Annotated in this window: 52 protein-coding genes, 1 tRNA gene and 1 pseudogene (2 of these 54 running past the window's edge); 17 read left to right on the top strand and 37 right to left on the bottom strand. The window is 73.0% G+C overall.

The genetic code is table 11. The annotated features are described in order from the left end of the window. The 3 genes in view from cydD to ACFYPD_RS28335 are tightly spaced (at most 58 nt apart) and all read left to right on the top strand, a layout consistent with a single transcriptional unit that may run on beyond the window. Positions 1-1,045: the 3' portion of a thiol reductant ABC exporter subunit CydD gene (gene cydD / locus ACFYPD_RS28345; protein WP_387119826.1), read on the top strand. Its footprint begins 632 nt before the window's first position; 1,045 of the gene's 1,677 nt are visible here — the last part of the coding sequence; its start codon lies off the left edge, out of view; the stop codon is at positions 1,043-1,045. Beyond that, entirely contained in the window at positions 1,042-2,784 is a 1,743-nt protein-coding gene (gene cydC / locus ACFYPD_RS28340; protein WP_387119823.1) for a thiol reductant ABC exporter subunit CydC, read from the top strand. The genes cydD and cydC overlap by 4 nt, the downstream gene beginning before the upstream one ends. Positions 2,785-2,842: 58 nt before the next feature. Beyond that, positions 2,843-3,532, top strand: coding sequence for a permease prefix domain 1-containing protein (locus ACFYPD_RS28335; RefSeq protein WP_387119820.1), 690 nt, complete (start codon positions 2,843-2,845; stop codon positions 3,530-3,532). A gap of 7 nt (positions 3,533-3,539) precedes the next feature. On the opposite strand, the gene ACFYPD_RS28330 is transcribed toward ACFYPD_RS28335, so the two are convergent. Further along, positions 3,540-3,881, bottom strand: coding sequence for a PadR family transcriptional regulator (locus ACFYPD_RS28330; RefSeq protein WP_387119817.1), 342 nt, complete (start codon positions 3,879-3,881; stop codon positions 3,540-3,542). Between the two features lie 147 nt (positions 3,882-4,028). Between ACFYPD_RS28330 and ACFYPD_RS28325 the strand changes: the two genes are divergently transcribed. From ACFYPD_RS28325 to ACFYPD_RS28315, 3 genes are all read left to right on the top strand, one after another. Continuing rightward, the gene (locus ACFYPD_RS28325; RefSeq protein WP_387119814.1) at positions 4,029-4,997 is read left to right on the top strand and encodes a DNA primase; all 969 of its coding nucleotides are present in this window, start codon (positions 4,029-4,031) and stop codon (positions 4,995-4,997) included. A gap of 40 nt (positions 4,998-5,037) precedes the next feature. Then, entirely contained in the window at positions 5,038-7,416 is a 2,379-nt protein-coding gene (locus ACFYPD_RS28320; RefSeq protein WP_387119811.1) for a transposase, read from the top strand. A 135-nt stretch (positions 7,417-7,551) separates the two neighbouring features. Then, on the top strand, positions 7,552-8,775 hold the full coding sequence (locus ACFYPD_RS28315; protein ID WP_387119808.1) for an ABC transporter substrate-binding protein: 1,224 nt from the start codon (positions 7,552-7,554) through the stop codon (positions 8,773-8,775). 116 nt (positions 8,776-8,891) lie between these two features. Here ACFYPD_RS28315 and ACFYPD_RS28310 read toward each other — a convergent pair whose 3' ends face one another. The 4 genes from ACFYPD_RS28310 to ACFYPD_RS28295 form a co-directional block, all read right to left on the bottom strand. Further along, complete coding sequence (locus tag ACFYPD_RS28310; protein ID WP_387119805.1) at positions 8,892-9,485, bottom strand: ATP/GTP-binding protein; 594 nt, start codon at positions 9,483-9,485, stop codon at positions 8,892-8,894. A gap of 1 nt (position 9,486) precedes the next feature. Then, on the bottom strand, positions 9,487-9,864 hold the full coding sequence (locus tag ACFYPD_RS28305; protein WP_091261430.1) for a DUF742 domain-containing protein: 378 nt from the start codon (positions 9,862-9,864) through the stop codon (positions 9,487-9,489). A gap of 100 nt (positions 9,865-9,964) precedes the next feature. Continuing rightward, positions 9,965-10,369, bottom strand: coding sequence for a roadblock/LC7 domain-containing protein (locus tag ACFYPD_RS28300; protein WP_089011242.1), 405 nt, complete (start codon positions 10,367-10,369; stop codon positions 9,965-9,967). Next, positions 10,366-13,977: a nitrate- and nitrite sensing domain-containing protein gene (locus ACFYPD_RS28295; protein WP_387119801.1), complete on the bottom strand. Its 3,612-nt coding sequence runs from the start codon at positions 13,975-13,977 to the stop codon at positions 10,366-10,368. The genes ACFYPD_RS28300 and ACFYPD_RS28295 overlap by 4 nt, the downstream gene beginning before the upstream one ends. 459 nt (positions 13,978-14,436) lie before the next feature. Here ACFYPD_RS28295 and ACFYPD_RS28290 point away from each other — a divergent pair, with 459 nt between their 5' ends. Next, entirely contained in the window at positions 14,437-14,775 is a 339-nt protein-coding gene (locus ACFYPD_RS28290; protein WP_387119798.1) for a hypothetical protein, read from the top strand. Here the strand turns inward: ACFYPD_RS28290 and ACFYPD_RS28285 are convergent, their stop codons facing one another. Genes ACFYPD_RS28285 through ACFYPD_RS28270 form a run of 4 tightly spaced genes read right to left on the bottom strand, consistent with a single transcriptional unit; the run spans position 14,776 to position 17,497 of the window. Further along, a complete protein-coding gene (locus ACFYPD_RS28285) occupies positions 14,776-15,849 on the bottom strand; it encodes an adenosine deaminase (protein ID WP_387119795.1) in 1,074 nt (357 codons plus the stop codon). 51 nt (positions 15,850-15,900) lie between these two features. After that, positions 15,901-16,314 carry a PPOX class F420-dependent oxidoreductase gene (locus ACFYPD_RS28280; RefSeq protein ID WP_387119793.1) on the bottom strand — a complete coding sequence of 138 codons (414 nt, stop codon included), beginning with the start codon at positions 16,312-16,314 and terminating at the stop codon, positions 15,901-15,903. Then, positions 16,311-16,880: an NADPH-dependent FMN reductase gene (locus ACFYPD_RS28275; RefSeq protein ID WP_387119791.1), complete on the bottom strand. Its 570-nt coding sequence runs from the start codon at positions 16,878-16,880 to the stop codon at positions 16,311-16,313. Before ACFYPD_RS28275 ends, ACFYPD_RS28280 begins: the two co-directional genes overlap by 4 nt. Next, positions 16,868-17,497 (bottom strand): YitT family protein, encoded by a 630-nt coding sequence (locus ACFYPD_RS28270; RefSeq protein ID WP_387119788.1) that lies wholly within the window; start codon positions 17,495-17,497, stop codon positions 16,868-16,870. Before ACFYPD_RS28270 ends, ACFYPD_RS28275 begins: the two co-directional genes overlap by 13 nt. A gap of 57 nt (positions 17,498-17,554) precedes the next feature. Here ACFYPD_RS28270 and ACFYPD_RS28265 point away from each other — a divergent pair, with 57 nt between their 5' ends. Further along, positions 17,555-18,028: a MarR family winged helix-turn-helix transcriptional regulator gene (locus ACFYPD_RS28265; RefSeq protein WP_387119785.1), complete on the top strand. Its 474-nt coding sequence runs from the start codon at positions 17,555-17,557 to the stop codon at positions 18,026-18,028. A 2-nt stretch (positions 18,029-18,030) separates the two neighbouring features. Beyond that, positions 18,031-18,909: a putative RNA methyltransferase gene (locus tag ACFYPD_RS28260; protein WP_387119782.1), complete on the top strand. Its 879-nt coding sequence runs from the start codon at positions 18,031-18,033 to the stop codon at positions 18,907-18,909. A gap of 10 nt (positions 18,910-18,919) precedes the next feature. Here ACFYPD_RS28260 and ACFYPD_RS28255 read toward each other — a convergent pair whose 3' ends face one another. From ACFYPD_RS28255 to ACFYPD_RS28215, 9 genes are all read right to left on the bottom strand, one after another. Continuing rightward, the gene (locus ACFYPD_RS28255) at positions 18,920-19,600 is read right to left on the bottom strand and encodes a DUF4272 domain-containing protein (RefSeq protein WP_387119780.1); all 681 of its coding nucleotides are present in this window, start codon (positions 19,598-19,600) and stop codon (positions 18,920-18,922) included. A 101-nt stretch (positions 19,601-19,701) separates the two neighbouring features. Beyond that, positions 19,702-20,982, bottom strand: a complete 1,281-nt coding sequence (locus ACFYPD_RS28250) for a thymidine phosphorylase (RefSeq protein ID WP_387119777.1) — start codon at positions 20,980-20,982, stop codon at positions 19,702-19,704. A gap of 41 nt (positions 20,983-21,023) precedes the next feature. Further along, positions 21,024-21,731 (bottom strand): cytidine deaminase, encoded by a 708-nt coding sequence (locus ACFYPD_RS28245; protein ID WP_355054178.1) that lies wholly within the window; start codon positions 21,729-21,731, stop codon positions 21,024-21,026. Between the two features lie 104 nt (positions 21,732-21,835). Then, positions 21,836-23,116: an ABC transporter permease gene (locus ACFYPD_RS28240; RefSeq protein ID WP_387119774.1), complete on the bottom strand. Its 1,281-nt coding sequence runs from the start codon at positions 23,114-23,116 to the stop codon at positions 21,836-21,838. Positions 23,117-23,118: 2 nt separating this feature from the next. Further along, entirely contained in the window at positions 23,119-24,477 is a 1,359-nt protein-coding gene (locus ACFYPD_RS28235; RefSeq protein ID WP_387119771.1) for an ABC transporter permease, read from the bottom strand. After that, the gene (locus ACFYPD_RS28230; protein WP_387120001.1) at positions 24,474-25,967 is read right to left on the bottom strand and encodes an ABC transporter ATP-binding protein; all 1,494 of its coding nucleotides are present in this window, start codon (positions 25,965-25,967) and stop codon (positions 24,474-24,476) included. Before ACFYPD_RS28230 ends, ACFYPD_RS28235 begins: the two co-directional genes overlap by 4 nt. A 267-nt stretch (positions 25,968-26,234) precedes the next feature. Then, positions 26,235-27,305: a BMP family protein gene (locus ACFYPD_RS28225; RefSeq protein ID WP_387119998.1), complete on the bottom strand. Its 1,071-nt coding sequence runs from the start codon at positions 27,303-27,305 to the stop codon at positions 26,235-26,237. A 277-nt stretch (positions 27,306-27,582) separates the two neighbouring features. Then, positions 27,583-27,924 carry a hypothetical protein gene (locus ACFYPD_RS28220; RefSeq protein WP_387119768.1) on the bottom strand — a complete coding sequence of 114 codons (342 nt, stop codon included), beginning with the start codon at positions 27,922-27,924 and terminating at the stop codon, positions 27,583-27,585. Between the two features lie 57 nt (positions 27,925-27,981). After that, positions 27,982-28,989 carry a hypothetical protein gene (locus tag ACFYPD_RS28215; RefSeq protein WP_387119765.1) on the bottom strand — a complete coding sequence of 336 codons (1,008 nt, stop codon included), beginning with the start codon at positions 28,987-28,989 and terminating at the stop codon, positions 27,982-27,984. A gap of 98 nt (positions 28,990-29,087) precedes the next feature. Between ACFYPD_RS28215 and ACFYPD_RS28210 the strand changes: the two genes are divergently transcribed. Continuing rightward, positions 29,088-29,678, top strand: coding sequence for a TetR/AcrR family transcriptional regulator (locus ACFYPD_RS28210; protein WP_387119761.1), 591 nt, complete (start codon positions 29,088-29,090; stop codon positions 29,676-29,678). A 63-nt stretch (positions 29,679-29,741) separates the two neighbouring features. On the opposite strand, the gene ACFYPD_RS28205 is transcribed toward ACFYPD_RS28210, so the two are convergent. The 4 genes from ACFYPD_RS28205 to ACFYPD_RS28190 form a co-directional block, all read right to left on the bottom strand. Then, a complete protein-coding gene (locus ACFYPD_RS28205; RefSeq protein ID WP_387119758.1) occupies positions 29,742-31,553 on the bottom strand; it encodes a glycoside hydrolase family 13 protein in 1,812 nt (603 codons plus the stop codon). 192 nt (positions 31,554-31,745) lie between these two features. Further along, the gene (locus tag ACFYPD_RS28200; protein WP_387119755.1) at positions 31,746-32,645 is read right to left on the bottom strand and encodes a sugar ABC transporter permease; all 900 of its coding nucleotides are present in this window, start codon (positions 32,643-32,645) and stop codon (positions 31,746-31,748) included. Further along, complete coding sequence (locus tag ACFYPD_RS28195; RefSeq protein ID WP_387119752.1) at positions 32,642-34,282, bottom strand: ABC transporter permease subunit; 1,641 nt, start codon at positions 34,280-34,282, stop codon at positions 32,642-32,644. Before ACFYPD_RS28195 ends, ACFYPD_RS28200 begins: the two co-directional genes overlap by 4 nt. Continuing rightward, a complete protein-coding gene (locus tag ACFYPD_RS28190) occupies positions 34,282-35,532 on the bottom strand; it encodes an extracellular solute-binding protein (RefSeq protein ID WP_387119749.1) in 1,251 nt (416 codons plus the stop codon). Before ACFYPD_RS28190 ends, ACFYPD_RS28195 begins: the two co-directional genes overlap by 1 nt. A gap of 199 nt (positions 35,533-35,731) precedes the next feature. Between ACFYPD_RS28190 and ACFYPD_RS28185 the strand changes: the two genes are divergently transcribed. The 3 genes from ACFYPD_RS28185 (at position 35,732) to ACFYPD_RS28175 (ending at position 38,962) form a co-directional block, all read left to right on the top strand. Beyond that, on the top strand, positions 35,732-36,805 hold the full coding sequence (locus tag ACFYPD_RS28185) for a LacI family DNA-binding transcriptional regulator (RefSeq protein ID WP_387119746.1): 1,074 nt from the start codon (positions 35,732-35,734) through the stop codon (positions 36,803-36,805). 140 nt (positions 36,806-36,945) lie between these two features. Then, a complete protein-coding gene (locus ACFYPD_RS28180; protein ID WP_387119743.1) occupies positions 36,946-38,580 on the top strand; it encodes a glycoside hydrolase family 13 protein in 1,635 nt (544 codons plus the stop codon). A gap of 34 nt (positions 38,581-38,614) precedes the next feature. After that, entirely contained in the window at positions 38,615-38,962 is a 348-nt protein-coding gene (locus tag ACFYPD_RS28175; protein WP_387119995.1) for a VOC family protein, read from the top strand. Between the two features lie 4 nt (positions 38,963-38,966). Here the strand turns inward: ACFYPD_RS28175 and ACFYPD_RS28170 are convergent, their stop codons facing one another. The 6 genes from ACFYPD_RS28170 to ACFYPD_RS28145 all read right to left on the bottom strand — a co-directional run bounded on the left by ACFYPD_RS28170 (position 38,967) and on the right by ACFYPD_RS28145 (position 43,501). Continuing rightward, positions 38,967-39,404 carry a hypothetical protein gene (locus ACFYPD_RS28170; RefSeq protein WP_387119992.1) on the bottom strand — a complete coding sequence of 146 codons (438 nt, stop codon included), beginning with the start codon at positions 39,402-39,404 and terminating at the stop codon, positions 38,967-38,969. Positions 39,405-39,477: 73 nt separating this feature from the next. Next, positions 39,478-39,852, bottom strand: coding sequence for a GntR family transcriptional regulator (locus tag ACFYPD_RS28165; RefSeq protein WP_387119740.1), 375 nt, complete (start codon positions 39,850-39,852; stop codon positions 39,478-39,480). Further along, positions 39,849-40,784: a YihY/virulence factor BrkB family protein gene (locus ACFYPD_RS28160; RefSeq protein WP_387119737.1), complete on the bottom strand. Its 936-nt coding sequence runs from the start codon at positions 40,782-40,784 to the stop codon at positions 39,849-39,851. The genes ACFYPD_RS28165 and ACFYPD_RS28160 overlap by 4 nt, the downstream gene beginning before the upstream one ends. A gap of 57 nt (positions 40,785-40,841) precedes the next feature. Then, on the bottom strand, positions 40,842-41,399 hold the full coding sequence (locus ACFYPD_RS28155; RefSeq protein ID WP_387119734.1) for a 2'-5' RNA ligase family protein: 558 nt from the start codon (positions 41,397-41,399) through the stop codon (positions 40,842-40,844). A gap of 41 nt (positions 41,400-41,440) precedes the next feature. Further along, on the bottom strand, positions 41,441-42,466 hold the full coding sequence (gene trpS, locus ACFYPD_RS28150) for a tryptophan--tRNA ligase (RefSeq protein WP_387119731.1): 1,026 nt from the start codon (positions 42,464-42,466) through the stop codon (positions 41,441-41,443). 33 nt (positions 42,467-42,499) lie between these two features. After that, on the bottom strand, positions 42,500-43,501 hold the full coding sequence (locus tag ACFYPD_RS28145) for a hemolysin family protein (protein WP_387119728.1): 1,002 nt from the start codon (positions 43,499-43,501) through the stop codon (positions 42,500-42,502). A 223-nt stretch (positions 43,502-43,724) separates the two neighbouring features. Between ACFYPD_RS28145 and galE the strand changes: the two genes are divergently transcribed. Together galE and galK are read left to right on the top strand one after the other, a co-directional pair. Then, entirely contained in the window at positions 43,725-44,654 is a 930-nt protein-coding gene (galE, locus tag ACFYPD_RS28140) for a UDP-glucose 4-epimerase GalE (protein ID WP_387119989.1), read from the top strand. Further along, complete coding sequence (galK, locus tag ACFYPD_RS28135) at positions 44,651-45,811, top strand: galactokinase (protein WP_387119725.1); 1,161 nt, start codon at positions 44,651-44,653, stop codon at positions 45,809-45,811. The genes galE and galK overlap by 4 nt, the downstream gene beginning before the upstream one ends. 72 nt (positions 45,812-45,883) lie before the next feature. Here galK and ACFYPD_RS28130 read toward each other — a convergent pair whose 3' ends face one another. The 9 genes and pseudogenes from ACFYPD_RS28130 to ACFYPD_RS28090 form a co-directional block, all read right to left on the bottom strand. Next, entirely contained in the window at positions 45,884-47,137 is a 1,254-nt protein-coding gene (locus ACFYPD_RS28130) for a sulfate adenylyltransferase subunit 1 (RefSeq protein WP_387119986.1), read from the bottom strand. 74 nt (positions 47,138-47,211) lie between these two features. Continuing rightward, complete coding sequence (cysD, locus tag ACFYPD_RS28125) at positions 47,212-48,123, bottom strand: sulfate adenylyltransferase subunit CysD (protein ID WP_387119722.1); 912 nt, start codon at positions 48,121-48,123, stop codon at positions 47,212-47,214. Between the two features lie 80 nt (positions 48,124-48,203). Continuing rightward, on the bottom strand, positions 48,204-49,037 hold the full coding sequence (locus tag ACFYPD_RS28120; RefSeq protein WP_387119719.1) for an inositol monophosphatase family protein: 834 nt from the start codon (positions 49,035-49,037) through the stop codon (positions 48,204-48,206). A 92-nt stretch (positions 49,038-49,129) separates the two neighbouring features. Continuing rightward, positions 49,130-49,720, bottom strand: a complete 591-nt coding sequence (gene pth / locus ACFYPD_RS28115) for an aminoacyl-tRNA hydrolase (RefSeq protein ID WP_387119717.1) — start codon at positions 49,718-49,720, stop codon at positions 49,130-49,132. A gap of 97 nt (positions 49,721-49,817) precedes the next feature. Beyond that, complete coding sequence (locus tag ACFYPD_RS28110; RefSeq protein ID WP_387119714.1) at positions 49,818-50,510, bottom strand: 50S ribosomal protein L25/general stress protein Ctc; 693 nt, start codon at positions 50,508-50,510, stop codon at positions 49,818-49,820. A 296-nt stretch (positions 50,511-50,806) separates the two neighbouring features. Next, a complete protein-coding gene (locus ACFYPD_RS28105) occupies positions 50,807-51,787 on the bottom strand; it encodes a ribose-phosphate diphosphokinase (RefSeq protein WP_262287165.1) in 981 nt (326 codons plus the stop codon). 52 nt (positions 51,788-51,839) lie between these two features. Further along, positions 51,840-53,366 (bottom strand): annotated as a pseudogene (gene glmU / locus ACFYPD_RS28100) (bifunctional UDP-N-acetylglucosamine diphosphorylase/glucosamine-1-phosphate N-acetyltransferase GlmU). A gap of 116 nt (positions 53,367-53,482) precedes the next feature. Beyond that, positions 53,483-53,554, bottom strand: a tRNA-Gln gene (locus tag ACFYPD_RS28095). Positions 53,555-53,569: 15 nt separating this feature from the next. Then, a complete protein-coding gene (locus ACFYPD_RS28090; protein WP_387119713.1) occupies positions 53,570-54,430 on the bottom strand; it encodes a helix-turn-helix domain-containing protein in 861 nt (286 codons plus the stop codon). Between the two features lie 123 nt (positions 54,431-54,553). Here ACFYPD_RS28090 and ACFYPD_RS28085 point away from each other — a divergent pair, with 123 nt between their 5' ends. Together ACFYPD_RS28085 and ACFYPD_RS28080 are read left to right on the top strand one after the other, a co-directional pair. Next, positions 54,554-55,525, top strand: a complete 972-nt coding sequence (locus ACFYPD_RS28085; RefSeq protein ID WP_387119710.1) for an acyl-CoA desaturase — start codon at positions 54,554-54,556, stop codon at positions 55,523-55,525. A 41-nt stretch (positions 55,526-55,566) separates the two neighbouring features. Beyond that, positions 55,567-56,006, top strand: partial view of a TetR family transcriptional regulator gene (locus ACFYPD_RS28080; protein ID WP_387119707.1) — the 5' portion only. The gene runs 247 nt beyond the window's last position; the window shows 440 of its 687 coding nt (coding positions 1-440); the start codon lies at positions 55,567-55,569; its stop codon lies beyond the right edge, outside the window.

Below are 56,006 nucleotides of genomic sequence, written 5' to 3'. Positions count from 1 at the left end.
CGGCCGGGCCCGGACCCAGGTCGACGTCGTGCGCCGGATGGCCGACGGGCACCGCCAGGCCACCATGAAGACCCTGCGGATCGCCTTCCTGTCCGCGCTGGTCCTCGAACTGGTCGCCACCCTCTCGGTGGCGCTGGTCGCCGTGCCGGTCGGCATCCGGCTGCTCGGCGGCGGGATCACCCTCTCCACCGCGCTGCTGGTGCTGCTGCTCACCCCGGAGGCGTACCTGCCGCTGCGGGCGGCGGGCAGCCGGTTCCACGCCAGCATGGAGGGGCTGACCGCCCTGGACGAGGCGCTCACCCTCTCCGCGACGCCCGAGGCGACCGCGCCGGGGGCCGCGCGTCCGGCGCCGGACGGCCGGGGCGAGATCCGCTTCGAGGGCGTGACCGTCGCGTACGAGCGGACCACGGCGCTGCGGGACGTCACGCTCACCATCTGCCCCGGCGAGCGGATCGCCGTCATCGGGCCCAGCGGGGCGGGCAAGACCACGCTGCTCAACCTGCTGCTCGGCTTCGTCACCCCGACCGCCGGCCGGGTCACCGTCGACGGGGTGGACCTCGCCGGGGTCGACCTCGACGCCTGGCGGCGCGAGCTGGCCTGGGTGCCGCAGCGGGCCCACCTCTTCGCCGGCTCGCTCGCCGACAACATCCGCCTGGGCGCCCCGGACACCCCGGACGCCGCGCTGGCCGACGCGGTCACCGACGCCGCGCTGGACGACGTGGTCGCCGCCCTGCCCGACGGGCTCGGCACCACGCTCGGCGAGCGCGGACACGGCCTGTCCAGCGGGCAGCGGCAGCGCGTCGCGCTGGCCCGGGCGTTCCTCCGGGACGCCCCGCTGGTCCTCCTCGACGAACCGACCGCCCGGCTGGACAGCGCCAGCGAGGCGGTCGTGCTGACGGCCACCCGGCGGCTGGTCGCCGGGCGTACGGCCCTGCTGGTCGCACACCGGCCCGCGCTGCTGGAGGACGCCGACCGGATCCTGCGCGTCGAGGACGGCCGGGTCACCGAGCTGAGCCGCGTACCGGCCGGGAAGGTGACGCCATGACCGACGGACCCGAGCGGGCGGTGCTGCGGCTGGCCCGCCCTTACCTGGGCCGCCTGCTGGGCGCCGGGCTGCTCGCCGCGGCCACCGAGTTCGCCGGGCTGGCCCTGATGGCCACCGCCACCTGGCTGCTGATGAGCGCCGCCGGCCGGCCGCCGCTGGACCGGCTGACCGTGGCGATCGTCGCGGTGCGCGCGCTCGCGGTCAGCCGGGGCGTGTTCCGCTACACCGAGCGGCTGGCCGGGCACGACGCGGTGCTCCGCATGATCACCGATGTCCGGGCCCGGGTCTTCGCCACCCTGGTCGCCCGGCGCGACGCCGCCGCCGAGCGCACCGGTGACGCGCTGAGCCGGCTGGTCTCCGACGTGGAGGCGGTGCAGGACCTGCTGCTGCGGGTGCTGGTGCCGGGGGCGGCGGCCGCGCTGGTGAGCGTGCTCGCCGTCGGGAGCGCCGCGCTGATCTCGCCGCCGGCCGCGGGCGTGCTCGCCGTCGGGCTGCTGGTGGCCGGCGTGGCGCTGCCCGCGCTGGCCGCCGGGCTGACCCGGCGGGCCGCCGACGAGGTGGCCCCGCTGCGCGGCGCGCTCGCGGTGGACGCGGTCGACCTGACCCACGGCGCCGCCGACCTGGCCGCCTTCGGGGCGACCGGCACGGCGCTGGCCGCCGCCGAGGCCCGGGGCGGTCGCCTGGCCCGGCTGGAGCGCCAGCTCGCCGCGACCGGCTTCGCGGTGGACGCGGCCGGGGTGCTGGTCGGCGGGCTCACCGCCGCCGCCGTGGTGGTCGTGGCGCTGCGCGCGGGCGTCGGCGGGGTGCTGGTCGGCGTCCTGGCGGTGGGCACGCTGGCCGCCGTCGAGGTGTCCCTCGCGCTGGTCGGGGCGGCCCGGCAGCGCACCCAGCTCCGCGCCGGCCTGGCCCGGGTGGCCGACCTGCTCACCGAGGGCGGGGAGCCGGCGCCCACCGCCCCCGCCGGACCGGCGCCGGGCGGGCACGACGTCCGGTTCGCGGGCGTGACCGTCCGCTACCGGGAGGGGGCGGCGCCCGCCCTGGCCGAAGTCGACCTGGACCTGCCGGCCGGCCGCCGGGTGGCCGTGGTCGGCCCGAGCGGCGCCGGCAAGAGCACCCTGGCCGCCGTGCTCACCGGCGCGGTACGCCCCGCCGCCGGCCGGGTCACCGTGGACGGCGTGGACGTGTCCGACCTGCCGGCCGAGGAGCTGCCCCGGGTGGTCGGCGGCCTGCTCGCCGAGGCGTACGTCTTCCACGCCACGGTCCGGGAGAACCTGCTCCTCGGGCGACCGCGCGCCGACGAGGCGGAGTTGACCGCCGCCACCCGGGCCGCCGGCCTGCTGGACTGGGTCCGCGCGCAGCCGGAGGGCTGGGAGACCGTGGTCGGCGAGCAGGGCGGGCAGCTCTCCGGTGGGCAGCGGCAGCGGCTCGCGCTGGCCCGGGCGCTGCTCGCCGCCCCGCCGGTGCTGGTGCTGGACGAGCCGACCGAGGGGCTCGACCCGGCGGCCGCGGACGCGGTGCTCGCCTCGGCCCTGGCCGCCACCCCGGCCGGGCACTCGGTGCTGCTGATCAGCCACCGGCTCAGCGGCCTCGCCGGGCTGGACGAGATCGTGGTGCTCGACGCGGGCCGGGTGGTGCAGCGCGGCCGGCACGAGGAGCTGGTGGCCCGGCCGGGCTGGTACCGGGAGCAGTGGCTGCTGCAGGAGGCGGCCGAGCGCGGCTACCTGGCCCTGGTCCCCTGAGCGGCTTTCCGGGGTTTTCCCCGACGCGACCGGTCCCGTGCGGTGGCAGGGTGGTCCCATGCGGGGGTACGAGGAGATCCACGTCGACGAGCGGCTGCGCGAGCTGGCCGGGCAGCTGCACGGGCCGGCCCGGCTCAAGGCCGATCTGCTGACCGAGGCGCGGCACGCGCTGGAGGACGCCGTCGAGGCGTACCGCGAGGGGGGCCTGCCGGTCGCGGAGGCCGAGCGGCGGGCGGTGGCCGAGTTCGGCACTCCGGCCCAGCTCGCGCCCGGCTACCAGGCCGAGCTGGCCGCCGGCGCGCTGCGCGGGCTGGCGCTGCGGGCGCTGGCGGTGGCGGCGGTGCTCATGGTCGGCGGCGACCTGACCTGGCGGGGGGCGAGCTGGAGCGACGGTCCGCGCCCGCCGGAGGGCTATCTGCTCCTCTCCGCCTCGGTCAACGGCATCTGGGCCGTGATCGCCGGGCTGGCGCTGGCCGGGCTGCTGCTCGGCCTGCTCGCCGCCCGGTACGCCACACCCGGGCTGCCCCGGCTGGCCCGCGCGGTGGGCTTCGGGCTGACCGGCGGGCTGGCGGCCGGCGCGGCGGCCGGCGCGGCGCTGTTCGGCTGGTCGGTCCACCTCTGGGACGCGGCGCTGACCTGGCCCCCGATGATCATTGGCGCGGTGCTCGTCAGCGCCGCCTGGTTCGCGCTGGCCCGGGCCGCCCGCTACTGGCTGCTGAGCGCCCGCGGCCCGCGGGTCGCCGGCTGACCGCGGCTCAGGCCGTTGCGGCGGGCGGCTCGTCGGCGCCGAGGAAGCGGCCCACGGTGGCACTGAACTCGCGCCAGCCCGCGCGCTCCCCGGCGAGCGCCCGGCCACCGGCGTCGGTGAGCTGGTAGGTGCGCCGTTCCCGGCCGTTGACCGTGCTCCAGTCGCTGGCCACGTAGCCGGCGCGTTCCAGGCGGCGCAGCGCCGGATAGATGGTGCCGGTGGGCAGGTCCAGGGTGCCGCCGCTGCGGGCCCGGAGCGCCTCGATGATCGCGTAGCCGTGCAGGGCGCCCTGCTCCAGCACCGCCAGCAGCAGCGCATCCAGGTGTCCGTGCAGCGCCTGGGCCTTCATGCGTAGGAAGCCTACTTGTCCGCGGGTCGGGACGCCACCGGGGTGCGGCTCCCGGCGACGGCGGGACGCCCACTAGGGTATGTGCGCAGAGTCACTCGGCGGCCGAGCGCCGCCGGGTGGGCAACCCGAAAGCACACGGAGGTCAGCGTGGCCCGCCAGTCGCCCCAACGGCCCGACGCCGACGAGCCCGAGCTCGACGACACCACCGCGTCGACCGCAGCAGACGAGGTCGAGGTCGACCGCTCGGAGGCCGACCGCGCGCTCTGGGACGAGCTGCGGATCGACCCGGTGGAGATCGCCCTGCCCGCCGGCACCGGCTTCACACTGCGGGCGTACCGGCCGGCGCGCGAGCTGACCCCGACCGACGTCGCCGAGCGCGACCAGGACGACCCCTTCCTGGCTCGTCGCCAGGTCGTCGAGACCGAGGACGACGAGGAGGTGGTGATCCTCGACGAGGAGTTCGCCGCCCTCGCCGCCGAGGAGGACGAGGACCCCGACGCCGCGGAGCGGGCCGGGCGCCGCCGGCGCGGCAAGGCCGAGGCCGCCGCTGACGAGGACGCCGACGGGAACGCCGAGGACGCCGACGAGGCCGAGGCGGACGAGGACGAGGACGAGGCCGCCGCGGGCGACGAGGAGGTCCCCGCCTTCCTCACCCACCGCGGCAAGCTGCTGCTGTTCAAGACCCCGGAGTCGCTGGTCAGTTTCATCCGTTCCGGTGCGCCGAACGACCTGTCTCAACTGGACAGCTGGAATGAACTGTCTGAACGGGTTGAACCGGCCGACATCGCCCCGCTGGACGAGGACACCTACGAGCTCGACCTGGTAGTGGAGAACCTCCGCGGCGGCCACGACGCGTGGGACCCGACGCTGTTGATCGAAGCCGGCGAGGTCGCGCGTGACCTGGCGTACGCGCTGCGGCTACCGGCCGTGCTCGACATGCTCTCCGCCGGCTCCAGCCTGGACGACCTGGACGAGGCGCTGCGCGCATCTGTCAACGGCGGAATCGGTGGATTCCTGGGCCGGCGCCGGCTGAAGAAAATCGGGGCACAAACCGCAAGTTTGGGTTGGCGCACCATTGTCGGCAAGATCTCTGCTGTTGTGGACTGGCGCGACTGACCCGGAGCGGGGAGCATCAGTCTCTGGCAGAGCAAGACCTGTGTCCCGGGAGGAGGACGACGCCGTGGCGCTCGTGCGCGTGTACTGCGGTCTGGCCTCGGCGGATTCGGCCGACCGGTCGGCTTCGGTCGGATCGACGCTGACGTCCGCTGTGGTCGACGACGCAGGCCGTCTGCTGCATGTCTGCGAGATCGGTGACGAGCCGGCTGGCTACGCCCAGCTGGTCGCGCTGCTCGTGGAGCGGTCGGGCGGGCCGAGCGGTGCGGCCATCGCTGCCGACAGCGACGACCACACGGTCACCTCGCTGCTCAGCGCGGCGGGTCGGCCGCTGGCGATCGCGGACGACGACCTGGTCGACGACTTCGCCGAGCGCTTCGCCGACGACGACTCGCTGGAGGAGATGCAGTCCCCGCCGGCCGAGCGCCGGGCGGTCGGGCTGGCCCGGGCGCTCCAGGCCGGCGCGCTGTCCGCGGTGACCCTCCCGGCGCCGCGCGACCTCGCCAACTACAAGCAGGTCCTCGCCGCGCACGCCGCACTGGCCAGCGGCCGGCACTCCGCCGCGGTGGCGCTGCGCGAGGTGCTCCGCGAGCTCTACCCGGCCGCGCTGCGCGCGTACCCCGACCCGGCCGAGCCGGTTTCGCTGGCCGTCCTCGACGCTCTGCCCGAGCCGGGCATGCTCGTCGGCACGGTGGCCCGGGGCCGCGAGGTCGCGGTGGCGGCGGACGCCGTCGCCGCCCACCTGGCCGCCGAGGGTGTGGCGGACGCCGACACCATCAACGACGCGGTGACCGCGCTGCGGGTCGCCATCTCCGAGACGCCCCGGCGGGCCACCGTCAACCGGGCGCTCACCGCCGCCGTCGCGGAGACCGTGCGGCAGGCGGTCGCCTCCGTCCGGGCCTGCGACGCCGGCTGCGACGCGCTGGTCGGCGCGCTCAGCGCCCGGGTCACCACGCCGGCTCCGGTGCCCGGTCGCCGGGCCGCCGCACGCCGCGGCGAGCAGGTCGAGGAGCTGGTCCCCTCGGCCCCCGCCGGGCTGCGCCCGGTGCGCCCGGCCGAGCCCGAGCCGGTCGCGGAGCAGGTCGCCCGACGCAGCCGTCCCGAGCCGGCCGCCGGGGTGGTGGGTCGGCGCAACCGTCCCGAGCCGTCCGGTCCGGCCGCCCCGGCCTCGCCCCGGCCGCTCGGCCCGCCGCCGGTGGCCCCCGCGCCGGTCGCGCCGCCGCCCGTCGCCCCGGCGCCGGTCGCCCCGGCCGCCTCCCTGGGCCGGCCGGCCTCCGCGCCGCCCGCCCGCCCCGAGCCGACCGGCGCCCCGCTGCCGTCGCGGGTGGACGGTCCGACCAACCGGCCGATCTCCGCCCCGCCCCCGCCACCGCCCGGGATCACCCCGATCGCCCCGGCGCAGCGCGGTGCCGTGCCGCCGGCCGATGCCGGGGAGCCGTTCCGCCCGACGCTGACCACCGCGGCCATCAACAAGGCCCGGGCCGAGCGGCAGCGCACGGTCATCCCGCCGCGTCCCAAGACCAACCAGGAGCCGCCCACCGGCGGCTTCAGCGCCACCGACCTGACCATCCCGGTGCCGACGCCCCGCCCCGGGCAGGAGACCGCTCCCCCGGGCTCCCGGGCCAACTGGCCGCTGGTCAACACGGGCGACGACCAGGGCGACCGGGCCAAGGAGGCGCCGGCCTACCCGTACGGGCGGAGTGTGGACGCGCCGAGCGACCCGGGCCGGGTCACCCCGCCGTGGCTCGCCGACGACCTGCCGCAGGAGCCGCCGATGTTGCGGCTGGTGGAGCCGCCGCCGCTGGCCGACCGGGCGCTGCGCAACGAGCTGAGCCCGCCGACCGACCCCGGGCTGGAGTCGCCGCCGCTGCGGCTGGTCGACCGGCCGGAGGCCAACCGGCCGAGCCGACCGGCGCCCCGCGCCGAGGTGCCCACCCCGCTGGAGCGGCGTCCCGCGCCGAAGGAGCACCGGCCACCGCCGGTCTCCGACGAGGGCGACGGTGACCTGCTGATCTTCGCGCAGGCGAAGTCCGCCTGGTTCGTCGGGCACGGCGACGAGGCCGACCTGGAGTGGGCGACCACCGCGGACACCGGCTGGCAGGCGGCCGAGCAGGCGGCCCGCCCGTCGGTGGGCGCGGAGACCCAGGCCGGCCTGCCCAAGCGTGTCCCGCAGGCCAACCTGGTGCCCGGCTCGCCGCTACGCGAGGAGCGTCCACTCCGGATCGTCCGCAACGCGGCCAGCCTCGCCGAGAACACCACCGGCTACTTCCGGGGTTGGCGGCGCGGTCAGGAGATCGGCGGCTTCGCCGTCGGCGGTCGCCCCGGCCGGGAAGCGGCCGGCGGCTGGGACTTCAGCCGGGACACCGGCGACCGCGACGACGACCGGGAGTACGAGTACCGGTCCGCGGGCTACCGGTCCTGATCGGAGTCCCACCCCACCCCACCCCCGTGTTCCTGCCCACACCCGGATAATTTGACGCCGGACGCGGCCGGCCGGGAGCATACCCGGCGGACCAGCTGGCGGCGGATGTTCGCCGGGGGTGGGAAGGCGGCTCCAATGGCGACACCGGCGTTCGACTCCTCCGTGCTCACCCGTCGGGGTGTCCTCGCCGCGGCGGCCGGCAGCCTGCTGCTCGCCGGCTGCGGGCAGCAGGGCGAGCGACCGGAGGAGGAGTCGTCGGCCAGCAGCGCCCCCAGCAGCCAGGACCTGGTCGTCGGCGCCAGCCTGGAACTCAGCGGCCGGGGCGCCGCGCTCGGCATCCCCCAGCAGCGCGCCCTTGAGATCACCGCGGACGCGCTGACCAGGGCCGGTGTTCCGGTGGGCAACCTGCGGCGGTCGGTCCGCCTGGAGATCCGGGACAACCGCAGCAACCCCGGGGAGGCGGCGCGGCAGGCGGCCGATCTGACCCGCGCGGGCGTGCAGGCCCTGGTCGGCGGCACCCTGGCGGAGACCTCGGTGGCCATCGCGGAGGCGGCCCAGAAGGTCAAGACCCCCTTCCTCTCGCTGGGCCTCGGGGACGGCGTCGTGCTGCCGCTCGCCGCGCGCACCTTCAGCTTCCAGCTCACCCCGGACGCCGTCGATGTGGCCCGCCGGCTGGCCGACCTGGTCGAGACGCAGCGCGTACGGCGGGTCGCCCTGCTGGCCGCTGACGGGCTGCACGGCGACTCCGGCGTGCGGGCGATGCGCGCCGCGCTGCGCGGCAGCGACGCGGACCTGGTCCGCACGGTCCGGCTGCCCGCCACCGGGCGGAGCTTCGCCGGCGCCGCCCGGCGGATCGCCGGCGCCGAGCCGGACGGCGTGATCGTGTGGGGCGCCGCCCCGAACTCGGGCGTGGCCGCCCGGGAGCTGCGCCGGGCCGACTACCGCGGGCCGCTCTTCTTCGACGCCAGAGCGGTCGCCGAGGACACGCTCGGCGCCGCCAACGCCGCCGCGGTCGAGGGGGCGTACGCCGTGCACCCGGCCTGCCTGGCCACCTCCACGCTGACCGCGACCACCAGGGCCGAGCTGGAGCGGCGGGACTTCAACTACCGCTACACGCAGCGGTACGGCACCTCCAACACCTTCGCCCCGTACGCGTCGGACGCGCTCCAGCTCCTGGCCGCGTCGGCGCGGATGGCCACGAGCCTCGACCGTGGACGGTTGCGGGCGTTCCTGCAGACCCAGGTGGCCGAGGGCATCGCCGGCGGGTACGCCTTCACGCCCACCCGGCACGGTGGCATGGAGTCCGACTCGCTCGCCGTCTATGTGGTCGCGCAGGGCGCCTGGCGCCTGTACGCCTGACCGTCCGAGCCGGACCGTCCCCGCAGGACGGTCACCGGCCGGCTGCGCAGCGTACCGAGCGGCGGACAGCGAGAAGCGCCCGGTGGCCGATGGCCGCCGGGCGCTTCGTCACCGGGTCAGGCGGGGGCGACGGCCCGCGTGCGCCGCATGGTGAGCACGTACTCGACCAGCGAGATCAGCACGTGCTTCGTCGACTCCCGGTTACGGGCGTCGCAGGCCACCACCGGCACGTCCGAGGAGATCGCGAGCGCGTCCCGGACGTCCTGCGGGTCGTGGTACTGCATCCCGTCGAAGCAGTTGATGGCCACCAGGTACGGCAGCCGCCGATGCTCGAAGAAGTCGATGGCGGCGAAGCAGTCGGCCAGTCGACGCGTGTCGACCAGCACCACGGCGCCGATCGCACCCCGGACCAGTTCGTCCCACATGAACCAGAACCGGGTCTGACCCGGCGTACCGAACAGGTACAGGATCAGATCGCGGTCGATCGAGATACGACCGAAGTCCATCGCCACCGTGGTCGTCGTCTTGCCCGGCACCTGCCGGGTGTCGTCGACGCCCACGCCGGCGGAGGTCATGATCGCCTCGGTGGTCAACGGCGTGATCTCCGAGACCGAGCCGACCAGCGTCGTCTTGCCGACGCCGAATCCACCGGCGATAACGATCTTCGCCGACGTCACGCGCCCGCTCGGGGCCGGCGGCCGGTGCGACATGTCAGAGCCTGCGAAGTCCACTCAGCACCCTCTCCAGCAGTTCAGTGCCCACCGCGTCGTCGGAGTCGTCCAAAATGGTCGGCTCGTGGACCGCGACCAGGCCGTCCGTCGCCATGTCGGCGATGAGCACCCGGGCCACGCCGAGCGGAAGCTGCATCCGCGCCGCGATCTCGGCAAGCGACTGCACGCGTCCGTCACACAGCGCGGCGATGTACTGGTGCTCCCGGCCCTGGCCACCGTTGCCAGTGGCAACTGACCGGCCGCGCACCGTCGTTTCGACGAGCGCCTCCAGGGCGATCTCGAGCCGGGGGCGGGTACGACCGCGGGTCACGGCGTATGGACGGACCAACGCTCCGGTCGGTTCGTCACGATCGACCATGTCGCCGCTCACCTCCTTCGTACCCGGCACCGGCTCGCCCCGGTGGTGTTCGTCCTTGTCGTAGTTGTTGCCGCTTCTGACCCACCGGTCAGCGCGTCGTTCAGCCCATCATCCCGACAGCCGTGCGCGGCTGCGGGGTCAGAGCGTCGCCCACCCGGTCGACGAGCAGGGCCATCTCGTAACCGACCTGCCCGACGTCGCAGCTGCGCGCGGCGAGCACGGCGAAGGACGAGCCGTCCGAGATGGACATCAGGAACAGGAAGCCGTTGTCCATCTCGACGACGGTCTGCAGCACCGCCCCGCCCTCGAAGCAGCGGGCCGCGCCCTGGGTCAGGCTGACCAGACCGGACGAGATCGCCGCCAACTGGTCCGCGCGGTCCCGCGGGAGATCACGGGACGAAGCGAGGAGCAGGCCGTCGGCGGAGACGGCGACCGCGTGCGCCACACCGGGCACCCGGTCGGCAAAGTTGGCCAGCAGCCATCCGAGATCCTGCGTAGTTGTCATCCTTGTTGCTCCTTCTGCCCGCTCCCGGCCACTGGGCCTGAGCCAGACTGCGAGGACTGCTGCCCGCCCGGAGTCCCCTCCGGGCCGGTGGAGTTGCTGTCGGTCGGGTTGTGGCGCCCCCGCTGCACGCCCCGATGGTAGGCCGAAAGCAGACCCCGTACGCCTTCCGGCGTGCGGCGCTGCACCGACGTGGACGGCTTCTCGACGCCACCGGGCACGAGCTGCGCCATCGGCGTCCGCTTCGGCAGGCCCTTCTGGGTGGTCTCCTCGACCGGGACCTCCGTGGCCGCCGACGCGGCCCGCCAACCGTCGTCGGCCGCGGTCTGCCAACCGGGACCGGGCTGCGGCGGGGCGGCAGGCTGCCGGGTCGGCAGCGCACCGGCGTAACCGGGACGGGCACCCCCGTTCGTCGAGCCGTTGTCCTGCGGCGCTCCGCCGGCCGTCGGAGTGTGTGCCATCGGTGTGTTACCTGTCGTCCCGGGTGGTGTCTGCTGCACGGCCCGACCGGCGGCGTCGACCTTGGCGAACTGCTGGGTCGCCGCGCCGTTGGACGCGGCCGGCTGTGCTGCGGCCGCCTCCTCTTTGGGCCCCGGCCGGCTGGTGCGGAACCAGGCCGACTCGAGCTCCCGGAAGATCGGCAGTTCCATCGTCTCGTCCGCGTACCGCTGGCGGTTGCCCGGCTGCTGCGGGGGGGCCGGCCGCTGCGCGGGGGCCGGCGCCGGCCGGTTGGCGACCGGCGGAGCCTCCGAGCGGTTGGCGGCCGACTGCGTCTCCGGGCGGTTGACCCGGGGCAGCTCGGTGGTCATGTCCAGGCCGGCGGCGAGCCGCTCCGGCAGCGCCGGAGCCGCGGCCTGGTCGGGTGTGGCGACCGGCGGCCAGACCGGCGGGGCGCCGACGTGCGGCGCCGGAGCCGGCGGGGCGGGACGCGGCGGCACCTGGTTCACCGGCGGCACCGAGACCGGGTAGCCCGCGCTGGGCGCGGCCGACACGGGCTGACCGGAGACCGGGGCCCCCGACACCGGGTAACCGGAGACCGGCGACGCCGACACCGGGTAGCCGGAGACCGGGTAGCCGGAGGTCGGGTAGCCGGAGGTCGGGTAGCCGGAGGTCGGGTGCCCCGAGACCGGGACACCGGAGACCGGCGGCAGCGGCGGCGCAGACACCGGCGGGACCGGCGGGGCGGAGGCCGGCGGCGGGTTGTACGGCCGGAACTCCGGGCTGCTCGGCAGCTGCCGCGGGATGGCCGGCTGCTGGCCGGTGGAGGCCGGGTCGGCCTCGGCCGGGTTGCGCCGCTGCGGCAGCGGGTCGATCGGCTGGCCGTTCGTGTTGCGCGGGGCGAAGCCGTCACCGCCGGCCAGGGCGCCGGCGCCCGTCAGGTCGGACCAGGCCGGCATCGAGCGGGCCCCGCCCGCGTTGGCCGGGGTGCCGGAGCCGTTGCGCGACGCCGGGTCGAAGGGCCGCCCGCCCAGGGTGACCTGGTTGCCGGACGCACCGGGGTGCGGGACCGGCGGCGGAGTGTGCGGGCCGTTGCCCAGGGCGGCCAGGGCACCGAAGGCCGGCGCGGGACCGCCCTGCTGCGGGCCGCCGGCCGGGAGGGCCGGCGCAGGCTGACCGCGGCCGGCGAGGGCCCGCGGCACCAGGACCGAGGTGGGCAGCGTGACGTCGGCGACGGTGCCCCGGTCGGCGCCGGGCCGCAGCTCGACCTTGACGCCGTGCCGGGAGGCCAGCCGGGCGACCACGACCAGGCCCATCATCCGGGAGACCGCCACGTCCACCTGCGGCGGCGTGGCCAGCCGCTCGTTCAGCTCGCGAAGCTGCTCGTGGCTGATGCCGATGCCGCGGTCCTCGACGTAGAGGGAGGCGCGGTCGCCCACCCGCCGGGCCTCCACCATGATCTGCGAGTCCGGCGGGGAGAAGGCGGTGGCGTTGTCGAACAGCTCGGCGACCAGGTGCACCAGGTCGTTGACCGCGTGCGCGGAAACCTCGATGTCCCGGTCGATCACGCCGAACTCGATCCGGGTGTAGTGCTCGACCTCGGACTGGGCGGCGCGGAGCACGTCGATCAGGGCCGCCGGCTCGCGCTGCACGCGGGTGGAGTCCGCGCCGGCGAGGACCAGCAGGTTCTCGTCGTTGCGGCGCATCCGGGTGGCCAGGTGGTCGAGCTGGAACAGCTCGGCCAGCCGGTCCGGGTCCTCCTCGCCGCGCTCCAGCCGGTCGAGGTGGCCGATCAGCCGGTCGACCAGGATCTGCGACCGGCGGGCCAGGTTGACGAACATGGTCGCGACGGAGGCCCGCAGGGCGGCCTGCTCGGCCGCGGTCCGGACGGCCTCCAGGTGGACGGCGTTGAACGCCTCGGTCACCTGACCGAACTCGTCCTTGCTGCGCACCGGCAGCGGCTCGGCGATCTGGTTCGCCAGCTGCACCGGGGAGAGCTGCCCGGTGACCTGCGGGTCACGCAGCCGGGCAACCGCCTGCGGCAGGCCGTACTGGGCCACCGAGAGGGCGCCCTGGCGCAGGTCGCGCAGCGAGCGGGCCATGGAGCGGGCGACCAGGTAGGCGAAGAGGATGGCCAGCAGCAGCATGCTGAGCAGCAGGCCGGTCTCCAGGAACACCTGGCGCTGGGTGTCCGACCGCACCTCGCCGGCCTGGCGGACCACGTTGCCGTCCAGCCGGTCCTCGACCGTGCGGATCAGCTTGGAGTTGGCCACCATGGTCGCGTCCCACTCGTCCGTCCCGAAGGGCGGCTTCGACAGGTCGCCGGAGCTGTTTGCCCGGATGAGGCTGGTGTAGCGGTCCGCCTTGCGCAGGTCGGAGCCGGAGACGGTCTGGTCGAAGAACTCGGAGTCGTCCTGGTTGGCGACCGCCTTGAAGCTCTCCAACGCCTGCGTCTGACCGGTGCCGCTGGCGATGAACTGCTCGCGCAGGTTCGGGGTGAGGCGCTTGCCGTTCAGCGCCTCGTGGACGATCACCCGGCGCTGGGCCAGGTATTCCTTCTGCCGGGCGACCGCGGCCGCGGCGCGCATCCGGTCGCTCAGGTCGTTGTCGCCGGCGAGCTGGATGGCCGAGTCGCGGATCGTCAGCAGGTCGCTGATCAGGGACTCGTACGTCGTCTGCGCGGCGTCGCTGGTGAGCTTGCCGTTGGAGACCTGGCTGCGGGTGCCCGGGAGATCGGCCAGCCCCTGGTCGACGACCTTCAGCTTGGACTCGAAGGTGCGCGGCAGGTCGTCGATCTCACGGCGCTGCCCGGAGTAGGGCACCTTCGCCTGGTCGACCCGCTGGTTGGCTCGGTTGTAGGACTCCTGGTACTGCGCCCGCGTCTGCACTTCCGTCGAGCCGAGGAAGAGCACCGAGGCCACCCGCTCGTCCTGGAGCGTGTCGGCCAGGTCACCCGAGTAGGCGATCAGGTTCGCCAGGTCACCGGCTCGGTTGGCATTGTTGAGCGTCTCCAGGTGGTCGACCAGACCGCTGGTGCCGACCACGACTGTGGCGATGGTCGGCACGATCATGATCAGGCCGAGCTTGGACCAGATCGGCATGTCGCGGAGCCGGCTGGCCGGCCGGCTCAGACGCGACAGGAAGGAGCCCGCCGTCGTTGGCCGTTTGCTCACGTCACCGCCCTCGCATTACCGCGTCCGGCGTCACCTGAGGGCAACGCCGAGCGACCGACCCGGCGGGTCGGACCTCCGAGATTCCATCACGCCGCCCCGCAAAGAGAAAGCCCAGGTTGTCCCTCGCCGGAGGTGTGATGAGATGTTGATGCAATTTGATAGCAATCCGTCTGGCCGGAGTCACTGAAGGTAATGGAACACCCGCACCGCGTCGTCCTGCTCGCTGGCCCTTCCGGCTCCGGAAAGTCGTATATAGCCGAACGAACCGGACTCCCTGTCCTCTGCCTCGACGACTTCTACAAGGACGGCGATGACCCTACGTTGCCACGCCGGGACGGAGAGGTGGACTGGGAGTCGCCGCTGTCCTGGGATGCGGACACAGCGGTGGAAACAATCGCCCGACTGGCCCGGGACGGCAAGGCCGAAGTGCCGGTTTATGCGATCGGCGCGGACCGCAGGGTGGCCACTCGGCCATTCGACGTCGACGGATCGCCACTTTTCGTCGCCGAAGGGATCTTCGCCGCCGAGATCGTCGCGGAGTGCCGCCGGCGCGGGCTGCTCGCCGGGGCGTACGCGCTGCGCCGCCCCCGCGGCGCGACCTTCGTCCGCCGGCTCACCCGCGACCTGGCCGAGCAGCGCAAGGCGCCCCGGGTGCTGATCCGGCGCGGGGTGGCGCTGCTGCGGGCGGAGCCGGCGGTGCTGCGCCGGCAGACCGGGCTGGGCGCCGAGGCGGCCCGGGCCGGGCAGGTGCTGCGCCGGGTGGCCGCCCTGCTCGCCGGCCACCCGCGCCGGTCGTGATCAGCCGATCAGCTTGGCGTAAGCCGGCTTGATCACCTCGTCGATGATCTTCAGCCGCTCGTCGAACGGGATGAAGGCGCTCTTCATCGCGTTGATGGTGAACCACTGGAGTTCCTTCCAGCCGTAGCCGAAGGCGTCCACCAGCAGGGCCATCTCCCGGGACATCGAGGTGCCGCTCATCAGCCGGTTGTCGGTGTTGACCGTCACCCGGAAGCGCAGGTCGCGCAGCAGTCCGATCGGGTGGTCGGCGATCGACGCGGCCGCCCCGGTCTGCACGTTGGAGGAGGGGCACAGCTCCAGCGGGATGCGCTTGTCCCGGACGTACGCGGCCAGCCGGCCCAGCACCGGCGGGTTCCCGGGCGTGATGTCGTCGACGATCCGGACGCCGTGCCCGAGCCGGTCCGCGCCGCACCACTGGATCGCCTGCCAGATCGACGGCAGCCCGAACGCCTCGCCGGCGTGGATGGTGAAGTGGAAGTTCTCCCGCTGGAGGTACTCGAAGGCGTCCAGGTGCCTGGTGGGCGGGAAACCCGCCTCCGCGCCGGCGATGTCGAAGCCGACCACCCCGGTGTCCCGGTGCCGCACGGCCAGCTCGGCGATCTCCTGCGAGCGGGCCGCGTGCCGCATCGCGGTGAGCAGTGTGCCGACCCGGATCGGGGTGCCCGCCTCGGCGGCCAGGGCGCTGCCCTCCCGGAAGCCGGTGACCACCGCGTCGACCACCTCGTCCAGGGTCAGGTTCTGCTCCAGGTGCTGCTCGGGGGCGAACCGGACCTCGGCGTAGACCACCCCGTCGGCGGCCAGGTCGAGTGCGCACTCGCGGGCCACCCGGCGCAGCGCGGGCCCGGTCTGCATGACCGCCACGGTGTGCGCGAAGGTCTCCAGGTAGCGCTCCAGCGAACCGGAGTTCGCCGCCTCGGCGAACCAGCGGCCCAGCGCCTCCGGGTCGGTGCTGGGCAGCTCGTGGCCAACCTCGGCGGCCAGCTCGACGATCGTCGCGGGCCGCAGACCGCCGTCGAGGTGGTCGTGCAGCAGCGCCTTCGGGACCTTGACGATGTCCTCGTACGAGATTGCCATGCACCGACCCTAGTCACCGACTGTCCTGACGAGGCACCGGACCGGGCCGGCTCACGGCCGCCAGCCGTAGACCCGCTCGACCGTGAGGCGGACCACCAGCCGGCCGTCGGCCACCATGGCCGCCCGGTAGTCCGCCCAGTCCGGGTGCTCGCCCCGGATCCGCCGGTAGACCTCGACCAGCTCCTCGACCGTGGCGTCGTCGGGCGCCGCGGCCGGCGGGGTGAGGGTCACCCGCCCCTCGGCCACCGCGTACGCCCCGCCGTCGGCCGTGCTGACGTGGAAGCTGGCCCGCGGGTCGCGCCGGAGGTTGCGCACCTTGGCCCGGTCGCCGGTGGTGGAGCAGCGGATCAGCCCCGGCTCGGCCAGGTAGTCGAGGTTGGAGAGCTGCGGCCGGCCGTCCCGGCGCAGGGTGACCAGCACCCCGCGGCCCCGCTCGCCGAACAACTCCCACAGCCGCGCGGTCACGCCGGCACCCGCAGCGGCGCGAGCGCGACGGCCAGCCGGGCCAGCTGGTCGAGCATCTGGTCCGCGGCCGCCTCCCGGCCCGGATCCGGTCGCAGCTCGCCGGCCCCGTCCAGCGCCTGCCGCAGGAAGACGGTCACCGCCTCGTTGACGGGCACCATGTTCAACGTGGTCACCACCTGCTTGATCATTTGAACCGCACGCAGGCCGCCGGAGGTCATGCCGTAGCTGACGAAGCCCACCGGCTTGTGCCGCCACTCGTGGTAGAGGTAGTCGATCGCGTTCTTCAGCGGCGCGCTGAAGCTGTAGTTGTACTCCGGCATCACCAGCACGAAGGCGTCCGCGGCGGCGATGGTCGCGCTCCAGGACCGGGTGTGCTCGTGCAGGTAGATCCCCTCCGAGGGGTGGTGCGGCTCGTCGTGGAAGGGCAGCCCGACCTCGGCGAGGTCGACCAGGCGTACCTCGTCGAAGCCGGCGTGGCGGACGGCGGCCGCGGTGAACCAGTCACCGATCTGCCGGCCCACCCGGCCGGGTCGGGTGCTGGCGACGATCACGTTCAGGCGGGGCATGGCGGGGTCACTCCTGTGGGGACGGGCCGGACCGGGGCCGGCATGGTGAGTCGGGGAACGAGGTACTGGACGAGCGGCCCGATGGCGACCGCGTAGAGCACGGTGCCGGGGCCCACGGCGCCGCCGAGCAGCCAGCCGGCGGCCAGCACGGCGAGTTCGATGCCGGCGCGGGCCCGGCCGAGCGGCAGGCCGTGCGCGGCCAGGCCGGTCATCAGGCCGTCGCGCGGGCCGGGACCCAGCCGGGCCCCGAGGTAGAGCGCGGTGGCGACGGCGTTGAGCAGGATCCCGGCGGCCAGCAGGGCGATCCGGCCGGCGAGCGAGCCGACCGGCGGCAGCAGCGTCAGCGTCGCGTCCAGCGCCGGGCCGACCAGCGCGACGTTGGCCACGGTGCCGGCGCCGGGGCGCTGCCGCAGCGGGATCCAGAGCAGCAGGACGACCAGGGCGACGGCGTTGACCAGCACGCCCATCGGCAGGCCGGTGCGGGCGGCGAGGCCCTGATGGAGCACATCCCACGAGCCGAGGCCGAACCCCGCGCGGACCATCAGCGCCACGCTCACCCCGAAGAGGGCCAGGCCGGCCAGGAGCCGGACCAGCCGCCCCAGCAGTTTGGTTGACATGTCATCGACCGTAGGTGGGCTTTGATGACATGTCAACCACTGGGCTATGATCGGCGCATGGACGGACCACGGTGGTTGGACGAGCGGGAGGACCGGGCCTGGCGCGGCTACCGCCGGATGCGCCGCCTGCTCGACCTGGAACTGGCCCGGGAGCTCACGCAGGACGCCGGGCTCTCCGAGCCGGACTACGACGTCCTCTCCGACCTCTCCGAGACGCCCGACCAGCGGCTGCGGCTCAGCGAACTGGCCGACCGGATGCTCTGGTCGCGCAGCCGGCTCTCCCACCACATCTCCCGGATGCAACAGCGCGGCCTGGTCACCCGGGAGGAGTGTGCGACCGACGGCCGCGGCTCGGTCGTCGCGCTCACCCCGGTCGGCCGGCGGGCCATCGAGGCGGCTGCCCCCGGGCACGTGGCCGCCGTCCGCCGGCACCTCATCGACCTGCTCACCGCCGAGGAGATCGCGGCGCTGGGCGCGCTGACCCACCGGGTGGTCAACCACCTCGCCGGCCGACCGGCCCCGGAGGCCTGACCGTGGACGCCCGCATCCTGGCCCGACTGCGCTGCCCGGTCTGCGGCGAGCCACTGGCCGAGACCACCGCCGGCACCGCCCGGGCGTTGCAGTGCCCGCGCCGGCACAGCTTCGACATCGCCCGCCAGGGGTACGTGAACCTGCTCGCCGGCCGCGCCCCGCACACCGGGGACAGCGCCGAGATGGTCGCCGCCCGCGCCGACTTCCTCGCCGCCGGCCACTATTCCACCGTCGCCGCCGCGCTCGCCGAGGCGGCGAGGCAGATCGCGTACGGCGTGGACGGCCCGACTCCGGCTCCCCCCGCCGCCTACCCCCTGGTCGTGGACGCCGGGGCCGGCACCGGCTGGTACCTCGCGGCGGTGCTGGCGGCGCTGCCGGACGCGGTCGGCCTGGCGCTCGACGTCGCCAAGCCGGCACTGCGCCGGGCGGCCCGGGCCCATCCGCGCGCGGCCGCGGCGCTGGCCGACACCTGGCAGCGGCTGCCCCTGGCCGACCGCTCCGCCACGGTGCTGCTGAACGTCTTCGCACCACGCAACGGCGCCGAGTTCCACCGGGTGCTCGACCCGGCGGGCGCGCTGCTGGTGGTCACCCCGGCCGCGGACCACCTCGCCGAACTGGTCGACGCGCTCGACCTGCTCCGGGTGGACCCGGCCAAGGCCGACCGGGTCGCCGGCAGCCTGAACGCGCACTTCACCGAGGAGTCGGCCACCGAGCACCGGGCCCGGCTGGAGCTCAGCCGCACCGAGGTGGCCACCCTGGTCGGGATGGGTCCGAGCGCCTGGCACGCCGACCCGGCCAGGCTCGCCGAGCGGATCGCCGCGCTGCCCGAACCGGTGCCGGTGACCCTCGCCGTGCGGCTCGGCGTGCACCGGCCGCGCTGACCACCGTCGCTCAGGTGGACAGGTCGACCTCTTCCCAGCCCGGCGGCTCGTCGTGGTACGGCCCGCGCAGCACCACCGCCCACTCCAGCGCCCACCGGCGCTGCCCGATGGCGTTCGCGTCCACCAGCCCGGGCAGCGCCAGCCCGGCCTCCTCCGTCTCCAGGTACGCCCAGTCCAGGCAGTAGTGCAGGTCGAGCAGGGCGGCCGCGTCGGCCGGATGCTGCGGGGCGGCCAGGATTCGGGCCCGCCACTGGCCGAAGTTCTCCCCGGTCACCAGGTTCGGCATCCGCTCGACCAGCCGCTCGTCGACCGGCACCGTCGGGTCCAGCTCCTTGGCCAGCCCGAGCACCCAGGCCAGCGAGAAGAGCGCGTCGTGGTGCAGCACGAACGACCGGTGGTCGCCCTTGCCCCCCATCACGAACTGCCACTCCGGCGGGGTCACCATCTCGACCAGGTGCGACTCCAGCAGCCAGCTCATCGCCGCCTGCGCCGGCATCCCGAAGCAGCGGGCCAGGATGACGTGCAGCACCGCGATCCGCGCCTCGATCTCCGGGGTGGGGCGCAGTTCGATCTCGTCCCCCGGCTCCCAGACCAGCGGGAACTGCGGGGGCGGCAGCGGGAGGCCCAGCCGGGACAGCTCGTCGAGGCTCGCCTCACGAACGGCCCGGGGATCGGGGGCGGGTACGCGCACGGCTCAGGTCCCTGTCTGCTCGCAACGGCTCATCGCCGGTCGGTCCCCCCTGGCCTGCGAGAATAGCGGCTCGGTCGGCACCGCACCATGACCGGGAAAGATCAGCCGATCCGCTCGATCACCAGCGGTGCCGCGGCGGGGGCCTCGGGCGCGATCCGGACCGCCCGCTCCGCCTCCGCCAGCGCGGCCGGGATCCGCTCGGCGTGCTCGGCGCGCAGCTCGTACAGGGGCTCGCCGGCGCGTACCGGGTCGCCGGGGCGCTTGTGCAGCACCACACCGGCCGGGATGCTCACCGGGTCCTCCTTGCGGGCCCGGCCGGCGCCGAGCCGCCAGGCGGCCACGCCCATCGCGTACGCGTCGATCCCGGCCACGTAGCCGTCCTCGGTCGCGGTGACGACCTCGACCTCGGGGGCCTTCGGCATGGGAGCGTCCGGGTCGCCGCCCTGCGCCCGGATCATCGTGCGCCAGGCGTCCATGGCCCGGCCGTCCCGCAGCGCCGCCTCGGGGTCGGCGTCCGGCAGGCCGGCCGCGGCCAGCATCTCCCGGGCCAGCGCCAGGGTCAGCTCCACCACGTCGGCCGGGCCGCCGCCGGCCAGCACCTCGACCGACTCGGTCACCTCGACCGCGTTGCCGATGGTGCGACCCAGCGGGGTGGACATGTCGGTGAGCAGGGCGACCGTGCGCACCCCGTGCGCCCCGCCCAGCTCCACCATGGTCCGGGCCAGCTCGCGGGCGTCGTCGACGTTCTTCATGAAGGCGCCGGAGCCGACCTTCACGTCGAGCACCAGGGCCCCGGTGCCCTCGGCGATCTTCTTGCTCATGATGGAGCTGGCGATCAGCGGGATGGCCTCGACGGTGCCGGTGACGTCGCGCAGCGCGTACAGCTTGCGGTCGGCCGGGGCCAGCCCGTCGCCGGCCGCGCAGATCACCGCGCCGACGTCGCGCAGCTGGGCGATGAACTCCTCGTTGCTCAGCGCGGCCCGCCAGCCGGGGATCGACTCCAGCTTGTCCAGGGTGCCGCCGGTGTGGCCGAGGCCCCGGCCGCTGAGCTGCGGCACCGCCGCGCCGCAGGCCGCGACCAGCGGGGTCAGCGGCAGGGTGATCTTGTCGCCGACGCCGCCGGTGGAGTGCTTGTCCACGGTCGGCCGGGCCACCGGCGACAGGTCCAGCCGCTCGCCGCTGGCGATCATCGCGGCAGTCCACCGGGCGATCTCCGACGCGGTCATGCCGCGCAGCAGGATCGCCATGGCCAGCGCCGACATCTGCTCGTCGGCCACCAGCCCCGTGGTGTACGCGTCGACCACCCAGTCGATCTGGCCGTCGCTCAGCACGCCCCCATCCCGCTTGGCCCGGATGACGTCAACCGCCGTGAATGCACTCATCAGATGTTCTTCCCTCGTCGTTCCGGAACCGATCCCCCAGCTCAGGCGGGGGACCAGCGGATCGGGATCTCCAGGGGCGGTTCGCCCTCGCCGGCCCAGAAGATGGTGCCCGACGCGTCCACCACAACGACGCGCGGCGTCCGAGCCAGCCCCCAGGTGATCGCCTCCGCCGGGTCGTCCCAGGTCGGGCCCTCCTCCAGCACGCCGGTCTCGGCGCCCTCGGTGTCCCCGGCCGACCGCTCCCAGTACGCCGTCCAGACCTGCTGCCCGGCCGAGAGGTCGGGGTGCACGAAGACGGTGCCCCGCCCTCGCCAGGCGGCCAGCCGCTCCGGGACGACCGGCACCGGCGTCTCGCCGGTCACCGCCTCCAGGTCCTCCACGCCGAACGCGTGCGGCAGCAGCTCGGCCATCCGCAGCGTGCCGCCCTTCGCCTCGATGAGGCACTCCGGGCCGCCGTTCTCCCACAGCAGCTGCCGGCACCGGCCGCACGGCATCAGCGGTTCGCCGGTGGCGTCGACGCAGGACAGCGCCACGATCCGGCCGCCGCCGGTGGCGTGCAGCGAGGAGACCACGCCGCACTCGGCGCAGAGGACCACGCCGTACGCGGCGTTCTCCACGTTGCAGCCGACCACCACCCGGCCGTCGTCCACCAGGGCGGCCGCCCCGACGGGAAACTTCGAGTAGGGCACGTACGCGTGCCGCATGACCTCGGTGGCGGCGGCCCGCAGCCGCTCCCAGTCGATCTCCATCACGACTCCCATTCTGCCCAATTCACGCTGATCGGTCGCGGTGGCGGCCGGAGACGACCGTGCCCGGCGGGTCCACCCCGCCGGGCACGCTGCGTCACGGGCGGTCAGCCCTTGATGTACGGCTTGCCGTCGGCGGCCGGCGCCCGGACCCTGCCGACCAGCCCGGCCACCGCCAGGATCGTCGCCAGGTAGGGCAGCATGGCCAGGAACTGGCTCGGGATGCTGCTGCCGATCGCGCCCAGGTAGGTGGCGAGCTGGTCGGCGAACCCGAAGAAGAGCGCGGCGAGCAGCGCGCCCGTCGGGCTCCACCGGCCGAAGATCAGCGCGGCCAGGGCGATGAAGCCCTTACCGCCGATCATGTTCTTGGTGAACGAGTAGAGCGCCAGGGTGTACGAGGCGCCACCGACGCCGGCTACCAGCCCGGCCATGATCACGTTGCGGTAGCGCAGCCGCAGCACCCGCACGCCCAGCGTGTCGGCGGCCGTCGGGTGCTCACCCACCGACCGGGTCCGCAGGCCCCACCGGGTACGGAACAGCGCGATGTGGATGACCAGCACCAGCAGCAGGCCGACGTAGAGGAAGATGTTGCCCCGGAACAGCGCCGGGCCGATCAGCGGGATGTCCTTGAGCAGCGGGATCTCCCAGTTGCTGAACCGCGGCGCGCTGTTGTACTTCGTCGCGTCGGTCTGCATCAGCCGCTCGTAGAGGAAGCCGGTGACGCCCACCGCCAGCAGGTTGAGCACGATGCCCATGACCACCTGGTCGACCAGGTAGCGGATGGCGAAGACGGCCAGCAGCAGCGAGATCAGCGCGCCGCCGATCGCGGCGGCGACCAGGCCCACCCAGACGCTGCCGGAGAGGCTGCCGAACAGCGCGCCGGCGAAGGCGCCCATCAGCAACTGGCCCTCGATCGCCACGTTCACCACGCCGGAGCGCTCGCAGAGCACGCCGGCCAGCGCGCCGAAGATCAGCGGCAGGGCCAGGATGAACGTGCCCCGGACGACGTTGACCAGCGGCATGAAGTTGCGGCCCTCGGGGGCGGCGGAGACCTGCCAGCACAGGAAGCTCAGTACGAAGGCGACCAGCCCCACGCCCAGCACCAGGGTGAACCAGCGCTTCGGCACCCCGGCGAGCAGGGCGGCCCCGGCCGCGGCGGCGATGATCCCGAAGAGGATCGCGCCGACCGTGCCGTTGATCTCCAGGGCGGCGCCGCCCTCAGTCTCGCTGAGCGTGAAGCGGGCCTGCTGGTCGGTGGCGAGCGCCCCGAACAGCACCGTGGCGAGCACGCCCAGCGCCAGCAGGACGGCTCCGGTCTTGCGGACGCGCGTCCAGAAGCCCTCGTCGACCGCGGTCACGGCGACCTCGGGGACAGCGGTGGTGGACATGCTCACCAGCCCTTCGCGAGGCTCGTCTGCAGCCGGGCCGCGCGGGCCGCCCGGAGCTGGAAGATCGCCTTCACCATGGCCGGCGCGGCGATGAAGATGACGATGAGCGCCTGGAGCACGGTGACCAGCTCCAGCGAGATCCCGGAGTACGACTGCATCCGGTTGCCGCCGGCCTGGAGCGCGCCGAACAGCAGCGCGGCCAGCAGCACGCCCCACGGCTTCACCCGGCCGAGCAGGGCGACCAGGATGCCGTCGAAGCCGATCTGCGCGATCACCAGCGGGGTCAGCGCGTTCGCGGTCGAGCCGAGCACCATGTTCGACCCGCCGAGGCCGGCCAGCAGACCCGAGATCACCATGACCAGGACGTACGTCTTGGTCACGCTGATGCCGGCGGTCCGGGCGGCGTCCGGGTTCTCGCCGACCGCGCGCAGCTCGAAGCCGATCGTCGAGCGGTTCAGCAGCCAGGCGATGAACCAGGTCGCCAGCACCGCGACCAGGATGCCGGCGTGCACCCGCAGGTTGTCGCCGAGCAGCCGGGGCAGCTGGGCGGAGGACTCGACCGGCTTGCTGATCGCGTCGGACCGGTTCGGGTTCTGCACCCCGCTCTGGACGATGATCCAGGACAGGAAGTAGACCGCCACGTAGTTGAGCATGATCGTGTTGATCACCTCGTGGGCGCCGGTGCGCGCCTTGAGGATGCCCGGGACGAAGCCCCAGAGGGCGCCGCCGAGCGCGCCGGCGAGCAGCGCAACGAGCAGGTGCACCCCGGGCGGCAGCGGCAGCGCGAAGCCGGCCACGGCGGCCAGGACGACGCCGATGGTGGCCTGGCCCTGGGCGCCGATGTTGAACAGGCCGCCCCGGAAGGCGAGCGCGACCGCCAGGCCGGTGAAGACCAGCGGCGCGGTGTAGGTGAGCGTCTCCGAGATCGGGCCCATCGCGGCGGTGAAGCCGACCGCGTCCGGGTCGAAGATCGCACCCTTGAACAGGTTCGCGTACGCCTCGCTGACCACCGTCCAGCTGGCGTTGAACGCGTCCGCCGGGCGGGCCGTGATGTAGCCGTAGGTGGCCAGCACCTCAGGGTCGGAGACGATGATCAGCACCGCGCCGACCAGCATGGCGAGCAGCACCGCGAGCACGGTCACGGTGACCGTGTTGGCCGCCCAGAGGTTGTCCAGGAAGAGCCGGCCCAGCGTGGGGCGGGGCTCCTCGGCCGGGGGCTGCTTCGTCGCGGTGGCGGGCACCGCCCGCTCGGTGTCGCCGGCGGGCGCGGGCGGCGTCGCCCGGGATTCTCGCCGCGCCTCCTGCGCCTCGGTCGCCGGCTCCTTGTCCGGGGAGCCCGACACCGGGTCTGGGTTGGTCATGCCTCCTCCTCGTTGCCAGGGCGGTCAGCGGTCGTGGTGGCGGTGTCCGGCGTGATGCCGGCCATCAGCAGGCCGATCTCCTCGCGCGGGGTGTCCGGGCCGACGATGCCGATGATCCGGCCGCGGTACATCACCGCGATCCGGTCGGCGAGGCCGATCACCTCGTCCAGTTCGCTGGAGACCACCATGACGGCGGTGCCGATGTCCCGCTCGCGGATGACCCGGCTGTGGATGAACTCGATCGAGCCGACGTCCACGCCCCGGGTGGGCTGGGCGGCGATGAAGAGCTTCAGCGGCCGGGACAGCTCCCGCGCCACGATCACCTTCTGCTGGTTGCCGCCGGAGAGGGTGCCGACCGCCGCGTCGGCCGAGGAGGTGCGGACGTCGAACTGCTCGATCCGCTCCTTCGCCGACTTCGCGATGGCGTCCGGCTTGAGCGAGAGCCCCTTGCCGAAGGGCGGCCGGTCGTAGATGTCCAGCACCAGGTTCTCCGCGACGGAGAACTCCTTGACCAGGCCGTCGACGCTGCGGTCCTCCGGGACGTACCCGACGCCGGCGCGGAGCACCTTCTTGGTCGACCAGCCGTGCACGGCCTCGCCGTCGAGGGTGACCGAGCCGGCGAGCACCGGGCGCAGCCCCATGATCGCCTCGATCAGTTCGGTCTGCCCGTTGCCCTGCACGCCCGCGACGCCGAGCACCTCACCGGCGTGCACGGTCAGGTCCACGCCGTCGACCGCGCGTACCTGCCGGTCGTCGTCGACGACCAGGCCGGCGACCTCGAGCATCGGCTTGCCCGGCTGCGCCGGCTTCTTGTCCACGGTCAGCCGGACGCTGCGGCCCACCATGAGCGCGGCCAGCTCGTCGCGGCTGGCGCTCGGCTCGGCGGTGCCGACCGTCTTCCCGCGCCGGATCACCGTGATCCGGTCGGCGATCGCCTTGACCTCGCCCAGCTTGTGGGTGATGAACACGATCGACTTGCCGGCCTCCTTGAGCGACCGCATGACCGTGAGCAGTTCCTCGGTCTCCTGCGGGGTCAGCACGGCGGTCGGCTCGTCGAGGATGAGCAGGTCGACATCGCGGGTGAGGGCCTTGACGATCTCCACCCGCTGCTGGATGCCGACCGGCAGGTCCTCGATCACCGCGTCCGGGTCGACCCGGAGGTTGTACCGCTCGGAGACCTCGGCGACCTCGCGCCGGGCCCGCCGGCGGTCGAGGAAGCCGGTGAAGCTTCCCTTGGTCTGTTCCGCGCCGAGCATCACGTTCTCGGCCACGGTGAAGACCGGCACCAGCATGAAGTGCTGGTGCACCATGCCGATCCCGGCGGCGATCGCGTCGGACGGGCCCTTCAGCTTCAGCGGCTTGCCGTCGACCAGGATCTCGCCCTCGTCGGGCTGGTACAGCCCGTAGAGCACGTTCATCAGGGTCGACTTGCCGGCGCCGTTCTCGCCGAGCAGGGCGTGGATCTCTCCAGGCTCCACCGTCAGGTCGATGTGGTCGTTGGCGACCAGATCACCGAACCGCTTGGTGATGCCGCGCAGTTCGAGTCTCAGCGCAACCTCCTGGAGTGCGAGCGATGGTGCAGCGTAGCGGCCGCCGCGCCGCCACCGCGCCGGGTGGGGGTCCGTGGGGGATCAAGGTGATCGGCCGCCCCGACGTCGCGCGGGTCTTCCCGCGTGCGCCGAGGCGGCCGGATCGTCAAACCTGGTGCCCGCCGGCCCCCGCTGCCGATGATCTCACCGCGGCGGCCGGCGGAGCGGTCACTTGGTCGGCTGGGCCTTCGAGGTGACCGTGATGGTGCCGGCGGCGATGTCCGCCTTGATCTTGTCGACCTCGGCCTTCAGGTCCGCCGGGACCTTGCTGTCGAAGTCGTGGTACGGGGCGATCGAGACGCCGTTGTTGGCCAGGGTGCCGACGAAGCCCGGCTTGGCCTGGAGCTTCTCGCCGTTGGCGGCCTTCAGCACGGCGTCCTTGACGGCGTCCGGGATGTTCTTGACGACCGTGGTGACGAGCGCCGGGCAGTTCGGGGTGCTCTCGCAGCCGTCGACGTCCACCCAGACGACCGAGTACTTGCCGCCCGAGGCCTGCGCCGCGGCGGTGGTGCCGAGGCCGGCGCCACCGGCGACCGGCATGATGATGTCCGCGCCCTGGGCGACCAGCGCGTCGGAGACCTTCTTGCCCTCGTCCTGCTTGACGAAGTCGTTGGTGAAGGAGCCCTTCTGGGTGGCCTTGTCCCAGCCGATGACCTGGACGTTCTTGCTCTTGGCCTTGTTGTAGTAGGCCACGCCGTCGGCGAAGCCGTCCATGAAGATCGTGACCGGCGCGATCGGCAGACCGCCGTAGGTGCCGACCTTGCCGGACTTGCTCAGCCCGGCGGCCAGGTAACCGGCCTGGAAGGCGGCCTGAGCGGTGTCGAACTGCATCGGGTAGACGTTGTCCACGCCCGGGTTCGCGTCGACGATGCCGAACTGCTGGTTCGGGTTCGCCGCGGCGGCCTTCTTGGTGGCGTCCTGCATCAGGCCACCGACGGCCAGGATGAAGTCGCACTTCTGGTTGACGAACCCGGTCAGGTTGACCTCGTAGTCCGCCTCGGCCTTCGACTGGACGTTCTTGATGTCGATGTTGTCGTTCTCCTTCTTCGCCTCCTGAAGGCCCTTCCAGGCCGAGGTGTTGAAGGACTTGTCATCGATGCCGCCGACGTCCGTCACCATGCAGGCGCTGAACTTCTTGCCGCCGTTGCCGCCGGCGTTGTCGTCGTCCTTGGGGGCCTCACCACACGCGGCGGCGCCCAGCACGAGGCCACCCGCCACGATGGCGGAGGCGATCCGCATCCCACGCACAGAGCGCAAGACGTCTCCTTCCCATTGCACACCGCGTCGTGCGCGGTGGCAGCCCTTGCGCCGGCCTGCGGTGTGCGGCCGGCGTCCCACGTTACGGACGGGAGCGTACGCCCGCGCCCACCCACCGGCCGACAATCGTGCACGACTGTTGAGCGGTCGTTACCCCTACGTAACCGATGCGTGGGGCACATCACCTTTCGTGCCGGCGGCCTGCCGGAGAGGTGTCGCGAACGTCCGTTTCCCGTGGTCTTTCCGCTGCGCCGCGGGGCTACCGCCAGAAGACCGCCACCGCCGCGTTGACCAGCGTCAACCCGATGATCGCAAGGAAGTGCCCACGGTTCACGGACTCCCGCTTACGGGAGAAGAAGACCATGACAAAGATGAGCAGCGCGAGCACCAACTTGGTAACAAGCTTCGCCGGTGCCGGCTCGTCGCCGTCCCGCAGCGGGGCGGAAAGACCGATTCCGGTCAGCGGCCCGATCACCGAGCCCCAGAGCATGGCCGCGTTGATCCGCAGCCGGCCGCTGACGTACTGGGCGATCGCACCGCCGAGCAGCATCGCGAACCCGATCAGATGGACGTAGAGAAGGATCAGTCGAAGAGCTTCCACGCCGGCCATCCTCCCCTATCAACGACGCCTTGTAGTAGCCGGCCCGCCGAGGTGCCGTCATACCGTGACCTCGGCTGGGCGCCGGTCCGACGCCGGGCTGCCCGCGCCGGCGCGGACCTGCCGGCGGCCGACGAGGACCAGGGTGAGGCCGACCAGGGCGTAGCCGGCCAGCACGGTCACCGGCCGGCCGGCGCCCGCTCCGTCGAAGAACGCGGCCGAGCGCAGCAGCGTGCCGCCCGCACCGACCGGCAGGTACTGCCCGACCGCGCCCCAGGGCTGCGGCAGCAGCTCGGGCGCGGCGCCCACCGCGGAGAGCGGGTTGCCGACCAGGAAGACGAGCAGCGCGCCGAGCCCGATCCCGGGAGCGCCGAGCAGCGCGCCGAGGCCCGCCACGGTGCCCGCCGCGGCCAGTGCGAACAGCCCGATCGCGCCCGCCTCGCGCCACAGGTCGCCGTCGAGGACGCCGAGCCAGCCGTGCAGCACCGCGGCCCCCACGATGCCGGCCAGGACGGCGAAACCGAGCAGGCCGGCCAGCCGCGCCCGGCGCCGGGCGACCAGCACAGTCAGCAGTGCCCCGGCCAGCATGCCGGTCAGCGCCAACGGCAGGAACCCGGCGGCGAAGCCGGCCCCGCGCGGGTCGTCCGGGTCGCCCGGCACGACCTGCACCACCGGCACGGGGCGGCGGGCGGAGAGCTGCGTGGCGGCCTCGGTGAGCAGCGCGGCCACCGTCGGGCTCGCGGCCGGTGCGGTGTGCAGGGTGACGCCGTCCGGGCCGACCACGAAGGCGGCGTACGCCTCCCGGTCGCGCAGCGCCTGGTCGGCGGCCGGCGCGTCGGGCAGCGTGGTGACGGCGAAGCCGCCGGGGCGGGCCGCGGTGAGCCGGGCGGCCAGTTCGGCGGCGGCGGGCGGCGGCCCGGCGACGGCGATCGGCAGGTCGCGCGGCGCCAGGTGGGCGGCCGGCGCCGCGAAGAGGGGTACGAGCAGCGCCTGCACCACCACGGCGAGGCTGGCGAGCAGCGCGGCGAGCAGCCACGGCGAGCGGATCCGGGACGGGTGAGCGGGCATCTCCGCCTCCTTAAAACGAACGTTCGTTCTCTTGAACAGAGGGTGCGCCGCCGGGTGGTTCGCCGTCAAGAACGAACGTTCGCTTTACACTGTGGGTCGTGCCACGCGTATCGGACGAACACCTCGCGGCCCGCCGCCAGCAGATCCTCGACGCGGCCCGGCGCTGCTTCCGGCGCGACGGCTTCCACAACACCTCGATGCAGGACGTGATCAGGGAGGCCGGGCTCTCGGTCGGCGCGGTCTACCGCTATTTCCCGAGCAAGAACGACCTGATCACCGCGATCGCCCAGTCGGTGATCGGCGGCGCGGACGGGCTCTTCGCCGAGCTGGCCACGACCGAACCGCCGCTGCCGCTGGTCGAAGCGCTGGACCGGGCCCTGACCTACGTCGACGCGCAGACCGGCCCGGACGGCGTGCTGCCGCTGGCCATCCAGGTGTGGAGCGAGGCGCAGCGGGACCCGGCGCTGGCCGAGTTCGTCGGCCGCACGTACGCCGGTTTCCGCACCCACTTCGCCACGCTGGCCCGGCGTGCCCGCGCGGCCGGCGAACTGCCCGCCGACGCCGACCCGGAGGCGGTCGGCGCGGCCCTGTTCGCCCTGATCCCCGGCTATGTCCTGCAGCGCATCCTGACCGGCTCCCCCGACCGGCACACCTACCTGGCCGGCGTCCGCGCCCTCCTCGCCCGCTGACTCCCGGGTCAGGACGGGTCCCCTGCTACACCGCAGGCGTTCACAGGGGGCCCTCCTTCGGTCTCAGGCGAGGCGCCACACCTGGAAGGTGGGGCCGTTCGCGGGGAGGGTGACCGCGCCGTCGGCGTCCGGGCGCAACGCCGGAGCCCCGCCGTACACGTTCTCCCCGGCCGGCAGGCCGGCCAGCCGGACCGGGGTGCCGGCCGCCCGGCGGGCCAGCACCAGCACCGCGCCGGCCGGCGCCTCGCGGAGGAAGACCAGCGTGTCCGCGTCGGCGTGCACCCAGCGCAGGCCGCCGTGCCGCAGCGCCGGCTCGTCGCGGCGCAGCGCCAACAGCGACCGGTACGCGTCGAAGGTGCGGCCGTCCCAGCTCTCCGGCCGGTGCCACGGCATCGGCGTACGCGAGCCCTCCCCGTTGGCGCCGGTCAGGCCCAGTTCGTCGCCCGCGAAGATCACCGGCGTGCCCGGCATGGTGGCGAGCAGCCCGGCGGCCACCTCCTGCCGGGCCGCGTCGCCGACCACGGTTCGGATCCGGGCCGAGTCGTGCGAGCCGAGCAGTTGCCACGAGTGCGTGTACGACCGCCAGGAGATCAGCGACCGGTAGGTGTTCATGGTGGCCAGCACCGCTCCCGCGTCCCGCCGCCGCACCCCGCCCGGCGTGCCGAGGAAGTTCGGCACGGGGTCGTCGCCCCGGCGCAGCCAGGACCAGACCGGGTCGGTGAAGCCGACGTAGTTCATGGTGCCGTGCCAGCCGTCCCGGTCCAGGTCACCGGTGTGGTCGTGGCCGTGCTCCGCGAGCAGCAGCCCGTCGGCGCGGGTGTCGGCGACCACCTCGCGCAGCAGCCGGGCCACCTCGTGGGTGTACGCGTCCGCGCCCCGCCGGCCGGTCATGTTCGCCACGTCCACCCGCCAGCCGTCCAGCGCGTACGGCGGGCGCAGCCAGCGGCGCAGCAGGGAGTCCTCGGCGGTGGCGAAGCGGCGGCGCAGTTCGGCGCTGCCCCAGTTGAGCTTCGGCAGGGACTTGACCCCGTTCCACGACTCGTAGTCCGACGGCTCCAGATCGAAGTAGTACAGCTCCCGCTCGGGCGCGTGCACGTCGGAGACGGCGGCGGTGAACCACCGGTGGGCGTCGCCGGTGTGGTTGCTCGTGATGTCGCCGAGCAGCCGCCAGCCCCGGGCGTGCACCGCGTCGGCCAGCCGGACCAGCGCGGCGTCCCCGCCGAGCAGCGGGTCGACGGTGTCGAAGCTCGCCGCGTCGTAGCGGTGGTTGGAGCGGGCCGGGAAGATCGGCGTGAGGTAGACGGTGTTCACCCCCAGCCGGTCCAGGTGGTCCAGCCGCTCGGTGATGCCGTCGAGGTCGCCGCCGTAGAACTGGCGGGGCGTCTCCGGGCCGCGCCCGATCACCGGGGTGTCCCAGTCGCACGGGATCGCCCAGTCCGGCGCCGTCCGGCCGGCTGCGGCGGCCGAGCGGGCGAACCGGTCCGGGAAGATCTGGTAGATCACCGCGTCCCGGGCCCAGGCCGGCGGCGGCGCGTAGCTGACCAGCTTGAAGTCGCCGCCGTCCGGCACGTCGTGGTCGACGAGACCGGCCGCGTTCAACCAGCGGGCGCCCGTCGCGCCGTCGAGCAGGAAGCGGTAGTTGCTGAGCGGGTTGCGGACCTCGACGTCGGCCCGCCACCACACGTCACCGCCCTCGGTGCGGTCGACCACCGCCTCGGCGAAGCGCGGCTCGCCGTCACCCGTGGTCCGGACGTGCACCTGACGGACGTCGGCGCCGGCCGGCACCCGGACGAAGACCGGGACGGTCTGCCCGAGCGCGGGCTCCTGCTCGGGGACATAGGTGGCGGACCCGTCGTGGTGCGGCTGGAGAGACATGGGCATGCCTTTCGCGTCGGTGGAGACAGGGAGTGGGGCGGGCACCCGCCGCGGTCGGTCACCCGACCGCGGCGGTCCGCCCGGAAACCGCTCCGGTGTACGTCGACACGACGCCCTTGCCGCAGCGTGCGCAATGGGTACGGAGTGGCACCACCCGCCTCGCCCACGACGGCGAGCGGCCACCCCTGCGGTCTATCCTTTGACGGCTCCGGCGGTGAGGCCGGAGACGATGTAGCGCTGGAGCAGTTGGAACACCAGCACCGTCGGGACGGCGGTGAGCAGGGTGCCCGCCGCGAACATCCCGAAGTTGTTGTTGCGCTCGCCGGCCACCAGGCCGAACATGCCGACCGCGAGGGTCTTCGAGTCGGTGTTGGTGAGGAACACGTTGGCGATCATGAACTCGTTGATCGTGCCGATGAACGACAGCAGCGCGGTCACCGCCAGGATCGGCGCCACCAGCGGCAGCATGATCCGGAAGAAGACCTGGGCGTGCGAGGCGCCGTCCATGGTCGCCGACTCGTCCAGCTCGCGCGGCAGGGTGTCGAAGAAGCCCTTCATCAGCCAGGTGTTCACGCCGAGCGCGCCACCCATGTAGAGCAGGAACAGGCCCCACGGGGTGTTGAAGCCGATCACCGGCCACAGGTCGGTGACCGTGGTGAAGATCAGGAAGATCGCCACGATGGCCAGGAACTGCGGGAACATCTGGATCAGCAGCAGGGTGAGCAGGCCGATCCGACGACCGGCGAAGCGCATCCGGGAGAACGCGTACGCGGCGAGCGAGGACAGGAAGATCGACACGAAGCTCGCCGTACCCGCGATGAGCAGCGAGTTGAGGAACCAGTGGCCGAACGCGGTCCGGTGGAACAGGTTCGTGAAGTTCTCGAACGACGCCCCGGTCGGCAGCAGCTCCGTCGAGGAGAGGGTGCCGAGCGGGTTGAGCGCCGCGGAGAGCACGAACAGGATCGGGAAGAGGCTGAAGACCACCGCCAGCACCCCGACGACGTGCCGCCACCCCACCTGGGCGAACCAGCGGCTCTTCGACCTGCCGGTCGCGTTGCGGTTGGCGACCGGCGCGTCCGTGTAGGTGGTCACGAGTACACCTCCTCCTGCTTGCGGGTCCGCCGGAAGCTGATCGCCGACACCGTGGCCACGATCGCGAAGATGAAGATCGAGACGGTGGCGGCCATGCCGAACTCGGCGCCCTGGGCCCCGAAGGCCAGCCGGTAGGTGTAGGTGATGAGCAGGTCGGTGGCGCCGTTGGTCGGGTTGTCCGGCGCGAACGGCCCACCCTCGGTGGTCAGCCAGATCGCGTTGATGTTGTTGAAGTTGTACGCGAACGAGGCGATGAGCAACGGCGAGAGCGCGACCAGCAGCAGCGGCAGGGTGACTGCCCGGAAGGACTGCCACGGACTGGCGCCGTCGACCGAGCTGGCCTCGGTGAGTTCCCGCGGGATCGCCTGAAGCGCGCCGGTGGCCACCAGGAACATGTACGGGTAACCCAGCCAGAGCTGCACCAGCAGCACCGCCGCCCGGGCCGTCCACGCGCCGCCGAACCAGTCGACGTCCAGCCCGAACAGGTTGTTGAGCAGGCCGAAGTCGGTGTTGAACATGTCCCGCCAGACCAGCAGCATGGCGAACGACGGCATGGCGTACGGCAGGATCAGCAGCACCCGGTAGAGGTTGGTGCCGCGCATCCGGGGCGAGTGCAGGGCGAGCGCGATGGCCATGCCGAGCAGGAAGGTGAGCCCGGTCGAGCCGACCGCGAAGGCGAAGTTCCACAGCAGGGTGCCGAAGAACGGCCCGGAGATGTTCGGGTCGGTGAGCACCCGGCTGAAGTTCTTCAGCCCGACGTTGACCTTCCAGCCCTGGGCGAGCCGCTCGCCGTCGGCGGCGACGAAGGAGCCGGCCGACGCGTCGGCGGTCCAGGTCTTCCCGGTCTCGCTGTCCTTGACGCAGTCGCAGCCCGCGTCGTACGCCCGGACCGCCTTGCCCTCGTAGGCGCGGGACAGGCCGTTGGAGCGGACCGCACCGCCGGCGGTCGGCACCACCAGGTCGGTGATGTCCTTGCTGCGGCCGCCGGCCTGGCCGAAGTTGAGCACGGTGTAGCCGGCGGCGTCGGTGATCTTGCCGGTCGGGCTGACCGTGACGTCGCCGGGGTCGAGCTTGCGCAGGCCGTCCGCGTCGCCCGCGAAGACCTCCCTGGTCTTCGGGTCGCTGAGCAGGAAGACCAGCGCGCCGGTGGCCGGGTCGCCCTTGGTGGCGATGGAGAGGGAGTACTCGGTGGAGCCGGGGACCTGCTGCACCGAGGAGGTCTGGATGGCGACGATCGCGTCGTCCTTGCTGCCGCGGTGGCCGTCGCCGAAGTTCGTGAACGCGGTGCTCGCGGTGTAGAGCACCGGGAAGACCTGGAAGGCGATCAGGAAGAGCGTGCCGGGGACCAGGTACTTGGCCGGGATGTGCCGGCGGGTCAGGTAGAGGTAGAACAGGCCGGCGGTGGTGGCGGCGAGGATGCCCAGCCCGACCCAGTGCTCGGCCTCGACGAGCGGGAACGCCGCCCAGATCGCGATCCCGGCCACCAGGCCGAGCAGGACCACCTTGACGACCAGGCCGGTCGCGGTGATCGGCGCGTGGTTCCGCGCGGTACGGGACGTGCGCGGGAGCCCGCGGCGAACGGGCTCCCGGCCCGGGGCCTGCTCAGCAGACCCCGGGCCGGACAGCGACGTGCTCATTACTTGATCTGACCCGCGATGGTCTTGCCCGCGGCGGTGATCGTCTTGGCCGGGTCGGCGCCACCGATGATGGCGGCCTCCGCCTTGCCGAACGGGTCCCAGATCGCGGCCATGGCCGGGATCGCCGGCAGCACCTGACCGTTCTTGCCGGCCTCGGAGAACTTGGCCAGGTCCGGGTCCTCGCCCTTGACCTGGTCGAAGGCGGCGGTCAGCGCCGGCGGGCGCGGCTCGGCCTTGTACAGCGCGACGGCCAGCTCCGGCTTGGTCACGTAGTTGGTGACGAACTCCTGGGCCAGGGCCTTGTTCTTGCCCTTGGCGGCGACGTAGAACGCCTGGACGCCCACGAACGGCTGGGCCTCCTTGCCACCGGCGAAGCCGGGGACCGGGGAGATGTCGTACTTGATGTTGGCCTTCTTGGCGTCGGCGATGGCCCACGGGCCGGAGACCAGGAAGGCGCACTTCTTGCCGGTGAAGGTGGCGATGGAGTTCTCGCCGGTGATGGAGCGCTTCAGCGCACCCTCGCCCTTCTCACCGAGCTTCGCGATCTTCTGGAAGGCCGCGATCGACTCCGGCTTGCCCACGCCCAGGTCCTTCGGGTCGTAGTCGCCGTTGGCGGTGGTGCCGAACAGGTAGCCGCCGCCCGAGGTGTACAGCGGGTAGACGTGGTAGGCGTCGCCGTTCTGGCCGGACTGGAGGCAGAGGATCTCGCTGGCCTTCTTCTCGGCCTTGAGCTTCTTGCCGGCGGTGACCAGGTCCTCGATCGTCTTCGGCGCCTCGGGGGCCAGCTCGGTGTTGCGGATCAGCGCGACGTTCTCGGTGGCGTAGGGGACGCCGTAGAGTTGGCCGTTGAAGGTCACGGCCTTGATCGCGGTCTCGTTGAACGCGCTCTTCTGCTCGGCGGCGAGCTGCACCGGGTCGATGGCGCCGTTCTGGACCAGGTTGCCGATCCAGTCGTGCGCGCCGACCACGACGTCCGGGCCGCTGCCCTGCTGCGAGGCGGTGACGAAGTTGGTCTGCAGGTCCTTGGAGACGGCCTGGACCTCGACGGTCACACCGTTCTCCTTGCCGAACTCCTCGGCGAACGGCTTCAGAGCCGCAGTCCGCTTGTCGTCGGCCCAGATGACCAGCTTGCCGCCGGCCGCCTTGGCGGACTCCTTGGCGGCCGGCTTGTCGCTGTCACTGCCGCCGCAGCCGGACGCGGCGAGCGCCAGGCCGAGGACAGCGACCACACCCGCGGTACGGATGCGCATCGGTACTCCTGTCGTCATGGCGGGCACGCCGGGGGAAGGGCGGCTCACCAGTGGAAACCTCGGTAACTTCTTGCTGACCGGCGCGGGGATACTGCGCCGCTGCTCTCGCATGTTGCGGGGACGTTAGCAAGACGTTGCAGGGAATGGAAGGGCTTGCAGGAGCGTACGCAAGAACTTGCCGGTGAGCTAAAGTGCCGCCATGCGCGCTCGACTGTCCGACATCGCCCAACAGGCCGAAGTCAGCGAGGCCACGGTGTCGCGGGTGCTCAACGACCGCCCCGGAGTGGCCCCCGAGACCCGGCAGGCCGTCCTCACCGCCCTCGACGTGCTCGGCTACGAGCGTCCCGCCCGGCTGCGCAAGCGCAGCGCCGGGCTCGTCGGCCTCGTCGTGCCCGAGCTGGACAACCCGATCTTCCCGGCCTTCGCCCAGGTCATCGAGTCGACGCTGGCGCAGAGCGGGTTCACCCCGGTGCTCTGCACGCAGACGCCCGGCGGGGTCACCGAGGACGAGTACGTCGAGATGCTGCTCGACCGGCAGGTCTCCGGGATCGTCTTCGTCTCCGGCCTGCACGCCGACACCGCTGCCAACCACGACCGGTACCGCGCGCTGATCGCCCGCCCGCTGCCGATCGTCATGATCAACGGGTACGCGCCGGGCATCGCGGCGCCCTTCGTCTCGTGCGACGACGGTGAGGCCACCGAGCTGGCCGTCGCGCACCTGGTGGCGCTCGGCCACCGGCGGATCGGCCTGATCACCGGCCCGGACCGCTTCGTGCCGGTGCAGCGCCGGGTGGCCGGCTTCCGCAGCGCGATGACCCGGCTGGTCGGCACGACCGAGGCGGAGGTCGGCGAGCTGGCCGAACTCTCTCTGTTCGGCGTCGAGGGCGGCGAGGCCGCCGCGGGCCGGCTCATCGAGCGCGGCGTCACCGGCCTGGTCTGCGGCTCCGACCTGATGGCGCTGGGCGCGATCCGGGCCGCCCGGCAGCGCGGCCTCGCCGTCCCCGACGACGTCTCGGTGGTCGGCTACGACGACTCCCCGCTGATGGCCTTCACCGATCCGCCGCTGACGACCATGCGCCAGCCGGTCGCCGCCATGGCGGTGGCCGCCGTCCGCGCCCTCGTCGACGAGATCAACGGGCACGCCGCCCCGAACTCCGAGTACCTGTTCCGGCCCGAGCTGGTGGTACGCGGCTCGACCGCGGTGGCCCACCCGGCCGGCGGCGGCCAGCGGCCCACCTCCGTCGACCCCGCCACCCTGGCCGTCCCGGCCTGACCCCTTGCCGTCATTTCTTGCGCAAGGAATGATTGACTCTTGCAGCGCTCGGGCGGCATTCTGCTGAGACGCCCCCCTGCGCCCACCCACGCCCGCGCCGGGCACCGCCGTCCCGCGCCAGAGAACGGGGATCCACACCCATGACCTCCGCCCCCCACCCCACGCCGCTGACCGCCGACGACGACTGGTGGCGGTCCGCGGTCGTCTACCAGGTCTACGTCCGCAGCTTCGCGGACGCGAACGGGGACGGCGTCGGGGACCTCCAGGGCATCCGGCAGCGCCTGCCGTACCTGCGCGACCTCGGGGTGGACGCGCTCTGGCTGACCCCCTTCTACACCTCGCCCCAGGTGGACGCCGGCTACGACGTGGCCGACTACCGGGACGTGGACCCGCTCTTCGGCAACCTGACCGACTTCGACGCGATGATCACCGACGCGCACGCCCTGGACCTGCGGATCATCGTCGACCTGGTGCCCAACCACACCTCCAGCGCGCACGCGTGGTTCACCGCGGCCCTCGCCGCCGGCCCCGGCTCCCCCGAGCGCGAGCGCTACCTCTTCGCGGAGGGCAAGGGCGAGCAGGGCGAGCTGCCGCCGAACGACTGGGAGAGCATCTTCGGCGGCCCCGCCTGGACCCGGGTGGCCGACGGCCAGTGGTACCTGCACCTGTTCGACCCGGCCCAGCCCGACCTCAACTGGCGCCACCCGGAGGTGCGCGCCGAGTTCGAGGACGTCCTCCGGTTCTGGCTCGACCGCGGCGTGGACGGGTTCCGCATCGACGTGGCGCACGGGATGATCAAGGCCGAGGGGCTGCCGGACGTCGGCTTCAACTCGATGACCACCGGCCAGCGCCAGTCCGAGCTGCTGGGCAAGGGCCGGCTGCCCTACTTCGACCAGGACGAGGTGCACGACATCTACCGCGCCTGGCGGCCGATCCTGGACAGCTACCCGGGCGGCCGGATGGCGGTGGCCGAGGCGTGGGCGGAGACCCCGCAGCGGCTGGCCCGCTACATCGGCCCGGACGAGCTGCACCAGGCGTTCAGCTTCGACTTCCTCGACGCCACCTGGTCCGCCGACTCGTTCCGCAAGGTGATCGACACCGCGCTCGCCGAGTCGACCATCGTCGGCGCCCCGACCACCTGGGTGCTCTCCAACCACGACCGGCAGCGGCACGTCACCCGCTACGGCGACGGCGAGGTCGGCCTGCGCCGCGCCCGGGCCGCCGCCCTGCTGATGTTCTCCCTGCCCGGCTGCGCCTACGTCTACCAGGGCGAGGAGTTGGGCCTGCCCGAGGTGCTGGACCTGCCCGACGAACTGCGGCAGGACCCGGCGTTCCTGCGCACCGGAGAGAGCCGGGACGGCTGCCGGGTGCCGATCCCGTGGAGCGGCGAGCTGGCCCCGTACGGCTTCGGCCCGAAGGGCAGCGAGCTGAGCTGGCTGCCGGCCCCGGCGACCTGGCGTGCCCTCTCGGTGGCCGCCCAGGCCGGCGCGACCGGCTCGACGCTGGAGCTCTACCGGACCGCGCTGCGGATCCGGCACGAGCACCCGGCGCTGGCCGGCATCGGCGGCATCACCTGGCTGGAGACCGAGCCCGGGGTGCTGGCCTTCCGCCGCGCCGCCGGGGACGCCGAGCTGACCTGCGTGGTCAACATCAGCGGCGCGGAGGTGACCGTCGCCGGCCACGGCCGGCCGGTCGTCGCCAGCGCCGACCTCACCGAGCGGGGCGACGGGCACGTCCTGCCGGTGGACGCAGCTGCGTGGTTCGAACGGCGCTGAGCCGGGTAACCCGCCATTGACCTGGTCGTCCGTTGTGCCCCGCGCCGACGGGCGGCTGGGCTACCGACCCCTTGTGGTGGGGGGTGAGGTGGCACCGGCCCCTCGGGGACTTCCCGTTCCCGAGGGGTCGGTGTCCATCTGGGACCGTGGGGTACCACTTGGTGATGACCGCACACGTGGCGCAGTACACCCTCGAAAGCGCGGCAAGAACCGTCTCCACCTGGACCTGGTCTCCGACGGGGACCCGGTGGCCGAAATCGACCGGCTGATCGGGCTCGGCGCCCGGCGCGTCGACGTCGGGCAGACCGGCACGGAGGGCTTCGTAGTGCTCGCCGACCCGGAGGACAACGAGTTCTGCGTACTCGACCGGCGGCCGAGCTGAGCCGTCAGGCTCCCCGGGTGGTGAGCAGCTCGGCGATCCGGGCGAGACCGGCCCGCACCTCGTCCCGGCTGGGCGGGGCCGCCGGCTCCGGCTCCCGCTCGGCGGCCAGCTCCAACTCCTCGTCGATGACGTCCTCGAAGTCGCCGTAGAGGTCCGCCTGGTCGACCCGGGCCGCCTCGTCCTCGGCGGCGATCTGCGCGGCGGCGATCTCGCCGCGGATCTCCTCGGGCGTCAGCGCCGGCAGCAGCGGCTCCACCACCGCCATCAGCTGCTCCTCGGCCACCACCGCCTCGGCCAGGGCGAGCGCGTGCGGCCGCTCGTACGGGCCGCAGACCACCGGCTCCCACTCGTCGTCGTCGCCGAGCGGGCCGAAGGTGATGATCCACGGCAGGCCCAGCAGCGGCGAGTCGTCCGGCAGGTCCAGTGTCACGAGTGCGCCCACCGGCCCATCATGGTCGGTCGCGGCGCGGACGTGCGCCTCATTCACGCCAACTCCCCCTCCCCGGCGGTCGCTCTCACCCGTGCGTACCGGCGTCCAGAGCCGCACGGACCAGGGCGACGGCGCGGTCCGGCGGGACGCCCAGGCGGAGCGCCTCGGCGGCGTACGCGGTGGCGGCGCGGTGCAGACGGTCGGTGGCGTCGTCGCGCCCGGGGGCCACCACGGTGCCGTGCCGGCCCCGGGTCTGCACCAGCCCGGCGGACTCCAGCTCCCGGTACGCCCGCGCCACGGTGTTCACGGCCAGGCCCAGGTCGGCGGCGAGCTGCCGGACCGCGGGCAGCCGGGTGCCGACCGGCAGCCGACCGTCGCCGATCATGGCGGCGAACTGCCCGCGCACCTGCTCGTACGGGGGCACCGCCGAGTCCGGCTCGATCCGGATCCGGGCGCTCATCCCGCCCCTCCCGGCGTACCCGGGTCGGTCTCCTCGTCGATCTCCACGTCCACGTCCCGCGCGCCGCCGCCCTCGGCCAGGTCCACCACCCGGCCGTAGCGGCTGGTGGCCGCCAGCGCGGCGCCGAAGAGCACCATCTGGTTGAGCAGGTAGAGATAGAGCAGCAGCCCCACCGCCGTGGCCACCACGGTGTAGGCCGGGTTCCGCTCGGTGCGCACCACGTAGTAGCGCCCCACCGTGTTGAGCAGGGTGATGCCGATGGCCACCATCAGCACCGCCGGGCGCAGCCGGCGGCGGCTCATCCGCAGCCGGGGCACCGCCAGCAGCAGCGCCGTGGCCAGCACCGCGTTGATCAGCACGCTGAGCACCGCGCTGACCGTGGTCAGCCCGACCGACCCGGTGCTGCGCAGCAGGAAGCGCAGCAGCGACTCCAGCGCGTCCACGGCGGCCACCGAGAGACCGAGCAGCACGAAGACCGCGACCAGCACCCCCAGGTCGACCAGGCGGCGGACCACCAGGTTGCCGGGCTGCTGGTTGAAGCCGTACATGAGCCGCTGCGACGAGCGGATCGCCTCCACCCAGCCGATCCCGGTGAAGACCAGGATGACCAGGCCGATCACCCCGACGGTGTTGCTGCTCTGCGCGATCTGCTGCGGGTCGAGGAAGGGCAGGTTCTCGTCCAGGAAGTCGGCCGCTGCCCTGCTCACCTCGCGGTTGTCCTGGAGGATCGTGCCGAAGATCCAGTAGCCGACCAGGGCCAGCGCGAACACGGCGAAGAAGCCGTAGTAGGCGATCGCCGCCGCCAGCCGGCCGGCGAGCAGGTCGGCGTAGAGCGTCCCGGCCCGCCACACGTGGTCGAAGATCGACGACCGGGCCCGGGCCGCGTCGATGCGGCGACCGAGCGCCGCCTCGATCCGGCCGATGACGTTCACCCCGCCATCCTCGCCGATCCGCCCGCCCCCGGAAGGCAGGCCGGCCGCGCGCTCAGCTCAGCCGCCGAGGCGGAAGTCGCGGCGGGGCTGCCACCGGGTGGCCCCGCTGTGCGAGAAGAGGGTGAACGCCTCCACCTCGAAGAGCGCGGAGAAGTCGGCCAGGTCCTCGTACGCCTTGTCAAGCACCTCCGGCGGCACGTCCTGAGCCACCGTGACGTGCGGGTGGTAGGGGAAGCGCGCCTCGCGGTGCAGCTCGGGGGCCGCGTTGATGGCGGCGGCGAGCAGCTCGCACTCGCTGATCCCGGCGGCCACCGCCACGAAGACCACCTGGGTGACCGGCCGGAACGTGCCGGTGCCCCGCAGGTGCAGGGTGAACGGCAGGTGGGTGGCGGCCACCCGGGCCAGGTGCTCCTCGACGGCCGGCAGCGCGCGCACCGGGATCTCGGTGGGCCCGAGCAGGGTCACGTGCGCCGGGACGGCCTGCGGATCGCCCGCCTCGATCCGCCGGCGGGTGAGCATCCCGCCCCACGGCTCCGGGATGTCGACCGCGATCCCGATCTGGATCGTGTCACCGGCGTCCGGCACCCCGTCCCTGCCATCCACGCTGCGCGCCATCCCTCCGGCCACCGACTGCGACACCCGTTCCCGCCGGGCCGCTACTCGAACCGGACCGGCGGGAAGAAGCCGATCCGCTCGTACGCGGTGCGCAGCGTCGGGGCGGCCACCCCGCGGGCCTTCTCCGCGCCCTGCGCGAGCAGCTTGTCGAGCTGCGCCGGGTCGTCCAGGTAGGCGCGGGTGCGCTCCTGGATCGGGGTGACGAACTCCCGGACCACCTCGGCGAGGTCCTTCTTCAGGTCGCCGTAGCCCTTGCCGTCGTACGCGGCGACGAGGTCGTCGATGCCGCGGCCGGAGAGCGCCGAGTAGATGGTGAGCAGGTTGGAGATGCCCGGCTTGCCCACGGCGTCGAAGACGATCTCGCGGCCCGTGTCGGTGACCGCCGAGCGGATCTTCTTGGCCGAGCGGGCCGGCTCCTCCAGCAGGTCGATGATGCCGGCCGGGGAGGAGGACGACTTCGACATCTTGGCCGTCGGGTCCTGCAGATCGGTTATCTTCGCGGTGTCCTTGACGATGTGCGGGGCGGGCACCGTGAAGGTCGGGCCGAACAGCGAGTTGAACCGCTGGGCCAGGTCGCGGGAGAGCTCCAGGTGCTGCCGCTGGTCCTCGCCGACCGGCACCGCGTGGGCCTGGTAGAGCAGGATGTCGGCGGCCTGGAGGATCGGATAGGTGAACAGGCCGACGCTGGCCCGCTCGCTGCCCTGCTTCTGCGACTTGTCCTTGAACTGCGTCATCCGGCTCGCCTCGCCGAAGCCGGTGATGCAGCCGAGCACCCAGGCCAGCTGCGGGTGCTCGGGCACCTGCGACTGGACGAAGAGGGTGCTGCGCTCCGGGTCGAGACCGACCGCGAAGAGCTGGGCGGCGGCGACCCGGGTGCGCTGCTTGAGCACCTTCGGGTCGTGCCCGGCCGTGATCGCGTGCAGGTCCACGACGCAGTAGAACGCGTCGTGGCTCTCCTGCAGGGCCACCCAGTGTCGTACCGCGCCCAGGTAGTTGCCGAGGTGGAACGAGTCGGCCGTCGGCTGGATGCCGGAGAAGACGCGCGGGCGGGCAGGTACGTCGGACATGCCGGCAATTCTGTCAGCAAGCCCCGGCGTCCGTCATGACGGGCCGGTGGGTCGGGCGGGCACAGGCGGGAGCGGGGCCGTGACCTCGCGCCGGGGCTCGGGCAGGCGGGCCGTGGAGACCGCGAGGCGGGACACCCGCCGCCCGTCGAGGGCCACCACCCGCAGCAGCCAGCCGCCGGGCGGGTCGTCCGGGTCGACGGCCACCGGCACCTCGTCGCCGGTGACCGGCAGCCGGCCGAGGGCGGCCATCACGAAGCCGCCGACCGTCTCGTACGGTCCGGCCGGCAGCGGCACCCCGGTGCGTTCGGCGAAGTCGGCCAGGTTGAGCCGGCCGTCGACCACGGCGGGGAGGCCGGCGTGGGCCGGATCGGGCGGGACGTCGTCCTCGTCGTGGATCTCCCCGACCAGCTCCTCGACCAGGTCCTCGCAGGTGACGATGCCGGCGGTGCCGCCGTACTCGTCGACCACCACGGCCAGGTGGTGGCCCTCCCGGCGCATCTCGGTGAGCGCGGCCAGCACCCGTTTGCTGCCGGGGAGCCGCTTCACCTCGCGGGTCAGCTCGCCGACCGTGGCGCGCGGGTCCCGCTCGGGGCGCAGCAGCACGTCCCGCAGGTGGACGAAGCCGACCACATCGTCGTGGGTGCCGTCGACCACCGGGTAGCGGGTGTGCGGCTCGGTCCGGACCAGCCGCTCGGCCTGGGGCAGGGTGAGCCCGGTGGCGAGGAAGACCACCTCGGTACGCGGCACCATCACCTCGCGGATCAGCCGCGCGCCGGCCACCAGCACCTCGTCGATGATCCGCCGCTCGTCCGGATCGAGCACGGTGTTGGCCGCGACCAGGTCACGCAGCTCGGCCTCGCTGATCCGCTCCCGGCCGGCGGTCGGGCTGGCGCCGAGCAGGTCGGTGACCAGGCGGGTGGCGCCGTCGGCGGCGCGCACCACGAGCCGGGCCACGGTCCGGGCCACGGGTCCGGGTTCGCGTCTCGGCCGCCCCGGCGGGCGTCGCCGGGGCCCGGGACCACCTCCCTCCCGCATGACAAGGATGGTAGACAGCGGACGCCGGACACCTCGGCCGATGTTCGGATCTGTTCAATCATGAAGGATTGTGGTGGAATAGCGGACGGCCCCACTCGCAGCCGCGCCACAGCCCGCGGCCGTAGGGTGATCACGACGCCGCGGCACGCGGCCAGGCAGGAGGAGCGACGTGAAACTGCTCGTCACCGGCGGCGCCGGTTACATCGGCAGCGTGGTGACCCGGATGCTGCTCGACCACGGTCACCAGGTGACCGTCCTGGATGACCTGCGCACCGGCCACCGGGAGGCGCTCGCCCCCGAGGCGACCCACGTCGACCTGCCGATCCACAAGGCCGCCCGGGTGCTCACCCCCGACGCCGGCTTCGACGGCGTGCTGCACTTCGCCGCCCTGATCGCCGCAGGTGAGTCGATGGTCAAGCCGGAGCTCTACTGGCAGAACAACACGGTCGGCTCGCTCGCCCTGATCGACGCGGTCCGCGCCGCCCGGGTGCCCCGGCTGGTCTTCTCCTCCACGGCCGCCGTCTACGGCAACCCCACCGAGCTGCCCATCCCGGAGACCGCCGTCAAGGCCCCCACCAACACCTACGGGGCCACCAAGCTGGCCGTCGACATGGCGCTCACCTCCGAGGCGGTCGCGCACGACCTGGCCGCCGTCTCGCTGCGCTACTTCAACGTGGCCGGGGCCTACCGGCACGACGGGCGGACCATCGGCGAACGACACGACCCCGAGACCCACCTCATCCCGCTCGCCCTCGAGGTGGCCGCCGGCCGGCGCGACAAGTTCCAGCTCTTCGGCGACGACTACCCCACCGTCGACGGCACCTGCGTCCGCGACTACATCCACGTCGAGGACCTGGCCCGCGCGCACCTGCTGGCCCTCCACGCCGCCACCGGCGGCCGGCACCGGATCTACAACCTGGGCAACGGCAACGGCTTCACCAACCGGCAGGTGATCGAGGTGGTCCGCGAGGTCACCGGGCACCCGGTGCCGGTCGAGGTGGCCCCGCGCCGCGAGGGCGACCCGGCCGAGCTGGTGGCCTCCTCCGCGCTGGCCCGCGCCGAGCTGGGCTGGGTGCCGGAGAAGCCCACCCTCCAGGACATGGTCGGCGACGCCTGGGAGTTCTACCGCACGCACATCCTGGAGCAACGGTGAGCGGTGACGTCGCGGCCCGCGCCACCGCCAGCTTCCGGCAGCGGTACGCCGCGGAGCCGGCGGGCCGCTGGGCGGCTCCCGGCCGGGTCAACCTGATCGGCGAGCACACCGACTACAACGACGGGTTCGTGCTGCCCTTCGCGCTGCCGCTGCGTACCGTCGTGGCCGCGGCGGTCGCCGACGACGGGCGCTGGTCCGTCTGGTCGGAGCTGGACGACGAACCGGTGGAGTTCGGGCCGGCCGAGGCCGACGAGCCCGGCGGTGTCGACGGCTGGGCCGCCTACGTGGCCGGGGTGGTCTGGGCGCTGCGCGCCGCCGGCCACGACGTCCCCGGCGCCCGGCTGGCCATCGCCTCCGACGTGCCGGTCGGCTCCGGGCTCTCCTCGTCGGCGGCCATCGAGGCGGCCGTGCTCGCCGCCCTGGTCGAGCTGGGCGGGCTGGACCTCCCCGCCGACCGCTGGCCCCGGCTCGCCCAGCGGGCCGAGAACGACTACGTCGGCGCGCCCACCGGCATCATGGACCAGTCCGCGGTGATCCGCGGCCGGTCCGGGCACGCCCTCTTCCTCGACTGCCGCACCGAGGAGGTCGAGCAGATCCCGTTCGACCTGGACGCCGCCGGGCTGGCCGTGCTGGTGGTCGACAGCCACGCCCCGCACCGGCACGCCGACGGCGAGTACGCCGCCCGCCGCAAGTCCTGCGAGCGGGCCGCCAAGGCGCTCGGGGTGGCCGCGCTGCGCGACGTCGCCACCGCCGACCTGGACGCCGCGCTGGCCCGCCTCGACGACTCCGAGACCCGCCGCCGGGTCCGGCACGTGGTCACCGAGGACCAGCGGGTGCTCGACACGGTCGAGCTGCTGCGCGCCGGGCGCGTCCGCGACATCGGCCCGCTGCTGACCGCCTCGCACGCCTCGATGCGGGACGACTTCGAGATCACCGTGCCGGAGATCGACACCGCGGTCGAGGCGGCCCTGGCCGCCGGGGCGTACGGGGCGCGGATGACCGGCGGCGGCTTCGGCGGCTGCGTGCTCGCCCTGGTCGACGCGGACGCCGCCGACGCCGTGGCGGCCGCCGTGGCCGCCGCGTACGCCGACCGCGGCTTCGCCGCGCCCGGCACCCTCACCGTCCTCCCCTCGCCCGGCGCCACCCGCCTCGACTGAAAAGGAAGGGCCCCCGGTCAACGCCAGGCGTTGACCGGGGGCCCTTCCTCACCACGTGGCGGCGCGCGCCGGTCAGCCGGCCTCGACGATCATGCCGGCGCCGACCGTGCGGTTGGTGGCCTCGTCGATGATGACGAAGCCGCCCGTGGTGCGGTTGCGCCGGTATTCGTCGGCCAGCAGCGGGACGGTGGTGCGCAGCCGCACCCGGCCGATCTCGTTGAGCTTCAGCTCGCCGGCCGTCTCGTCACGGTGCAGCGAGTTGATGTCCAGCCGGTAGTGCAGCCCGCGCACGATCGCCCGGGCCGAACGGGTGGTGTGCTTGATGGCGTACCGGCCGCCGACCTGGAGCGGGCGGCTCTCGTCCATCCAGCAGATCATCGCCTCGATGTCCTGCGCGACGGCCGGGGCGTTGTTCGGCCGGCAGATCATGTCGCCGCGCGAGATGTCGATCTCGTCGGCCAGCCGGACGGTGACCGACATCGGCGGGAACGCCTCGTCCACCGGGCCGTCGGCGGTCTCCACGGCGGCGATCCGGCTGGTGAAGCCCGAGGGCAGCACCATCACCTCGTCGCCGGCCTTGAGCACGCCCGAGGCCACCTGGCCCGCGTAGCCCCGGTAGTCGGTGACGGTGGTGGACTGCGGCCGGATCACGTACTGCACCGGGAAGCGGACGTCGACCAGGTTGCGGTCGGACGCGATGTGCACCCGCTCCAGGTGGTGCAGCAGCGACGGGCCCTCGTACCAGGGCATGTTCTCCGAGCGGGTGACGATGTTGTCGCCCTGCAGCGCGGAGATCGGCACCACGGTCAGATCCGGCGCGTCGAGCTTCGCGGCGAACGCGGTGAACTCGTCGGCGATCCGCTCGAACACCTCCTGCGACCAGTCGACCAGGTCCATCTTGTTCACGCAGAGGACCAGGTGCGGCACCCGCAGCAGCGAGCAGAGGAACGCGTGCCGGCGGGACTGCTCCACCAGGCCCTTGCGCGCATCCACCAGGATCAGCGCCAGGTCGGCGGTGGAGGCGCCGGTGACCATGTTCCGGGTGTACTGGATGTGCCCCGGGGTGTCGGCGATGATGAACTTCCGCCGCGGCGTGGCGAAGTAGCGGTACGCCACGTCGATGGTGATGCCCTGCTCCCGCTCGGCGCGCAGGCCGTCGGTGAGCAGCGCCAGGTTGGTGTACTCGTCGCCCCGGGCCGCGCTGACCGCCTCGACGGCGGCGAGCTGGTCGGTGAAGAGCGACTTCGTGTCGTACAGCAGCCGGCCGATCAGGGTCGACTTGCCGTCGTCGACGCTGCCCGCGGTGGCGAACCGCAGCAGGTCCATCTGCCGGGCCTCCGGCCCGGCCCCGGCGGCAGCCGCGCCGTCCGTCGCGTCTGGTGCCAGCGTCTCTGCACCCATCAGAAGTAGCCCTCCCGCTTGCGGTCCTCCATGGCGGCCTCGCTGACCCGGTCGTCGCCGCGGGTCGCGCCGCGCTCGGTGATCCGGGTCGCGGCCACTTCCTCGATCACCTTCTCCACCGTGTCGGCGTCCGAGCGGACCGCCGCGGTGCAGGAGGCGTCACCCACGGTCCGGTACCGCACCTGGGCCTTGAACGGCTGCTCGCCGGCGCGGGCGCGGAAGAACTCGTTGACCGCGTAGTACATGCCGTCGCGCTCGATCACCTCGCGCTGGTGCGCGTAGTAGATCGAGGGCAGCGGGATCCGCTCCCGGGCGATGTAGTGCCAGACATCCAGCTCGGTCCAGTTGGAGAGCGGGAACACCCGGATCGACTCGCCCGGGTGGTGCCGCCCGTTGTAGAGCGCCCACAGCTCGGGGCGCTGGTTCTTCGGGTCCCACTGGCCGAACTCGTCGCGGAAGCTGAACACCCGCTCCTTGGCGCGGGCCTTCTCCTCGTCCCGGCGGGCGCCGCCGAACAGCGCGTCGAAGCGGTGCTTCTCCACCGCGTCGAGCAGCACCGGGGTCTGGATCCGGTTGCGCATGCCGTCGGCCGACTCGCGCACCAGCCCCTTGGTGAGGGCCTCCGGCACGCTGGCCACGATGAGCTGGAGACCCAGCTCGGCGACGCGCTGGTCCCGGTATTCGAGAACCTCGGGGAAGTTGTGCCCGGTGTCGACGTGCATCACCGGGAAGGGAATGTTGGCCGGGGCGAACGCCTTCTGGGCCAACCGGAGCATCACGATCGAGTCCTTGCCGCCGGAGAAGAGAAGCACGGGGCGCTCCATCTCGGCGACGACCTCGCGCATCACGAAGATGCTCTCCGCCTCGAGCGCGTCCAGATGGGACACCTGGTACGCGGCGGGGGCCGTCATGACACGAACTCGATTCGCTCGGATCCGCACATCGGGATTCCAGACCTTTCCGGTCGGACTCGTGAAGAAGAACGCTCAGGCTACCCGGAATGCCTCTGCAGCGCTGCAAGCAACCGGCTGGCGAGATCCTTGCGGCAGACCAGCAGGTCGGGCAGGCGTGGGTCGGCCTCGTTGTATTTCAGCGCAGATCCGTCGATCCGGGAAGCGTGCAGTCCGGTGGCCGTCGCCACAGCGACCGGAGCGGCCGAGTCCCACTCGTACTGACCGCCCGCGTGGATGTACGCGTCGACCTCGCCGGTCACCACAGCGGCGATCTTCGCGCCCGCCGAGCCCATCGGAACCAGATGCGCGCCGATGTCCTCTGCCAGATCGGTCAGGAAAACCGGCGGACGGCTACGACTGGCCGCCAACCGGATGGTCCTGCCGCCGCCCGCCGTGGCGGCCTCCAGGGTCATCGGCGGGTACGCCGGCGGGTAGTCCGTGCCCAGCACCCGGTGCTGCGCCGGCAGCCCCACCGCGCCCGCGACGAGACCGTGCGGCGTCGGTGCGCTGCGCGACCAGAGCGCCACGTGCACCGCCCAGTCCGAGCGGCCCTCCTCGGCGAACTCCCGGGTGCCGTCCAATGGGTCGATGATCCACACCCGGTCCGCGTTCAGCCGGGACACCGCATCGCTGCTCACCTCGGCCGTCCAGGCCAGCCGGGAACCCTCGTCCTCCTCCGACAGCACCGCGTCCGCCGGCCGCCACTTCGCCAGCTCGGTGCGGATCAGATCGTGCGAGACCTTGTCCCCGGCCGACTTCAGCGCCCCCGCGTCGGCGAAGCCCAGCTCCGCGCGCAGACCCACCAGCGCCTGCCCGGCCCGCGCCGCCAACCACCGGGCGAACGCGCTGTCGATCATCGGAGGACTGCCCATGGTGTTCCCGCTCCCGTCGCCCACCTTCGCACGTCAGAAGGCGCAGACTACCGGCTCGGGCCCGACCCGCCCGGCATGCCCCGCCCGGCGCCTCAGGTGCCGTGGTAGAGGTTCTGCGTCGGCTCCACGCCCTTGGTGACCACCGACTCCACCACGTCCGCCGCCCGGTCCACCAGGAACTCCAGCTCCTTGCGCTCGGCGGCGGAGAAGTCCGACAGCACGTAGTCAGCCGGGTCCTGCCGGCCCGGCGGCCGGCCGATGCCGAACCGCACCCGCACGTAGTCCTTGGTGCCCAGCGACTTCGACATCGAGCGCAGGCCGTTGTGGCCGCCCTCGCCGCCGCCGCACTTCACCCGCAGCTGACCGTAGGGGATGTCCAGCTCGTCGTGCACCGCGATCACCCGCCCCGGCGGGATCTTGTGGAACTGCGCCAGCGCGACCACGGGGCCGCCGGAGAGGTTCATGTAGGTCAGCGGCTTCACCAGCACCAGCTTCGGGCCGCCGAAACCCAGCCGCCCCTCGGCCACCTCGCCCACCGCCCGCTTGTGCCGGCCGAACGTGGCGCCCACCCGGCCCGCCAGCAGCTCCGCCACCATGAAGCCGACGTTGTGCCGGTTGCCCGCGTACTCCCGGCCCGGGTTGCCCAGGCCGACCACCAGCCACGGCCCCGCCTCGTCCGTCACGCCACGTCCCTTCCGCTCTGCCCGCCGACCCGTCCCCGATAGGCCGACAGGCGCCCCCGGGAACCGGGGACGCCTGTCGCACAGCCTGCGAAACCGATCAGGCCTCGGTCTTCGGCTCCTCGGCAGCCGGCTCGCCCTCGGCCGGAGCACCCTCCGGAGCCTCGGCGGTCTCCTCGCCGACCTCGGCCTCGGCCTCCTCCTCGGCGACCTCGACCTCGGGGAGGGTGGCCTCGAGCTGCTCGGCGGTCGGGGCGGCGGTCACCGAGGCGACCTGCAGCTCCCCGTCCGCGACCAGCTCGACACCGGCCGGCAGCGTCACGTCGGCGGCGGTGATCTGGGTGCCGGCCTCAGCGCCCTCGATCGACGCCTCCAGGTGGTCCGGCACCTTGGTGGCGTCGGCGGTCACCGTGAGCGTGTCGTGGTCGTGCACGATCAGGGTGTCCTTGGCGGCCTCACCGGTCAGCTGGACCGGGACCTCGACGGTGACCGTCTCGCCGCGGCGGACCAGCAGCAGGTCCACGTGCTCGAAGGTGTCCTTGATCGGGTCACGCTGGATCGCCTTCGGCAGCGCCAGCACCTGGGTGCCGTCGCTGACCTCGATCGCGAAGAGCTGGTTCGCACCGCCCTTGCGGATCGCGGCGGCGAACTCACGCGCCGGGAGCGCGATGTGCTTGGGCTTCTCGCCGTGGCCGTACAGCACGGCGGGCACCTTGCCGGCCCGGCGGGTACGACGGGCACCACCCTTGCCGAACTCGGTACGGGGCTCGGCGCTGATCTTTACCTCGGACACGGGGAAACTCCTGATGCTTCGCTGCGGCGGCTTGTCGACTGGCGGTGCTGGGCGAGGGGCTCGCTGGGGCTCAACGTCATGAACGACCGCCCGGAGCACCGCGTCGATGACGGCGCCTCCGTGCGGTGCTTTTCAGCAGCCCGCCGGGCACCCTCGCCATGGCAACCGCACCAGTCTACCCGAGCGATTTCCGAGCTATCCGGCAGTCCCCATATCACCGCCGGCGACACCGTGACGGCCACTTCCCCGACCGGCGACGACCCTCTCGGACGGCCGCCGCCGGCGGGGCGCGGAACTCAGCTCAGGCCACCGAACAGGGTGGTCACCGAACCGTCGTCGAAGACCTCCCGGATCGCCCGGGCCAGCAGCGGGGCGATCGACAGCACGGTCAGCTTGTCGAGCTGCTTCTCCGGCGGCAACGGCAGCGTGTTGGTCACCACGACCTCGCTGATCGGGCTGTTCTTCAACCGCTCGGTCGCCGGGTCCGACAGCAGCGCGTGGGTAGAGGCCACCACGATCTCCGCCGCGCCCGACTCCTTCAGGATGTCGGCCGCCTTGCTGATCGTGCCACCGGTGTCGATCATGTCGTCGACGATCAGGCAGACCCGACCCTCGACCTCGCCGACCACCCGGTTCGCCACCACCTGGTTCGGCTTCAGCGGATCCCGGGTCTTGTGGATGAACGCCAGCGGGCAGCCACCCAGCCGGTCCGTCCACCGCTCCGCCACCCGCACGCGACCCGAGTCCGGCGCCACCACCGTCATGGGCCGGCCCGCGTACTTGTGCTCCACGTACTCGGCCAGCACGTCCATGGCGAACAGGTGGTCCACCGGGCCGTCGAAGAAGCCCTGGATCTGCGCGGTGTGCAGGTCGACCGTCAGGATCCGGTTCGCGCCCGCGGTCTTCAGCAGATCGGCCACCAGCCGGGCCGAGATCGGCTCCCGGCCGCGGTGCTTCTTGTCCTGCCGCGAGTAGGGGTAGAACGGCAGGACCACGGTGATCCGCTTGGCCGAACCGCGCTTCAGCGCGTCGACCATGATCAGGGTTTCCATCACCCAGGTGTTGACCCCGTGCGTCACGGACTGCACCACGAAGGCGTCCGAACCGCGTACCGAGTCCTTGAAACGTACGAAGATCTCCCCGTTGGCGAAATCGTACGAGTCGGAGGGGGTCGGCGCGACGCCGAGCACCTCACCGATCTCCTTGGCCAGCTCCGGAAAACCCCGTCCGGAGAAGAGCATCAGGCTCTTGCGGTTTTCGGCGACGATGCTGCCCATGGGCCCGTCTGCTCCCGTATGTCGGTGGTTCCCGGCGGCGGTGAGCCGGGGACTATTCGGTTGCAGTATCCCCCGCGTTCACCGGTCCTCCCACGGTCTCCGGCCCCCCGTGGATTCAGTCACCTTCGCTTGCGGCCCCGGCCCCGTCCGACGCACCCTCGCCGGCCCGCTGCGCCGCCTCCGCGGCCGCCGTGCCGGACCGCTTGCGCAGCACCCAGCCCTCGACGTTGCGCTGCTGACCCCGGGCCACCGCCATGGCGCCCGCCGGCACATCCGAGATGATCACCGAGCCCGCCGCCGTGTACGCCCCGTCGCCCACCCGCACCGGCGCCACGAACATGTTGTCCGCCCCGGTACGCGCGTGACTGCCGATCGTGGTGTGGTGCTTCTTCACCCCGTCGTAGTTGACGAACACCGTCGCGGCGCCGATGTTGCTGTGCTCGCCGATCGTCGCGTCCCCCACGTACGACAGGTGCGGCACCTTGGAACCCTCGCCGATGGCGGCCTTCTTCGTCTCCACGAACGTGCCGACCTTCGCCTTGCGGCCCAGCCGCGACTCCGGCCGCAGGTACGCGTACGGCCCGACGCTGGCCTCCGGGCCCACCTCGGCGCCCACCGCATGGCTGCGCACCACGCTCGCGCCCGCACCCACCGTCGTGTCCACCAGCGTCGTGTCCGGGCCGACCAGCGCGCCCTCGCCGACCACCGTGGCGCCCTGCAGCTGGGTGTTCTGGTCGATCACCGCGTCCCGCTCGACGGTCACCGTCACGTCGATCCACGTGGTGTGCGGGTCCAGGATGCTCACCCCGGTCCGCATCCAGCCCTCGTTCACCCGGTCCCGCAGCAGCCGGCGCAGCGCGGCCAGCTCGACCCGGTCGTTGCAGCCCAGCGTCTCCACGTGGTCGGCGGCGCAGTGCACCGCCACCGGCTCCCCCGCGTCCCGGAGCAGGCCGAACACGTCGGTGAGGTACTCCTCGCCCTGCTCGTTGTCGGTGGAGAGCTTGCCCAGCGCGTCCCGCAGCCGCGCCACGTCGAACGCGTAGATGCCCGCGTTGATCTCCCGAAGCGAGCGCTGCTCCGGGGTGGCGTCGCGCTCCTCGACGATCTGCGCCAGCCGCCCCTCGGCGTCCCGGACGATCCGGCCCAGGCCGGTCGGGTCGGGCACCTCGGCGGCCAGCACGGTCGCCGCCGCGCCGGCGCCCTCGTGCGCCTCGACCAGGGCCGCCACGGTCTCCGGCCGCAGCAGCGGCACATCCCCGTTGATCACGACGACCGTGCCGGCAACCTCCGGAACCGCGTCCAGCGCGATCCGGACCGCGTGCCCGGTGCCGAGCTGACGCTCCTGGAGCACCGGGGTGGCCGCCGGGGCGATCTCGGCCAGGTGCGCGCGCACCTGGTCGGCGCCGTGGCCGACCACGACCACCTGACGGTCCGCGCCGAGCGGCGCGGCCGCGGCCAGCACGTGACCGAGCAGGGTACGACCGAGCAGCGGGTGCAGCACCTTGGGCAGGGACGACTTCATCCGCTTGCCCTCACCGGCGGCGAGCACGACAACAGTGCGGAGGTGGGGCTCGGACACGACGTGGCTCCCGTCGGGACGGCGACAGTCTCGCGGCCATGCTAACCACGCGACTGCCTGCAATTCGCATCCGGTCACACAAATGCCGTCATCACGCATGCGATCCGACGGGCGAGCTGGGGTGCCTGGATTCGAACCAGGAGCTCAAGGCTCCAAAGGCCTGCGGGTTGCCATTACCCCACACCCCATTGCCGTGTCAAGACCTACGGCCCCTCATTTCGGGTCCGCGTATCGTCCGCGATCCGGAACAGCTCGGCGATCATACCTTCGATTCGCCAGTAGAGCGCACGGCTGCGGGGCACGGTGATCACCAGACAGCCGTGGTAGTCGTCGCCGGTGTTCCGGCGCACCGTGCTCGGGTTGTGCCGCTTGAGCACCGACCGCCGGAACCGGTCTGGCGGCAACCGAAGCCGTTCCGCCCACCAACGGACCGCCGCCTCGGCGTCGGCCGACTCATGGATGCTCACCCGGTAGGTCGGTACCGTCGGGTCGACGCCGCACACCTCGAGGAACCGGAGGAAGAGCGCCAGCAGGCCGGGATCGCTGTTGACGAACTGCATCGTCACCGTCCGGCGCCACGGCTTCGACTTGGCCCCCTCGCACCAGTAGATCGCCGCCCCGAGCACCAGCAGGTCGCGATCGTCGAGCGCGCCGACCACGCTGGCGGCCCGCTCGTGTTCCGCCGCCTGGGCCGCGTCCCGCGCCTCCCGGTACGCACCCCAGCGGGCGTCCGTCATCGCCTTCGAATGCGCCTGCCGCCGCTCGGCCGTCGCCTCGTCCGGGTTCAACGGCAGGTGCCGCACCCACTGGTAGGCGGTCGACTTTGCGACGCCGAGCTGCGCCGCGATCTCGTCGACCGACCGCCCCGCGGCCCGTAGCCGCTCGGCTTCGGCGCGCGCCGCGTCGCGGGCCCGGGGGCGCCGGGTCCACTCGGGTGGCGGGACGCCGCGCAGCAGCGCGTACGCCCGGTCGCGGCCGATGCCCAGGCGGGCCCGGATCTGCGCGACGGAGAGCTGTTCCTCGACGCGCAGGCGGCGCGCCTCGGCGGCGAGCGGGTCGGTCACTCCGGCAGGTTAGGACGGGCGTACGACAGGTCCGGCCATTGACGAAGTGACGTGTCCGCTGCGATCTAGCCCGTTCCTGGTTACGGTGACGTAGGCGTAGGCCCGTACCACCTGGGAGGTGCCATGTCGACCACCCTGAGCGGCCCGGACAGCGGCCCGAAGCCCCTCACCCAGGGCCACCAGTCCCCCGGCATCCTGATCGCCCTGTGGGCCTTCGTGGTCGTCCCGTTCCTCGCCCTGCTGGCCGCCGTGCCGGTGGCCTGGGGCGGCTGGTTGGGCTGGACCGACGTGGTGGTGGCCGGGTTCTGGTACGTGCTGTCCGGCCTCGGCATCACGGTCGGCTACCACCGCTACTTCACCCACGGGTCGTTCAAGGCGAAACCGTGGCTGCGGGCGGCCCTGGCGGTGGCGGGTTCGTTCGCCGTGCAGGGCGAGATCATCCAGTGGGTGGCCGATCACCGGCGGCACCACGCGTTCTCCGACCAGGAGGGCGACCCGCACTCACCGTGGCGGTTCGGGGAGAGCATCGGCGGGCTGACCAAGGGGCTGTTCCACGCGCACGTCGGCTGGCTGTTCAACCGGGAGTTGTCGAACCGAAAGCGGTTCGCCCCGGATCTGCTCGCCGATCCGATCACCCGCCGCGTCGACCGGCTGTTCCCGGTGCTGGTGGTGGTCTCGGTGCTGGGGCCGGCGGCGATGGGCGGGCTGCTCACCGGGTCGTGGCAGGGCGCGCTGACCGCGTTCTTCTGGGGTGGGCTGGTCCGGATCGCGCTGCTGCACCACGTCACCTGGTCGATCAACTCGGTGTGCCACGTCTACGGTGAGCGCCCGTTCGCCGTGCGGCAGGGCGACCGGGCGTCGAATTTCTGGCCGTTGGCGTTGCTGTCGTTCGGGGAGAGCTGGCACAACCTGCACCACGCCGAGCCGACCAGCGCGCGGCACGGGGTGTTGCGCGGGCAGGTCGATCCGTCGGCGCGGGTGATCTGGCTGCTGGAGAAGGTCGGGGCGGCCTGGTCGGTGCGGTGGCCGAAACCGGAGCGGATCACGGCGAAGCTGGTGGAGCCGGGGCGGGTGCGCGGCCGGCCGGCGCGGTAACCGGTCGATCGGCGGGGGCCGGGTTTGGCAGGATGGGCCGGGTGACCGACGTTCCCGGCAGCGACGCCAGCACCGCCCGCCCCCGGCGGGCCGTCCCGGCGGCGAAGCCTTCCCGGGTACGGATGTCCGCGACCCAGCGGCGCGAGCAGTTGATCTCGATCGCCCGGCAGATCTTCGCCGAGCGCGGGTTCGACGCCACCTCGATCGAGGAGGTGTCCGCCCGGGCGAAGGTTTCCAAGCCGGTGGTCTACGAGCACTTCGGCGGCAAGGAAGGGCTCTACGCGGTGGTGGTGGACCGGGAGGTCCGCTCGTTGCTGGACCGGATCACCACGGCGTTGACGGCGGGGCATCCGCGGGAGTTGCTGGAGCAGGCGGCGTTGACCCTGCTGACGTACATCGAGGAGGAGACCAGCGGGTTCCGGGTGCTGGTCCGGGAGTCGCCGTTGATGTCGGCGACGGGCAACTTCAGCAGCGTGATGAA

This window comes from Micromonospora sp. NPDC005299, assembly GCF_042872345.1.
Taxonomy (GTDB): Bacteria; Actinomycetota; Actinomycetes; order Mycobacteriales; family Micromonosporaceae; genus Micromonospora.
Note: the sequence above shows the minus strand (reverse complement) of the source record. Positions and strands in the feature narration are given on the sequence as shown.

Excerpts from the sequence above, each read along its gene's own strand:
- ACFYPD_RS28235 (WP_387119771.1), bottom strand. The coding sequence starts at position 24,477 with ATGACCAACCCAGACCCGGTGTCGGGCTCCCCGGACAAGGAGCCGGCG.
- ACFYPD_RS28315 (WP_387119808.1), top strand. The coding sequence starts at position 7,552 with ATGGCGACACCGGCGTTCGACTCCTCCGTGCTCACCCGTCGGGGTGTC.
- ACFYPD_RS28265 (WP_387119785.1), top strand. The coding sequence starts at position 17,555 with ATGGACGGACCACGGTGGTTGGACGAGCGGGAGGACCGGGCCTGGCGC.
- ACFYPD_RS28180 (WP_387119743.1), top strand. The coding sequence starts at position 36,946 with ATGACCTCCGCCCCCCACCCCACGCCGCTGACCGCCGACGACGACTGG.
- ACFYPD_RS28105 (WP_262287165.1), bottom strand. The coding sequence starts at position 51,787 with ATGGGCAGCATCGTCGCCGAAAACCGCAAGAGCCTGATGCTCTTCTCC.
- ACFYPD_RS28190 (WP_387119749.1), bottom strand. The coding sequence starts at position 35,532 with ATGCGCATCCGTACCGCGGGTGTGGTCGCTGTCCTCGGCCTGGCGCTC.
- ACFYPD_RS28300 (WP_089011242.1), bottom strand. The coding sequence starts at position 10,369 with ATGACAACTACGCAGGATCTCGGATGGCTGCTGGCCAACTTTGCCGAC.
- ACFYPD_RS28335 (WP_387119820.1), top strand. The coding sequence starts at position 2,843 with ATGCGGGGGTACGAGGAGATCCACGTCGACGAGCGGCTGCGCGAGCTG.
- galE (WP_387119989.1), top strand. The coding sequence starts at position 43,725 with ATGCTGCTCGACCACGGTCACCAGGTGACCGTCCTGGATGACCTGCGC.
- ACFYPD_RS28270 (WP_387119788.1), bottom strand. The coding sequence starts at position 17,497 with ATGTCAACCAAACTGCTGGGGCGGCTGGTCCGGCTCCTGGCCGGCCTG.
- ACFYPD_RS28215 (WP_387119765.1), bottom strand. The coding sequence starts at position 28,989 with ATGCCCGCTCACCCGTCCCGGATCCGCTCGCCGTGGCTGCTCGCCGCG.
- ACFYPD_RS28205 (WP_387119758.1), bottom strand. The coding sequence starts at position 31,553 with ATGTCTCTCCAGCCGCACCACGACGGGTCCGCCACCTATGTCCCCGAG.
- ACFYPD_RS28130 (WP_387119986.1), bottom strand. The coding sequence starts at position 47,137 with ATGGACCTGCTGCGGTTCGCCACCGCGGGCAGCGTCGACGACGGCAAG.
- ACFYPD_RS28275 (WP_387119791.1), bottom strand. The coding sequence starts at position 16,880 with ATGCCCCGCCTGAACGTGATCGTCGCCAGCACCCGACCCGGCCGGGTG.
- cysD (WP_387119722.1), bottom strand. The coding sequence starts at position 48,123 with ATGACGGCCCCCGCCGCGTACCAGGTGTCCCATCTGGACGCGCTCGAG.
- ACFYPD_RS28185 (WP_387119746.1), top strand. The coding sequence starts at position 35,732 with ATGCGCGCTCGACTGTCCGACATCGCCCAACAGGCCGAAGTCAGCGAG.
- ACFYPD_RS28085 (WP_387119710.1), top strand. The coding sequence starts at position 54,554 with ATGTCGACCACCCTGAGCGGCCCGGACAGCGGCCCGAAGCCCCTCACC.
- ACFYPD_RS28285 (WP_387119795.1), bottom strand. The coding sequence starts at position 15,849 with ATGGCAATCTCGTACGAGGACATCGTCAAGGTCCCGAAGGCGCTGCTG.
- ACFYPD_RS28120 (WP_387119719.1), bottom strand. The coding sequence starts at position 49,037 with ATGGGCAGTCCTCCGATGATCGACAGCGCGTTCGCCCGGTGGTTGGCG.
- ACFYPD_RS28165 (WP_387119740.1), bottom strand. The coding sequence starts at position 39,852 with ATGAGCGCCCGGATCCGGATCGAGCCGGACTCGGCGGTGCCCCCGTAC.
- ACFYPD_RS28310 (WP_387119805.1), bottom strand. The coding sequence starts at position 9,485 with ATGTCGCACCGGCCGCCGGCCCCGAGCGGGCGCGTGACGTCGGCGAAG.
- ACFYPD_RS28145 (WP_387119728.1), bottom strand. The coding sequence starts at position 43,501 with ATGCGGGAGGGAGGTGGTCCCGGGCCCCGGCGACGCCCGCCGGGGCGG.
- ACFYPD_RS28195 (WP_387119752.1), bottom strand. The coding sequence starts at position 34,282 with ATGAGCACGTCGCTGTCCGGCCCGGGGTCTGCTGAGCAGGCCCCGGGC.
- ACFYPD_RS28305 (WP_091261430.1), bottom strand. The coding sequence starts at position 9,864 with ATGGTCGATCGTGACGAACCGACCGGAGCGTTGGTCCGTCCATACGCC.
- ACFYPD_RS28245 (WP_355054178.1), bottom strand. The coding sequence starts at position 21,731 with ATGGAGATCGACTGGGAGCGGCTGCGGGCCGCCGCCACCGAGGTCATG.
- ACFYPD_RS28330 (WP_387119817.1), bottom strand. The coding sequence starts at position 3,881 with ATGAAGGCCCAGGCGCTGCACGGACACCTGGATGCGCTGCTGCTGGCG.
- trpS (WP_387119731.1), bottom strand. The coding sequence starts at position 42,466 with ATGTCCGACGTACCTGCCCGCCCGCGCGTCTTCTCCGGCATCCAGCCG.
- ACFYPD_RS28250 (WP_387119777.1), bottom strand. The coding sequence starts at position 20,982 with ATGAGTGCATTCACGGCGGTTGACGTCATCCGGGCCAAGCGGGATGGG.
- ACFYPD_RS28225 (WP_387119998.1), bottom strand. The coding sequence starts at position 27,305 with ATGCGGATCGCCTCCGCCATCGTGGCGGGTGGCCTCGTGCTGGGCGCC.
- ACFYPD_RS28240 (WP_387119774.1), bottom strand. The coding sequence starts at position 23,116 with ATGTCCACCACCGCTGTCCCCGAGGTCGCCGTGACCGCGGTCGACGAG.
- cydC (WP_387119823.1), top strand. The coding sequence starts at position 1,042 with ATGACCGACGGACCCGAGCGGGCGGTGCTGCGGCTGGCCCGCCCTTAC.
- ACFYPD_RS28155 (WP_387119734.1), bottom strand. The coding sequence starts at position 41,399 with ATGGCGCGCAGCGTGGATGGCAGGGACGGGGTGCCGGACGCCGGTGAC.